The following is a 56,651-nucleotide window of genomic DNA, read 5'->3' on the forward strand; positions in this document are numbered from 1 at the left end:
TCGTGCGTTCCGGCCGGGGTCACCCTAGGACAGCGGCAGGACGAGGCGGGCGAGCAGCCGCTCGGCCTCCGCGGCCGGGTCCTCGGTGAGTCCTGTGTGGACCGGGCCGGGGCACACGATGGTGCTGCGTGCGGTGGTGAGGCGCCGGAAGCGGCGTCCGATGTCCTCCCCCGCGCCGGGCCCGCGGGCGGCCAGCGCGCCGGTGGCGTGCCGGTCCGAGCGCGGTGGCTCGGGCACCGCGGCCACCGCGGCCACCGTCGCCAGCAGCTCGTCGACGGCGTCGGCGTCGGCGGTCGGGTCGAGCGCGGCCAGCCGGGCGCGGTCGAGGTGGACCCGCACCGCGAGGACGTCGCGGGCCCGGCAGTGCAGGAGCACCCCGGCGTTCATCGACTCGCCGCGTTCCACCCGGGGCACGACCCGCAGCAGCGCGTACTCGTAGGCGACGAGGCCGCTCACCGACCCTCACCGCCGCCGACGCCGCCGATCCGGAGCCACGGCGGACGGCGTGGGGCACGGTCGACCGGCCGTGGTCTGCCCGCCGCCACCGTCGCGGCGACGCCCGGCAGCCACTCCCCGCGCGCCGCGACCCGGGCCGCGAGCGCCTGGACGTACGCGGCGCGCACGGCGTCGGGGCCCCCGACGCCGTCGACGTCGGCGATCCACTCGTCGGGCACCAGCGCCAGCACCCCCTCGAGCAGGTCCGGGGTGACCAGCGGGGCGAGTGCGCCGTCCGCGGCGTCGAGGTCGGGGTGGGCGCCGAGCAGCACGTGGTCGCCGGCGTCGAACGGGCGGTGGGCGAACCGCGGCGCGGCCGACCAGTCGTGGGCGAAGGTGAGCGTCGCTCCGTGGTCGATCAGGTAGGGCCTGCGGTGCCAGAGCAGCATGTTCGAGTTGCGCCAGGAGCGGTCGACGTTGCCGACGAGCGCGTCGAACCAGAGCACCCGACCGGCGAACCCGGGTCCGACGTCGAACGCGACCGGGTCCAGGTCGAGCGCCCCGGGCAGGAAGTCGACGGCCAGGTTGAGCCCATGGGAGTTCCGGAGCAGCTCCTGGACCTCCTCGTCCGGCTCGGTGCGCCCGAGCGTCCCGTCGACGACGATCGTCGCGATCCGCGGGACGGGCAGACCCAGCGCGCGGGCGAGCTCCCCGGACACGATCTCGTTGACCAGCACCGCGCGGCCCTGCCCGGCGCCGGTGAACTTGACCGCGTAGGTGCCGAGGTCGTCGGCCTCCATCAGCCCGGGCAGCGACCCGCCCTCGCGCAGCGGGGTCACGTACCGGATCGCGGTCAGCCGGGGCAGCGCCCGCCCCTCGGTCGTCCGCTCGTGGCTCACCCGCGGAGGTTAGCGCCGGGCACGGATGCGGCCCGCACCCCGTGGCGTCGGGGTGCGGGCCGTGGTCGCGCTCGCAGGCGGTCCGGGAGGAGGGTCACCGGCCCGCCCGGCTCCGGGGCGCGCGAGCGGACCGGGAGGTGCGGGTCAGACCGAGACGGTCTGGCGCGGGATCGCCTGGGTCTGCTCCATGCGGCGGGCGGCCTGGCGGGACAGGAGCTCGTCGACGCTGAGCCGGCCCGGGCCGGTGGACATGAGGATCAGCGTGGCGCAGATGATGGTGCCGACGAGCGCCCAGCCGTTGTCGGCCATGAACAGGCCGTTCTTGCCGTGGACGAACCAGATCGCGCCGGCCATCACGAAGGTCATCATCGCGCCGGGCAGGACCATGCGGACACCGAGGGCGACCGAGACCGAGAACACGAGCTCGACCACGATCGTGAACGACGCCGCGCCGATCGCCAGCGGGATGCCGAACTTCGCGAACACGGCGGCGGTGTCGAACAGACCGGCGTCGATCTTCTTCCACGAGTGCATGACCATGATGTAGGCCAGCAGCAGGCGGGCGACGAGCAGCGCGACGTCGCGCGGGGTTCCGGTCAGGGAGCGGTACACGGTTCCTCCAGGTACGAGATGATCACCGCGGGTGAGCTCGTCACCACGGACTGCACAAGATCCTAGAGGCACGAACGCGCTACGCCGCCCGGTTCAGCCACCCTGCGCGACGAGACGGCCGCAGCACGCGACGAGATGTACGCCACCGCGTGTCACCCGACCGGGGAGCACTGTGGCCGGTGGCCCACACGGCACGACCGGCCGAGCGGTCGCCCCGATCCGGCGTCGTCGCAGGTCGCGGGCACGCTGCGTGTCCCTGTCGGAGCGGAGATCACCCGGACGTCGCAGTGACCGGCGACTCACCCACCCGGGGGTCACCGACCGTCGGGGCCACGTGCAGCCCGTCGATCCGGACAGACCGCTCGTCCCGCACGACCCTGCGCGCGCCGGGCGGTACGCCCGAGCGGCCCAGTGACGCGCCGCCGGGTCGTGCCGTCGCGCTCGGGCCCCGGCGCTGCGCCATGATGGCCGTCGTGTCCGACACGAACAGCCACGACATCACGGCGACCACGGAATGGACGGCGCTGACCGAGCACGCGGCGGAGGTCGAGCCGCGGCACCTGCGGTCGCTGTTCGACGACGACCCCGACCGCGCCGGTGCGCTCACCGCCACCGGGGCCGACCTGGTGCTCGACTACTCCAAGCACCGCATCACCCGCGACACCGTCGGGTTGCTGACGGACCTGGCGCGGGCGGCCGGGCTGCCCGCCCGCACCGAGGCGATGTTCACCGGTGAGCACGTGAACACCTCCGAGGACCGGGCCGTGCTGCACACGGCGCTGCGGCTGCCGCGTGACGCGTCGCTCACCGTCGACGGCCAGGACGTCGTCGCCGACGTGCACGCCGTCCTGGACCGGATGGGCGAGTTCACCGACGCGGTGCGCTCCGGGGCGTGGACCGGGTCCACCGGGCAGCGGATCCGCACGGTGGTCAACATCGGCATCGGGGGCTCCGACCTGGGACCGGTCATGGCCTACGAGGCGCTGCGCGACTACGCCCAGCGCGACCTCGAGTGCCGGTTCGTGTCCAACATCGACCCGACCGACCTGTACGAGAAGACCCGCGACCTCGACCCGGCGACCACGCTGTTCGTCGTCTCGTCGAAGACGTTCACCACGCAGGAGACGCTGACCAACGCCCGCAACGCGCGGTCCTGGCTGCTGTCCGGGCTCGGGACGGACGACACCGGGGTCGTCGCGAAACACTTCGCCGCGGTCTCCACGAACGCGGAGAAGGTGTCGGAGTTCGGCATCTCCACCGACAACATGTTCGGGTTCTGGAACTGGGTCGGCGGCCGCTACTCGCTGGACTCCGCGATCGGGCTGTCGCTGATGTGCGCGATCGGCCGCGAGCACTTCGCGGAGTTCCTCGCCGGCATGCACGCCATGGACGAGCACTTCCGGCACACCCCGCTCGAGCAGAACCTGCCGGTGATCTCCGGGCTGCTCGGCGTCTGGTACGCGAACTTCTTCGGCGCCGACACCCGCGCGGTGCTGCCGTACTCCCAGTACCTGCACCGGCTGCCCGCCTACCTGCAGCAGCTGACCATGGAGTCCAACGGCAAGTCCGTGCGCGGCGACGGCACCCCGGTCACCACGACCACCGGCGAGATCTTCTGGGGCGAGCCGGGCACCAACGGCCAGCACGCGTTCTATCAGCTGCTGCACCAGGGCACCCGGCTCGTGCCGTGCGACTTCATCGGATTCGCCCGCCCGCACCACGACCTGCCCGGCGAGGACGCCGCCGACTCCCACGACCTGTTCATGGCGAACCTGTTCGCCCAGTCCGCGGCGCTGGCGTTCGGCAAGACCGCCGCGGAGATCGAGGCCGAGGGCACCCCGGCCGACGTCGTGCCGCACAAGGTGATGCCGGGCAACCGGCCGTCGTCGACGATCCTGGCCGAGAAGCTGACCCCGTCGGTGCTGGGGCAGATCATCGCCTTCTACGAGCACGTCACCTTCGTCGAGGGCACGATCTGGGGCATCGACTCCTTCGACCAGTGGGGCGTGGAGCTCGGCAAGGTCATGGCCAAGCAGTTCGGCCCCGCGCTCCACGACCCGAACCCGCCGGACGCCGCCGAGGCCGGTCTCGACACCTCCACCGCCGCGCTGATCGGCCGCTACCGCGCCTGGCGTGGTCGCTGAGGCACCTCTCCGGCGGAGGAGCGTCGCCAGGGGGAGAATCGCCCGGTGAACGATCAACCGTCGGCCCCGCTGCGGGCCCGCGTCACCGGTCCGGTCGCTGCGGCCCTGCTCGTCCTCGCCGGGGTGCTCATCGCCCTGGCGTGGACGGGTGTGCTGCAGGGCGGTGACACCGAGACCGCCGTCGGGCTGGCCGCGGACCGGATCCCCGGCGTCACCGTGGTCGCGCTGGTCGTCACCGAGCTCGGCAACACCGTCGGGAGCACGGCGGTCGCGCTCGTCGGCGGGGCCGTGCTCGCGGTGCGCGGCCGGGTCGCGGAGGGCCTGTGCCTGGCCGCGGTCCCGCTCGTCGCCAGCGTGGTGTTCACGGTGGTCAAGCGGATCCTCGACCGGGCCCGTCCGCCGGCGGACCTGCAGGTGATGGCCGTGGCGAACGAGTCGCTGCCGTCCGGGCACGCGACGATGGTCGTCGCCGCATGGACGACGCTGGTGCTCGTGCTGTGGCCGGTGCTGCGGTCACGCGGCCGGGTGCTGCTCACCGCGTTCGCGGTGCTGTGGGCGGGGGCCGTCGGGTTCACCCGCATCTATCTGGGTGTGCACTGGCTCTCCGACGTGCTCGCCGGGTGGACGCTCGGGGCGGCGCTGGCGTTCACCGGGGTGACGGTGCTGTCGCTGGTGCTCGCCCGGCGGACCCGGCGACCGGACACCGCCGCGGCCTGACCCCGCGCGGCCCCACCAGGGCGCCGGTCAGCGCGCGGCGTCCCCGTCCGGCGTCGCGGCGCCGGTCAGGCCGCCGGTGATGCGCGTGGCCCGCTCCCCCGCCGCGGCGAGGGTGCGGGCGTGGTCGTGCCAGGCACCGATGTCGTCGCGCAGCCACGCCGCGCGCAACGCCTCGGTCGCCGTCGTCCACTGCCGCAGCAGCGCGACCCCCTCGGCGGCACCGCCGGCCCTCCGGTGGGTGCGCAGCGCGCCGGTCATGGCGAGCACGGCACGCATCGCGGTCGCGACCTTCCCGGTGATCTCGATCGGCACCGGGAGCCCCGCCGTGGCGTGCGCGACGGCGGCCGCGCGGGTCAGCAGCAGCACCACGGCCACGACCCCGACCAGCACGACGACGGCCGCCACCCAGAACGCCGCGCCCGCCACCGGGGTGAACGCGAGCACCAGTACGACGAGCAGCAGCACGGGGACGACCCACCGGGCACCGCGGGCGGTGCGGCCCAGGGTGTGGGCGCGGCGCTGGGCCGCGGGGTCGGGTGGGGTGTCGTCGGCGCGCACGAGGCCGCGGTCGAGGAAGAGCAGAGCGGTGTCGGACGCGTCCGGCATGGGGTGATTGTGCACGGCCCCCGGTCAGACCTGCTCCTGCGGGCACCACCACGTCGACCGCCCGCCGACGGTCCCGTGCACCATCTCGGCCCCGCAGCGCGGGCAGTGCCCACCCGGGTGCCGGTGCTCGACGACCTCACCGGTGTGCACGCCACCGTTCGCGACGGCCCGCTCCAGCGCGCGGTCGAGGTTGCGGTGCAGCCGGTCCAGATCGGTGCGGGTCAGGTCGCGCACCGGGGCCTTCGGCGAGATCCGCGCCTGCCACAGCGTCTCGTCGGCCAGCAGGTTCCCGACGCCTGCCAGCACGGACTGGCCGAGCAGCCGTGCCTTCACCGCCGACGTGCCGCGCAGCAGCCGGTCGCGGAACTCGGCCGGCTTCATCCCCTCCGCGTCGGGGCCGAGACCGGACAGGTCGGGATCGAGCCGGACCCGGCCGAGACGGCGCTTGTCGAACAGCCGGAACTGCCCGCCGTCGTCGAAGGTCATGGTGAACCGGTCCCACTCGGCCTTGCGCGGCTGCCGGTCGGGGCGGGCGGGGCCGCCGCCGATGCGCTCACCGTCGGAGTCGGTGACGACGATCCGTCCGCCCATCCCGAGATGCACGCCGAGCGCGGGCCCCGCCTCGCCGTCGGCGGTCTCGGTGTCGCACCACATGGTCTTGCCGATCCGGTTCGCCCGGGTGAGCCGCCCGCCCTTCAGCGCCGAGGCGATGTCACCGGGCCGGTGCGGGCGGCAGACCCAGTCGTCGCGGTCGTCGACGGCGGTGATCGTTCGGCCGACGGCCTCGGCGAGGACCGTGCGTGCGTTCTCCACCTCGGGCAGCTCGGGCATGACGGTCAGTGTGGCGTGGCCGGGGAACACGCGCGCGCCGGTCCGTCGTTGGGGCCGGTGTGACTGCTGGTGAACGGATGAAGGTGCGGGCGCCCGAACTGCGCGGACGGCGGTGGCTCAACACCGGTGGCGAGGACGTGACCCTCGCCGGGCTGCGCGGGCGGATCGTGGTGCTCGACTTCTGGACGTTCTGCTGCGTCAACTGCCTGCACGCGCTCGACGAGCTGCGGCCCCTGGAAGCCGAGTTCGGTGACGTCCTGACGATCATCGGGGTGCACTCGCCGAAGTTCCTGCACGAGGCGGACCCGGCCGCCGTCGAGGCCGCCGTGGAGCGCTACGACGTCACCCACCCCGTCCTCGACGACCCGGAGCTCACCACCTGGGACGCCTACGCCGCCCGCGCCTGGCCGACCCTGGCCGTCATCGACCCGGACGGGTTCGTCGTCGCCCGGATGGCGGGCGAGGGCCACGGCCCCGGGCTGGCCGCGCTGGTCCGGGAGCTGGTCGGCACACACGGCGACCGGCTGCGCCGCGGGGACGACCCGTACGTCCCGCCGCCCGCGCCGGACACCGCGCTGCGGTTCCCCGGGAAGGTCGTCGCGCTGCCCGGCGGCACGTTCCTCGTGTCCGACACCGCCCACCACCAGCTCGTCGAGCTGGAGCCCGACCTGGAGACCGAGGTGCGGCGGATCGGGTCCGGGGAGCGCGGGCTCACCGACGGCGCGACGGCGGCGGCCCGGTTCTCCGAGCCGCAGGGGTTGCTGGTCCTCCCCTCCGGCGACGCCGTGCTGGTCGCCGACACCGTCAACCACGCGGTCCGGCGGGTCGACCTGGCCGACGGCACCGTGTCCACCCCGGCCGGGACCGGTGAGCAGCTGCGCGAGCGGGTCGCCGTCGGTGGCGCGTCGACGCTGCTGTCCTCGCCGTGGGACCTGGCGTGGTGGGGCGGGACGGTCGTCGTCGCGATGGCGGGACCGCACCAGCTGTGGACCCTCGACCCCGCCACCGGCGAGGCCCGGGTCCTGGCCGGGACCACCACCGAGGGACTGCGCGACGGCGCGTTCGACGAGGCGTTCTTCGCCCAGCCGTTCGGGCTGGCCGCCGGCCCCGACGGGACGCTGTGGGTCGCCGACTCCGAGATCTCCGCGCTGCGCCGGGTCGGCGACGGCCCCGGGGCCGCGGTCGCGACGGCCGTCGGGCAGGGGCTGTTCGAGTTCGGGCACCGCGACGGCCCGGCCGCGCAGGCGCTGCTGCAGCACCCGCTCGGGGTGACCGTGCTGCCCGACGGCTCGGTCGCCGTCGCCGACACCTACAACGGCGCGGTGCGCCGGTTCGACCCCGCGACGAACCTGGTCTCGACGCTGGCCGAGGGGCTCGCCGAACCGTCGGACCTGCTCGTCGACGGCGAGACGCTGGTCGTCGTCGAGTCCGCGGCGCACCGGCTGGTGCGGCTGCCCGTCCCGGCCGGGTCGCTGGTGTCCGGCGACGCCCACGTCGTCCGGCGGACCCCGACGGCCCTCGCCCCCGGAGTGGCGCTGCGGATCGGGTTCGCCCCGCCCACCGGGCAGCACCTGGACGACCGGTACGGCGACCCGACGTCGCTGACCGTGGCGGCCGACCCGCCGTCGCTGCTGCTGTCCGGCGGGGGCACCGCGACCGGGCTGACCCGCGAGCTGCGCCTGGACCCGGGCGTCGGCGCCGGGGTGCTGCAGGTCGCGGTGACCGCGGCGGCCTGCGACGACCCGTCGGACGGGTTCGCCGCCTGCCACCGCTACCAGCAGGACTGGGGCATCCCGGTGACCGTCGACGACGGCGGGTCCGCCGAGCTGGCGCTGGACCTGCGCTCGGTCTAGCCCAGCCAGGCCAGGACCGCCATCACGCGGCGGTGGTCGTCCGACGACGGCGGCAGCCCGAGCTTGGTGAAGATCGAGGAGATGTGCTTCTCCACCGCGCCCTGGGTGATCACCATGAGCCGCCCGATGGCGATGTTGGTGCGGCCCTGGGCCATGAGCTCCAGCACCTCGCGCTCGCGCGGGGACAGCTCGGCCAGGGGGTCGCGCCGGCGGCGCTTGGTGAGCAGCGCGGAGACGACCTCGGGGTCCAGCACGGTGCCGCCCGCGGCGACCCGGCCGAGTGCGTCGGAGAGGTCGGCGAGCTTGGACACACGGTCCTTGAGCAGGTACCCGACCCCGCCGCCGGCCTCCAGCAGGTCGGTGGCGTAGGACTCCTCGACGTACTGCGACAGCACCAGGATGCCGACCGACGGGAACCGCCTGCGGATCTCCAGCGCGGCCCGCAGCCCCTCGTCGGTGAACGAGGGCGGCATCCGGACGTCGACGACGGCCACCTCGGGCTGGTGCTCCTCCACCGCGGCGACGAGGGCGGTGCCGTCCCCGACGGCGGCGAGCACCGTCGCGTCCGCCTCCTCCAGCAGCCGGACCAGGCCCTCGCGCAGCAGCACCGAGTCCTCGGCGAGGACCACCCGCATCGTCATGGACCCATCCTGGGTCACGCGTCCCCCAGGCCGGCGACCGGGACCTCCGCGGTCAGGACGGTCGGGCCACCGGGCGGGCTGTCGACCTCCAGGCGTCCCTCGACGATCTCCAGCCGGTCGGCGAGCCCCGCCAGACCGTGCCCCTTGCCCGGGTGGGCGCCGCCGCGGCCGTCGTCGCGGACGCAGACCCGCAGCAGGGTCTCGTCGACGGTCACGGTGACCGTCACCGCGGTCGCGCCGGCGTGCTTGGCGATGTTGGTGAGCGCCTCGGTCACCACGAAGTACGCGGTGTTCTCGACCAGGGCGGGCAGCCGGGCGCCGTCGTCGAGGCCCACGTCGAGGTCGACCGGGACCGGGCAGCGCCCCGCGGCGGCCCGCAGCGCCGGTCCGAGCCCGCGGTCGGCCAGGATCGGCGGCGCGATGCCCCGGGACAGCGCACGCAGCTCCGAGAGCGCCTCGCGGCTCTGTTCCAGGGCCTCGTGCAGCAGCGGGCGGGCGCGCTCGGGGTCGTCGTCGAGGCGCCGGACGGCGGACTCCAGGTCCATGCCGAGCCGCACCAGGCGCTGCTGCGGCCCGTCGTGGATGTCGCGTTCGAGCCGGCGCAGGGTCTGCGCCTCGGCCGCGACGGCCGCCCGGCGGCCGGCGGCCAGCGCCAGCGCGCGGGCCCGCAGCGCGGCGGTCTGGTTGGTGAGCAGGCCTCGGGCGAGCAGCGCGCGCACGTCGGTCAGCCAGCGCACGACCGTCGGCAGGGTCATCAGCAGCAGGACACCGAGCCCGGTGTTGAGCGCGACGTCGCCGAGGGTGGAGTCGATGCCGGTGATCGAGCCGAACAGCGTCCAGTTGTTCGGCCCGCGCGGCAGCGACCACTGCCAGAACACGTAGAACAGCCCGCCCAGGCCGGTGACCGACCACACCAGCGCGATCGCCGCGGTCACCGTCCGCACCGGCAGCGCGGTGACGGCGTGCGCGACGTCGCGCCAGCTCTGCGGGTCGGCCAGGGCCCGGAACAGCCGCCCCATCAGCGAGCGCCCGCGGTTGGGCCGGTAGTGGTGCGGCGGGAGCGGGCCGCCGGTCGCGGCCTCGGTGGCCCGGCGTTCCAGCTCGGCGAACCCGCGCGCCGCGGCCAGCAGCCCGACGGTGATCGGCAGCCCGATCCAGATCACGAACGTCCCCGCGCCCAGCACCAGCCCGACCAGGACCACGACCCCGCTGACGACCGCCAGCGGCAGCCCGGTCAGCAGGTAGGCCATCTGGGCGCCGAGCCGGGTGCGCCCCGGCCACGACGACGGCCAGCCCGGCGGGTGCGGCAGGTGCAGGCCGCCGTCGCGCAGCAGGTACTCGCGCAGCGCGCCGTTGCCCCAGCCCTCCAGCGCGCGGACCAGGTGCGGGTCCAGGTGGCTGCCGCCCGGCTCGTCGGGGGCGGGGCGGGGCGGGTGGCGAGGTCGCGGTCGGCCGGCTCCTCGGACATGCGGTCCTCCTGCTCGGCGCGGCACGGGTGCACCCCGAGGATAGGCGGTGACGAACACCCCGCCGGGGTCGCGTGGGACGGGGGCGACATGGTGAGCTACCCCTCGGTAACAGACGCGACGACGCGAGAAGGTGTGCCCGTGGACCCCGCCGACCTCACCGACGTCCTGGACTCCGTCCGTGACTTCATCCGCACCGAGGTGGTGCCGCAGGAGGAGCGGATCGACGCCGAGGACGCCGTCCCCGAGCGCATCGTCGCCCAGTGCAAGGAGATGGGCCTCTACGGCTTCACCATCCCCGAGCAGTACGGCGGCCTCGGCCTGACCGCCTCGCAGGAGGTCCGCCTCGCGTTCGAGCTCGGCTGGACGACCCCCGCGCTGCGCTCGCTGTTCGGCACCAACAACGGCATCGCCGGGCACGTGCTGCTGGAGGGCGGCACCGAGGAGCAGAAGAAGCAGTGGCTGCCCCGGCTCGCCTCCGGCGAGGTCACCGCCTCGTTCGGGCTGACGGAGGCCGACGCCGGCTCCGACCCCTCCTCGCTCACCACCCGGGCCGTCCGCGACGGCGACGGCTGGGTCCTCAACGGATCCAAGCGCTACATCACCAACTCCCCCGTCGCCGACGTGATCATGGTGTTCGCGCGGACCGACCCGGACGCCCCCGGCAACCGCGGCATCTCCACCTTCCTCGTCCCGAAGGGCACCCCCGGCCTCTCGGTCGGGCCGAAGGACCACAAGATGGGCCAGTTCGGCGCCTGGACCGCCGACGTGTACCTCGACGACGTCCGCGTCCCGTTCGAGAACGTCGTCGGCGGCGAGGAGGGCATCGACAGGGGCTTCCTCGTCGCCGCGAAGTGCCTCGCCCACGGCCGGCTGCACATCGGCGCGGTCTGCGTCGGGATGGCCGACCGGCTGGTCCACGAGACCGTCGAGTTCGCCCGCACCCGCGAGCAGGGCGGCAAGCCGATCGCCCGGTTCCAACTGGTCCAGGGCCTGGTCGCGGACTCGGTGACCGACGCCCGCGCGGGCCGCGGCCTGGTCCTCGACGCCGCCCGCAGCTTCGACGACGGCACCGACATGGTCTCCGGGCCCGCCGCCGCGAAGTACTTCTGCTCGGAGATGGTGGGCCGGGTCGCCGACCGCGCGGTGCAGGTGCACGGCGGGGCGGGCTACATGCGCGGCGTCGCCGTCGAGCGGTTCTACCGCGACGCCCGGCTCTTCCGGATCTACGAGGGCACCAGCCAGATCCAGCAGGTCATCATCGCCCGCGACGCGCTCGGCCGCGCCGCCCGGGGCTGACCGCGCCCCGCGCCCCGCACCGCCCCCGCCCCCTCCGGGTAGCTCCCAGGGTCACTCTCGTAGCGCTCTAAGCCACGAAAGTGACACTCGGGGCAGCTCCGGGCGGGAGCGGCGCAAGGATGGTTGTCCACAGGGGAGGAAGTCGTCCCGGTTGCGGGGCCGGACGGGGGCACGCTGGTCGGGTGCCCCGACGCAGCGCCCCCTCACCCGCTGAGGTCCTGTCCGAGCTCCGCGAACCCGTCGTCCCGGTCCGTGAGCTCGAGAGGCTGGGCCTGGACCGCAGGACGATCGCCCGCCGCTGCCGGCCGGGCGGGCCGTGGCGCAGTCTCTGTCCCGGGGTCGTCAAGCTGTCCAACGGCTCCGTGGTCCGAGACGACCGGCAGCGGGCAGCCCTGATCGTCGCCGGGCCGGACGCGATGCTGACCGGGCTCGACGCCTTGCACCTGCACGGTGTGCGCACCGCGCCGTCGCCCCACGGCCCGGTGCACGTGCTCGTCCCGCACGACCGTCGGCGCGGAAGGTGGTCGGTGGTGCGGACGGAACGGACGCGGCGTCTGCCGGTCCCGGGAGCACGCCGGCACCCGGTCGCACCGGTGGTGCGCGCGGCAGTCGACGCGGCTCGGTGCTCCCGCGATCGCGACTTCGTCCGGGACCTGTTCGCCGATCTTTTGCAACACGGGCACGGCACGATCGACGAGCTCCGGGAGGAGCTGGCTGTCTGCAGCAGCCGGGGAGTCGCCCTGCCCCGGGCGGTCCTCGGCGAGATGACCGCGGGAGTGCGCTCCGTGGCCGAGGCCAGGGCGCGGAAGCTGGCGCTCCGCAGCGGTCTGCCGGTGCCGCGGTCCAACGTCCGGCTGACCGACCGGCGTGGCGTCCTGATCGCCGTCGTCGACTTCTGGTGGCCGGACGCGGGTCTCGCCTGGGAGATCGACTCAATCGAGTTCCACCTCTCTCCGGAGGACTACGCGCGCACCGTGCGCAGGCGGGCCGCCCTCAGCAGGCACGGTGTCGTCGTGGTGCAGACGCTGCCCTCGGACCTGCGACGACGACCGGCCGAGATCGTCGACGAGCTACGCCGATGTCACGCCCGCGCTCTCGCCCAGCCCCGCCCCGACGTCGTCCACCTCGACGACGCCGCCTGAGCCGCGGGGCGACCCCGGGGTGCCCCCAGGGGAACTCTCGTGGCTTAGAGCGCTACGAGAGTTCCCCTGGGGGCAGGCCGGGGGGCCCGCGGACGTGAAAGGCAGCAGCTGGGACGACGAACGGCCCCGCCCGGGGATCCCGGGCGGGGCCGTCGTGGGCTGCGGTCGATCAGTGGGCGGCGGGGCCCCGGTGGTACTCGAACACCAGGCCGCCGACGGCGATCAGCACCAGCGTCATGCCGATGACGATCATCCAGGCGTACCAGAAGGCCACACCCAGGGCGGCGAAGGCGGCCGCGGCGGCCAGGCCGAGCGGCCAGTAGCTGCCGGCGGAGAAGAATCCCACCTCGCCGGCACCGTCGGAGACCTCGGCCTCGGGGTTGTCCTCGGGGCGCTCCTCGAGGCGGCGGGAGACGAACCGGAAGTACGTGCCGACGATCAGCGACAGACCGGCGGTCAGCCACAGCGCGGTCACGCCGACGACCTCACCGGCGATGAACATGTACGCCAGCGCGGCCAGGATGAAGAAGCCGGTGACGATCTCGAAGAGCCGGGACTCGATCTTCATGGGTGCGCGTCCTCCCTCAGCCCGTGACCTGCGCGGCCAGCTGGCCGCGGTCGGTCGAGAACGGCTGCGTGCTGATCGCCTCCGGCGCGCACCACTCGCCGCAGTTCAGCGCCTGCAGCGCCTCGCCGGTCGAGTAGGCCTGCCCGGTCTGCGGGTTGGTCTCCTTGCGGAGCTGGATGTACCGGTCGAACAGCGCGGGCTCCAGGGCACGCACCTCGAAGTTCATCTGCGAGTGGTACGTGCCGCACAGCTCGGCGCAGCGACCGACGAACGCACCCTCACGGTCGATCCGGTCGATGATGTAGGTGTTGTCCTGCTCGTTCCGCTCCGGGAACGGGAAGACGTCGCGCTTGAAGAGGAACTCCGGCACGTAGAACGAGTGGATCACGTCGGGCGAGCGCTGCGTGAACTGGATCGACCGGTCGGTCGGGAGGACCATGATCGGGATCGTGTCGCTCGTCCCCAGCGTGCTCACCGGGCGTCCGCCCTGGCCGGCCTCGTCGGGGTAGGAGAACTCCCAGTTCCACTGGAACCCGACGATGTCGACCCGCAGGTCGGCCGGGCCGCCCGCGGTCGGGTTCTCCTTGTCGATGTAGTTCTGCACGTTCACCGTGAAGCCGAAGAGCACGGCCACGATGACGGTGGGGATCGCCGTGAAGACGAGCTCGACCGGCAGGTTGTACTGCGTCTGGCGCGGCAGCGAGCCGTCGTCGTCCTTGCGCTTCCGGTGCAGGATCATCGCCCAGAACATGGCGCCCCAGGTGATGACACCGACGACCAGCGCCGCGATCGCGGACCAGGTCCACAGGTTGCGCATCGACTCGGCCTCGGGGGTCACCCCCTCGGGCCACCCGAACCGGATGACCTCCTGGACCGAGCAACCGGCCAGAGCCGGAGCCGCCAGCAGGCCGACCACGGCCACCTTCGCCGCCCGGGCGATCCGGGAGCGGCCTTCGGTTCGGGCCACTGCACGCCGCCTTCCTGTCGTCTCCTGCGTACGCCGCACTGCCAGCACGTTCTTCCTTGCTCCGCCGTCACGACACCGCGGTCGAAGGGGATCATGTGCCACCCGTATGGAGCACCGTCTTCGACCTCGCGTAGAGCCTAGACGAACCCCGGTCGGGCCGCGCCCCCCGGGGGTTCCCGGACAGGGCGTGAACGTCGTCACCGCCGCAGGGGAAACAGGCAGTCTCGCAGCGGGAAGACCGTTTCGCACCGGGGCGCGCGAGACCCGTCCGGCTGACTCGGCATACTGACCGGTGTGTGCGGACTGCTGGGATTGCTGACCGCCGGGGCGGACGCCGCGACCCGGGTCGACCCGATCGCCGACGGGCTACGCTGTGCGCGGCATCGGGGACCCGACGAGAGCGAGACGTGGAACGACCACGACCTCGTCCTCGGGTTCAACCGGTTGTCGATCATCGACGTGGACCATTCCCACCAACCCCTGCACTGGGGGCCGGTGCCGGGCGAGGACACCCGCTACACCATCGTCTTCAACGGCGAGATCTACAACTACCTCGAGCTCCGTGAGGAGCTGATCGAGACCTACGACGCGGCGTTCGCCACCGACGGCGACGGCGAGGTCATCGTCGCGGCGTTCCACTACTGGGGCCCCGACGCCGTACAGCGCCTGCGCGGCATGTTCGCCTTCGCCATCTGGGACGTCGTGGAGCGCGAGCTGTTCCTGGCCCGCGACCCGTTCGGCATCAAGCCGCTGTTCCTGGCCACCACCCCGGTCGGCACCGCGTTCGCCAGCGAGAAGAAGTCGCTGCTGTCGCTGGCCGGTGAGCTGGAGATCGGGCTGGACCTGGAGCCGGCCGCGCTGCAGCACTACCTGACCCTGCAGTACGTGCCCGAGCCGATGTCGCTGCACCGGATGATCTCGCGCGTCGAGTCCGGCACGCACGTCACCGTGCGCCCCGGCGAGGAGCCGCTGCACCAGCGCTACTTCGCGCCGAAGTTCATCTCGCTGCCCAGCCACGCCCCGGCCAGCGCCGAGGCGGAGGCGATCGTGCACGGCGAGATCGCCGACGTGCTGCGCGACTCGGTCGCCAAGCACATGCGGGCCGACGTCACCGTCGGTGCGTTCCTGTCCGGCGGGATCGACTCCACCGCGATCGCGGCGCTCGCCAAGGAGCACAACCCGAACCTGATCACCTTCACCACCGGGTTCGAGCGCGAGGGCTACTCCGAGGTCGACGTGGCCGCGGAGTCCGCCGCCGCGATCGGCGTGCGGCACGTGGTCCGCACCGTCAAGCCGGACGAGATGATGGAGGCCCTGCCGCTCATCATCTGGTACCTCGACGACCCGGTCGCCGACCCGGCGCTGGTCCCGCTGTGGTTCATCGCCCGCGAGGCCCGCCAGCACGTCAAGGTCGTGCTGTCCGGCGAGGGCGCCGACGAGCTGTTCGGCGGGTACTCGATCTACCGCGAGCCGCTGTCGCTGTCGCCGTTCGAGAAGGTCCCCGGCACGCTCAAGCCGCTCATGCGCCGGGCGTCGCGCAAGATGCCCGAGGGCATGCGGGGCAAGGACCTGCTGCGCCGCGGGTCGCTGTCGATGGAGCAGCGCTACTACGGCAACGCCCGCATCTTCCGCGACGACCAGCTCCACGAGGTCCTGCGCGGCTACGACCCGCGGGTGTCGCACCAGGACGTGACGGCGCCGCACTACTTCGCCAGCCACGACTGGGACCCGGTCGCCCGGATGCAGCACGTCGACCTGTTCACCTGGCTGCGCGGCGACATCCTGGTCAAGGCCGACAAGATGACGATGGCGCACTCGCTGGAGCTGCGGGTGCCGTTCCTCGACCCCGAGGTCTTCGACATCGCCTCGTCGCTGCCGCAGTCGCAGAAGATCACCCACGGCTCGAACGGCACGACGAAGTACGCGCTGCGCCGGGCCTGCGAGGGCATCATCCCGCCGCACGTGCTCAACCGGCCGAAGCTCGGCTTCCCGGTGCCGATCCGGCACTGGCTGCGCGACGAGATGTACGCCTGGGCGCGCGACATCCTGCAGAACTCCGGTGCCGGGCACCTGATCGACCTGCAGGCCGTGCACCGCATGCTCGACGCGCACCGCGAGGGCCCGGTCGACCACTCCCGCCGGATCTGGGCGGTGCTGGTCTTCCTGCTGTGGCACGGGATCTTCGTCGAGAAGCGGATCGTGCCCGAGGTCCCGACCCCGACCTACCCGGTCAAGATCTGAGCGGTCCCCGCACGACGGACGGGCCGGCACCCCTGAGGGGTGCCGGCCCGTCGGCGTCCGGAGGGGGTCAGGCGGGCAGGACGGCGCGCAGCTCGTCGGCCGCGGCCTCGCCGAACGCGTCGGCCAGGCGGGTCAGCGCGGCGTCGCGGTCCCAGGTCCACTCCTGCGGGCCGTCGGACTCCAGGACGTAGGTCGCGATGAGCGCACCCAGCTGGGCCGAACGCTCCAGCGACAGCCCGGCACCGAGCGCGGTCAGGAATCCGGCGCGCCAGGCGTCGCCGACGCCGGTCGGGTCGACCAGCTCGGTCGGCGGGACGACGTCGATCCGGGTCTCGGTGCCGTCGGCCTCGACGATCAGCGCGCCCTTCTCGCCGAAGGTGGTGATGCGGGTGCCGACCTTGGCGCCGATCTCCTCGGCGGTCCAGCCGGTCTTCTTGAGCAGCAGCTCGAACTCGTAGTCGTTGGTGACCAGGTAGGTCGCGCCCTCGATGAGGCGGCGGACCTCGGGGCCCTCCATCCGGGCGAGCTGCTGGGAGGGGTCGGCGAGGAAGGGGTAGCCCTGGGTGCGGCACTCGTCGGTGTGGCGCAGCATGGCCTCGGGGTCGCTGGCACCGATGAGCACCAGGTCGAACCCGCCGACGCGCTCGGCGATCGGGGCGAGCTCGATCTCCTTCGACTTGGCCATGGCGCCGGTGTAGAAGGACGCGATCTGACGCATGTCGTCGTCGGTGGTGCAGACGAAGCGGGCGGTGTGGACGTCGTCGTGGGTGTGCACCCCGGAGGTGTCGACACCCAGGTCGTCGAGGACCTGCTTGTACTCGGCGAAGTCGGCACCGACGGCGCCGATCAGCACCGGGTTCTGGCCGAGCACACCGAGCGCGAAGGCGATGTTGCCGGCCACGCCGCCCCGGCGGACCGTCAGGTCGTCGACCAGGAAGCTGACCGAGATCCGGTCCAGCTGGTCGGCCAGGATCTGCTCGGAGAACTTCCCCGGAAAATGCATGAGGTTGTCGGAGGCGATCGAACCCGTCACGGCAATAGGCACACCGGGGACCCTACGTCACCCACGCCGAAGGGCCCCGCCGGAGATCACCGGCGGGGCCCTTCGGAGGTGCTGCTGTGCGACGTCAGTTGAAGCTGTCGCCACAGGCGCAGGAGCCGCCCGCGTTCGGGTTGTCGATCGTGAAGCCCTGCTTCTCGATGGTGTCGACGAAGTCGATCGTGGCGCCCTGCAGGTACGGGGCGCTCATCCGGTCGACGCCGACCTTGAGACCGTGGAAGTCACGGAAGAGGTCACCGTCGAGCGACCGGTCGTCGAAGAAGAGCTGGTAGCGCAGGCCGGCACAGCCACCGGGCTGCACGGCGATGCGCAGGTGCATGTCGTCGCGGCCCTCCTGCTCGAGCAGGGTGCGCGCCTTGACGGCAGCGGAGTCGGTCAGCTCCACGCCGTGCGTCTGCTCCGTGGTCGCGCCCGCGTCCAAGGTGTTGTCAACGGTCATGACTCTCCCAACAACGTGCGTGGTCCGCCCTGTTCCCACCGGGCGTCGGAATCCATAGTACGACGTCGGGCCGGTCCGCATCCGTGCGGAGACCGTGCGAATCGCCGACGGGCGGGTGACGGGGCTCACCGGCTCCAGCGCGGTGCGACACGTTCCGCCAGGTCGGCGAGTGTCCCGGCCGGGTCCGCCATCGAGGCCTCCAGGCCGAACTCCTCCGCGACCCCGAACGCCGCGTCGACCCCGGCCGCCGCGGCCTCCCGGCGGCCCACGCTGACCTGACCGGCCAGCACCACGCACGGCGTCCCGCGGTCGGCCGCGCCCCGGGCGACGGCGGTGACGAGCTTCCCGCGCAGCGACTGCCAGTCGAAGCTGCCCTCCCCGGTGACGGCGACGTCGGCGGCGTCCAGCTCGGCGTCGAGCCCGACCAGGCCGCGGACCAGCCCGGCACCGGACTCGACCCGCGCCCCGAGGGCGAGCAGCGCGGCGCCGAGACCACCCGCGGCGCCGGCCGAGGGCAGGTCGCGCACCTCGCGCCCGGCCAGGTCGGCGAGGACCCCGGCGAACACGGTCAGCGCGGCGTCCAGCTCGGTGACGGCGGCGTCGTCGGCGCCCTTCTGCGGGCCGAACACGGCGGCGGCGCCGTGCGGTCCGAGCAGCGGGTTGTCGACGTCGCTCGCCGCGACCAGCGTCATCCCGCCCAGGTCGGGGGTCCCGTCGAGACGGGCGCAGCAGTCCAGGGCCGCGCCGCCGGGCGGGAGCGGGAGGCCGTCGTCGTCGACGGGGACGGCGCCGAGCGCGGCCAGCAGACCGGCGCCGCCGTCGGTGGTGGCGGACCCGCCGAGCCCCACGACGGCGGTGGTGACGCCGGCGTCGCGGGCGGCGGCGAGCAGCTCCCCCACCCCGGACGTCGTCGCGGTGCGGGCGACCCCGGGGACCCGGTCCTCGCGCGGGACGTGGTGCAGCCCGCACGCCGAGGCGCACTCCAGGTAGGCCGTGTCGCCGACGCGCAGCCAGGACCCGGTCACCGGGTCACCGAGCGGGCCGGTGACCTCCAGCTCGTGCACGGTCCCGCCGAGCGCGGTGTGCAGCACCTCGGCGAAGCCGGTGCCGCCGTCGGCGAGGGGGACGATCGCGACGTCGGCTCCGGGCACGCCGCGCCGCCAGCCCGCGGCGATCGCCTCGGCCGCCTCCCGTGCGCTGAGGGTTCCGCCGAAGGAGTCGGGAGCCACCACGATGCGCATGCGGGGCAGGCTAGCGGCGGCCCGTAGTGTGGACACCTGTGAGGTTCCTGCGCCGCTCCGAGAGCTCCGACCAGGCCGGTCAGACGGCCGTCGAGTCCCCGGCGGGCACGGACGCTGCGGAGACGGAGGACGAGGGCGCGACCCGCTCGCGTCCCCACACCACCCCCGGCAAGGGCCGGGCGACACCGAAGCGCCGTGACGCCGAGGGCAGGCGGCGCGGTCCCGCGCCGCCCCCGCCGCGTACGCAGCGGGAGGCCGCGAAGCTGGCCCGCGCCACCCGGCCGTCGAAGGACGAGCGCCGGGCGAAGGCGCTGGAGCGCCGCAAGCGGATGGACGCCGGCGACGACCGCGTGCTGCTCCCCCGCGACCGCGGCAAGGTGCGGGCGTACGTGCGCGACATCGTCGACTCGCGCCCGCACGTCATCGGGCTGTTCCTGCCGCTGGCCGCGCTCGTGCTGGTCGCCGCGCTCATCCAGAACCCGGTGATCCAGCAGTACGTCACGCTGTTCACGTTCCTGATGCTGATCGTGATGGTCGTCGAGGGCACGCTGCTGGGCATGCAGGTCCTGAAGAAGGCCCGCGCGAAGTTCCCCGACGAGGAGATCAAGGGCCTCGGCACCGGGTGGTACGCGTTCTCCCGCGCCACCCAGCCGCGCCGCATGCGGGTGCCCAAGCCGCGCGTCAAGCGCGGCGACACGGTCTGACACCGTCCCGGCGGGCCCCTGCTCTCAGAGCACGAGCGGCCCGCCGGGCAGGTCCAGCACGGCCTGCAGCGACGGCGACTCCCCCGCGACGACCTCGGCCTCCCCACCCGCACCGACCGCGTCGAGCAGTGCGGTCACCCGCGCCGGATCGGGGTGGGTCAGGCGCAGCGTGCGCAGGCTCGCCGGGACCGGCAGGTCCGACGACGGGTGCCGGGTGGCGCCCCAGTCGATGAGGAACGGCAGCACACCGCCCGCGTCGTCGGGCGGGAACGCGAGCCGCCACGCGAGCAGCGTGCCGTCCGGGCGCCTGCGGGACATGTCCCGGGCGGGTCCCGGGTCGTGCCCGGCGGCGCGGGCCGCGTCGAGCGCGGCGTCGAGGTCGTCGACACGCACCGCCCAGGTCACCAGCGCGGGCGCGGTCAGGGTGTCGATCCGGAACGGGCGCGGTGCGTCCGGCTCGTCCTGCGCGGGGTCGGGGCCGACCACCTCCAGGTACCGGCCCGGCCCGATCCCGGCCAGCCGGTTGCGGGTGCCGACACCGACGTGCGGCCCGCCCTCGAGCGTGTGGAGATGACGTCCGGCCAGGTCAGCGGCGGTGTCGTCGACGTCGGGGGTGGCCAGGACCAGATGATCGAGCACCTTCGCGACGCTACCGGGGACCGGTAGGACACGATGTGCGGCGTGACTCCTCCCGTCGAACTGCGGACGCTCGTGCTCGGGGGCACGCGCTCCGGCAAGTCGCGGCACGCCGAGGAACTGCTCGGCGACGACGCGGCGGTCCGCTACCTCGCGACCGGCCGGCGGATCCCCGGCGACACCGACTGGGACGCGCGCATCGCCGCGCACACCGCCCGGCGTCCCGCCCACTGGACCACCGAGGAGGTCGGCGGCACCGAGCTGTCCGCCGCACTCGCCCGGCCCGGCCCGGTGCTGGTCGACGACCTGGCGACCTGGCTGACCGGGGTCCTCGACGACGCCGGTGCCTGGGACGCCCCGGTCGTGCCCGCCACGGTCGACGCCGCCGTCGACGGCCTGGTCGCCGCGGTCGCCGCCGCACCGGGACCGCTGGTGCTGGTCTCCGCCGAGACCGGGCTGGGGGTCGTGCCGGGCACCCGCGCCGGGCGGCTGTTCCGGGACCGGCTGGGTGAGCTGAACGCCGCCGTCGCGCGGGTGTGCGACGACGTCGTGCTGGTGGTGGCGGGGCGGGCGCTCACCCTGCCCGCTCCCGCCGTCACCGAGCCGGGGACCGGTGTCGCCCCGACACCCGTCCCCACGGCGTCGGCGGCGGGACCACCCGCCGGTCCCGTCGTGGCGGGCCCCGGCTCCGGGCTCGACGCCGCGGGAGCAGGCGCGCCCGGCTCCGCCACCGGGTCCGCGGCTCCCGAGGGGACCGGTGTCCCGGCTGCCGGAGCCGGCGGGCCCGTCGGCACCGACGTCGCCGACCCCGACGGCGACGTCGCGGGCACCCCCGCCGGGGTCCCGGGTGCGGTCCTCCCCGCGACCGGGGCGGCCGCGGGCGCCGTCGCGGGAGCCGCGTCGACACCTGCCTCGGTCACCGAGTCCGACGTGGAGATCGTCCCGGTCACCGTCGGGCGGCCGGACTCCCGCAGCCGCCGTGCGGCCGTCGCGCTGGTCGAGGGGCTCGCGATGCCCACGGGCGGGCTCGGCAGGCTCGGCGAGCTGGGCGTGTGGCTGGCGTCCTGCCAGGGCACCTGTCCCCCGCAGGCGCCCGTGCGCGCCCGGGTGGTGCTGCTCGCCGCCGACCACGGCATCGCCGGGAACGGCGTCTCGGCCTACCCGCCGCAGGTGTCCGCGGTGCGCGCCACCGCCGCCGCGGCCGGACGGCTGCCGGTCACCGTCGCCGCGCGGGCCGCCGGGGCCACCGTGCGGGTCGTCGACGTCGGTCTCGTGTCCGGGGCCGAGGGCGCCGAGCCGGGCTGGCTCGTCGCGCACGGCACCGGCCGGATCGACCGCGAGGACGCCCTGGACGGTGAGCGCGCCACCGCGGCGTGGCTGACCGGGCGGCGGCTGGCCGACGCCGAGATCGACGCCGGCGCGGACCTGCTGATCCCGGCGACGCTCGCCGTCGGCGTGACGACCCCCGCCGCGACGCTCGTCGCGGCCGTGACCGGGGCCGAGCCCGTCGCCGTCGTGGGGCGGGCCTCGGGGATCGACGACCGCGCCTGGATGCGCAAGGCCGTCGCGATCCGCGACGCGCTGCGCCGGGCCCGTCCGCACCTGCGCGACCCGCTGGCGCTGCTGCGCACCGTCGGCGGCACGGACCTGATCGTGCTCGCCGGGTTCCTCGCCCGGGCCGCGGAGCGCAAGGTGCCCGCGGTGCTCGACGGTCTGGCCGTCGGCGCGGCGGCCCTGCTCGCCGACGAGCTGGCCCCCGGGGCGAAGGACTGGTGGGTCGCCGCGCAGCCGTCGACCGAACCGGCCGCGACGCTCGTCCTGGAGCACCTGTCGCTGGTGCCGCTGCTGGACCTGGCGGTGCGCACCGAGGACGGCACCGCCGCGGTGACGGCGCTGCCGCTGCTGGTCACCGCGGCGCGGCTGCTCGCCGAGACCGGGACCGCGCAGGACACCGGCGTCGTCCCGGGTGACGTGACGGTGCCGGCAGGCGCCGGCCGGTGAGCGGACCCCGGCCCGGTCCCCTCGCGGGGCTCGCGCTGGCGGTCAGCTGGCTGACCGTCGTGCCCGCCCGGGTCCGCACCTCCGACGACGGCGCGCTGCCCGACGGCGTCGCCGCGGCCGCCCTGCGCTGGGCGCCGCTGGTCGGCGCCGGGCTCGGCGTCGCGGGCGGGGCACTGCTCACCGGGCTGGTCGCCGCCGGGGTGTCCCCGCTGGTCGCGGGCCTGCTGACGGTCGGGGCGGGTGCGCTCGCGACGCGCGGGATGCACGTCGACGGCATCGCCGACACCGCCGACGGCCTGGGCAGCTACGGCCCGCCGGAGCGGGCGCTGCGGATCATGGCCGACGGCGGGGCCGGACCGTTCGCCGTCGTCACGCTGCTGGTGGTGCTGGGCGCCCGCGCCGCCGCCCTCGCGCAGCTGGCGTCCGCGCCGCCCGCGGTCGTGCTCGTCGTCTGCGCGCTGGCCGCGGCGGCCGGGCGGGCCGGGTTCTGCTGGGTCGCGCGGCGCGGGACGCCCGCCGCGCGCCCGGGTGGTCTGGGCGCGACGGTCGCCGGGTCGCAGCCGGTGTGGGTCGCGCCGCTGTGGTGGACCGGTCTGGCGGCGGCCGCGGCCGCCGCGCTGGTCGTCACCGTCGAGCCGCAGCAGGACACCGCCGTCCTGGCGGCGGGCACGGCCGGGGCCGGGACGCTCGGCGCAGCCGGGGTGGTGCTCGCCGTCGCCGGGGCGGTGCTGCTCGCGGCGGTGCTCGTGGTGGGCCTGGCCCGGCACACCCGGCGACGCTTCGGCGGGATGAGCGGCGACGTCCTGGGTGCGGCCTGCGAGCTCGGCGCCACCGCGGTCCTCGTCGTCCTGGCGGCCGCGCTCACCGGGTGACCCGGGGCCTGATCGAGCCGGTCCACGCGGCAGGCGGCCCCATGATCACCGGTTGTGGAGCATTCCGTTCGCGAGGCGGGCGCAGGACTCCGCAACCGGTGATCATGGACGGGATTCGCAGCTGCGACGGGTTCGGCGGGATCGGGTCCGGGCCGTGCGGGGCGCCGCCATCCTGCGCCGGTGCCCCCTGCCCCGCTCCCCGCTCCGTCGACCTCGGTGCGTGACCTGCTGCTCGCCCAGGACGGGGTCCTGTCCGCGGCCCAGGCCCGGGCCGCCGGGCTGTCCCGGCAGTCCGTTCGACGACGGGTGGCCCGCGGCGAGTGGGTCGACCTGCACCCGGGCGTCCTCGCCGAGGCGACCCGCGTCCCGACCGCGGCGATGCGCGTCCGGGCCGCGGCGCTCTGGGCCGGACCCTCCGGGCTGGTCCACGGCCCGGCCGCCGCGTGCTGGAGCGGGATGACCGACCGGTGGCCCCGCGACGTCGGGGTGACGCTCCCCCGCGGCACCCGGCGGCTCGCGCCCGGCGGCATCGCGCTGCGGCGGCGCGACGTGCCCGGTCCCGACCGGGCCTGGATCCGGGGCGTCGCCGTCACCGCCGCGCACCTGACCGTGCTGGAGACCTGCGCCGTGCTGCCCGACGGGGCCGCGTTCCTCGACCGGGTCCTGCAGCGCCGCGTCGTGCACCCGGCGCTGCTGCACGAGGCCTACTGCCGCAACGCGGGCGCGCACGGCATGGCCGCGGCGCACCGGTTGCTGGTGGCCGCGCTCGACCGCGCGGACTCGGAGCTGGAACGGATGCTGCTGCGGCTGCTGCGCGCCGCCGGGATCGGCGACGCCGTCCGCGGGCTGCCCGTGGGCGGTGGGCGCGAGATCGATCTGGCCTTCCCCGCCGAGCGGGTGGCGATCGAGCTGGACGGGTGGGCCTGGCACACCGACCCCGACCGGTTCCGGGCCGACCGGGCGAAGGGGAACGCGCTCGTCGCGCAGGGTGGACACTGTTGCGCTTCACCTGGCACGACGTGCACGACGCACCCGAGGGCACCGTCGCCGCGATCAGGCGGGCCCTGCGTCGGTGATCACCGGTTGTGGAGCGGAACGTCCGCCAGGCGGGCGGAGGACTCCACAACCGGTGATCAAGCGGGTGGAACGGCTCAGACCGACGCGGGGGCCGGCACCAGCGTGTGCATCCAGCCGTGCGGGTCCGGGGCCGCGCCGCGCTGGATCGCGGTCAGCGCCTCGCGCAGCTGCAGGGTCACCGGGCCGGGCTCACCGTTGCCGACGGTCACCTCGCCGCCGCTGTGCTTGACCGTCCCGATCGGGGTGATCACCGCGGCGGTGCCGCAGCCGAACACCTCGGTCAGCACGCCGCTCGCGGCGCCACCGAGCCACTCCTGGCCGGAGATGCGGCGCTCGACCACGGAGATCCCGAGGTCCTTCGCCACCGTGATCAGCGAGTCCCGGGTGATGCCGGCGAGCACCGAGCCGCGCAGGTCCGGCGTCGCGACCTCGACCGAGCCGTCGTCGGAGCGGAAGACGAAGAACAGGTTGTTCGAGCCCATCTCGTCGATCCACTGGCGCTCCTCGGCGTCGAGGTAGGCGACCTGGGCGCAGCCGTGCTGGGCGCCGACCGACTGCGGCAGCAGCGACGCCGCGTAGTTCCCGCCGCACTTGGCGGTGCCGGTGCCGCCGAGCGCGGCGCGCGTGTACTCGGTCTCCAGCCACACGTCCATCGGCTTGACCCCGCCGGCGAAGTACGGCCCGGCCGGCGACGCGATGACCGAGTACAGGTACTCCGACGACGGCCGCACCCCCAGCCCGACCTCGGTCGCGATCATGAAGGGCCGCAGGTAGAGCGAGTCCTCGCCGCCGGCCTCGGGCACCCACTCGGAGTCGACCGCGAGGAGCTCGGACAGCGAGGCGAGGAAGAGGTCCTCGGGGAGCTCGGCCATCGCGAGCCGGCGCGCGGAGCCGGCGAACCGGGCGGCGTTGGCGTCGGGCCGGAACGACGCGATCGAACCGTCGGGCTGGCGGTAGGCCTTGAGCCCCTCGAAGATCTCCTGCCCGTAGTGCAGGACCATCGAGGACGGGTCCAGTGTCATCGGGCCGTAGGGCACGACCGCCGGGTCGTGCCAGCCGGTCCCGGCGGTCCACCGGATCGTCACCATGTGGTCGGTCATGTACCGCCCGAAGCCGGGGGCGGCCAGTACGTCGGCGCGCCGCTGCGGGGACGCCGGGGCGGGGTTGCGGGTCACGGAGAACTTCGGCGCGCTCATGGCCCAGACGGTATCCCCGCTGTCCACGGGGCAAACAGTCGGATTCCCGAGGAACGGGAGCCGGTGGGCCCGCTCAGCGGACGTGCGAGGGCACCAGCGGCGGCTTCACGACCTCCACCGGCAGCACACGTCCCCGGACGTCGATCACCAACGCGTCGCCGACGGCCACCCCGCCCGCGGTGTCGACCAGGGCCAGCGCGACGCCGGTGCGCAGCGTCGGGGAGAACGTCCCCGAGGTGACGACGCCGACGGGGCTGCCCCCCTCGCCGTCGAGGACGGTCATCCCCGCCCGCGGGACACCCCGCCCGGTCGCCCGCAGCGCACGCAGGCGCCGTGCCGGGCCCGCCGCGCGCTCGGCGAGCAGGGCGTCGCGGCCCCAGAACGCCGGCTTGTCCCAGCCGACCGCCCAGCTGCTCCCGGCCTGGACCGGGCTGATCTCGGTGGACAGCTCGTGGCCGTGCAGCGGGTAGCCCATCTCGGTGCGCAGGGTGTCGCGCGCCGCGAGACCGCACGGTCCGCCGCCGACGCCGCGGACGGCGTCGAGCAGGGCGTCCCACATCGCCGGGGCGGCCTCCGCGGCGAGGACGACCTCGTAGCCAAGCTCGCCGGTGTAGCCGGTGCGGCAGATCCGCACACCGCCGTCGTTCAGACCGCCCTCGAGGTCGGTGAACGCCATGTAGTCCAGGTCCGCGACGCCCTCCCCCACGGCACCGAGCGCCGCGCTCAGGGCCTCGGCGGAGCGGGGCCCCTGGACGGCGAGCACGGCGAGTTCGCGGTGCCGGTCGGTGATCGTGACCCCGGGCGGGGCGTCGGCGGCGAGCGCGGAGACGATCCGGGTGGAGTTCGCGGCGTTCGGGACGAGCAGCAGGTCGTCGTCGGCGGCCAGGTAGACGATCATGTCGTCCTCGACGCCGCCGCGGTCGTCGCAGGCCAGGGTGTACTGGGCGCGGCCCGGGCCGATGCGGTCGAGGTCGTTGGTCAGGCAGGCGTTCAGGTGCGCGGCCGCGCCCGGCCCGGAGATCGGGACGGTGCCGAGGTGGCTGACGTCGAACAGGCCCGCCGTCTCGCGGACCGACGTGTGCTCGGCGACGGTGCCGCCCGGGTAGGAGATCGGCATCGACCACCCCCCGAACTCGCCGAGGGTGGCGTCGAGGGCGACGTGCCGGTCGTGCAGCGGGCTGGGCAGGAGCTCGTCGGTCACGCCCGCGACCCTATCGGCCTCAGGCCGCCTGTTCCTCGGGATCGCTGCGGCGCACGGGTTCCTCGGCCGCCGCGCGGGAGCGGGACCGCGCGGTGACGGCGCACAGCACCCAGCCCGCGGCGAGCGCCCCGGCCGTCGCGACCAGCGGCCACGGCGGCATCGACGCGGCGACGGCCAGGCACCCCACCCCACCGGCGACGGCGACGACCGCCGCCCGCACCGGGCGTCCCGGCAGGCGGAGCACCGCGGCGTGCAGCACGGCGTGGTGGACCAGGGCCGCGACGACGGTGACGACGATCGCGGTCGTCGCGGACAGCAGCAGGGTCATCGCCAGGGTGAGCACCCCCAGCGTCAGGTCGGCCAACCACGGCGTGCCGCGGGACCCGCCCCGGCCCAGGAACGCGGGCAGCTCCCCCTCGCGGGACAGCCGGGCGGCGCCAGCCGCGGCCCGCGACAGTGCCCCGAGCAGTGCGGCGATCGTCGCGGCGGCGGCACCGACCCGCACCAGCACCCCCACCTGGGCGCTGCTGCTGGTGTCCATCAGCGCGGCCAGCGGGGCCGACGCCGACGCCAGCCCGGACGCACCGAGCCCGCGCAGCAGGGCCGCCGACAGCAGGAGCAGCAGCACCGTCGTGATCACGACGGCGAGTGCGGGGGCCCGGCGGATCGCCCGCACCGGGTCCCGCAGGCTGCCCCCGAGCTCGGCGACGCGGGACAGCCCGGTGAAGGCGAGGAACACGAACCCGGCGGCGGCGAGCACGCCGAGCGGGCCCGGCTCGATCGCGGCCTGCAGCGTGGCGACGGCCGGGTCGTCGGGCGTCCCGGCGCCGTCGTCGGCGATGCCGGCTCCGGTGGCTGCGGCGGGCATCGCCGAGGACAGCACCGCGTGCGGCCCGTCCGACCGCAGCCCCACCACGATCGCGACGGTCAGGGCGAGCAGCGTGCCCACCACCAGCCCGCGCGCCGCACCGGGCGAGATCCGCACCCCGAAGGCGTTCACCGCGACGACGGCGAGCACCGCCACCACCGCGATCGTGACCGGCTGGGTGGGCAGCACGTAGGCGCCGAACACCAGCGCCGCGGCCGATCCGGCGGCGGCCCGCGAGGTCACCCGCGCGACCGCCCCGAGCCGTAGTGCGGGGGCGGGCAGGTCACCGCGGGCCAGCTCCGGACCGGCCGGGCGGGCGAGCGACAGGTGCGCGGTCGAGCCGACCACGCCGAGCGCGAGCAGCGCGGCGAGGAGCACCCCGAGCGGGAACCAGGTGCCCGCCGACGCGGCCGCCGGGCCGAGCGCGGCGTACAGCCCGGTACCGAACGTCGCCGAGAGGGCGACGACGACCGCGGTCACGGTCGGGATCCGGTACGGGGGGCGGGGCACCCGTTCACCTTCCCATCCACCCCTGTGCCGCGCGGCGCCGCGGGGGTGTCATTACCATCTCGGTCCGGTCTCGTCGTCCCGCCCGCCACCCGGCTCCCCACCCACCCGGCGGACGGGACGCGTGCACCGGCCACACAGGGTGAGATCGGGCGATCCGGAGCCACTCGTCCGATACCCACCGTTCCCGTCCGACCCCGAGGAGTGCCACCCGTGCCGATCGACGTCCCGACCCTCCCGCAGACCGCCGCACACAGCGGTGCCGAGCCGGAGGCGGTCGTCGACGCCGTCGTGGTCGGTCTGCACGCCCCCGCGGCCGACGCCGCCGACGGCACCGGCCCGGCGCTGGCCGCGGGCGCCGCCGGCGTCGACACGGCGTTCTCCGGGGAGCTGCTGGAGCTGCTCACCACCGTCGGCGCGACCGGGAAGGCCGAGCAGGTCGTGTCGCTGCCGACCCGCGGCGCGCTATCCGCGCCGCGGCTGGTCGCGGTCGGTCTGGGCCGCCCCGCCGAGGGACCGAAGGCGTCCGAGGCGGTCCGCCGCGCCGCCGGTGCCGCCGCCCGCACGCTGGCCGGGACCGGCTCGGTGCTGAGCACGCTGTCCGCCCTCGACGCCGAGGCCGCGGTCGTCGGCGCCGTCCTCGGCGGCCACCGCTTCGACCGGCACCGGACCTCCACCGACGCCGCGGCCGCCCCGGTCGGAAGCTGGTCGTTCACCGGCGCCGACGACGCGGCCGTGCGGCGGGCGACCCTCGTCGCCGAGGCCGTCGCCACCGCCCGGGACCTGGTCAACACCGCGCCGAACGTGCTGGTCCCGGAGACCTTCGCGGCGCACGCGGTGGCGCTGGGCGAGCGCGCCGGGCTGGTCACCGAGGTCCTCGACGACGCCGGGCTGCGGGAGAACGGCTACGGCGGCGTCACCGGCGTCGGGAAGGGGTCGGCGAACCCGCCCCGGCTGGTGCGCCTGACCTGGAACGGCGGCCCGGCCGCGTCGAAGCGGGTCGCGCTCGTCGGCAAGGGCATCACCTTCGACACCGGCGGCATCTCGCTCAAGCCCAACGCCGGCATGGCCGACATGACCTCGGACATGGGCGGGGCGGCCGCGGTCGTCGCGACCGTCGTGCTCGCCGCGAAGCTGAAGCTGCCGGTCACGGTGACCGCGACCGTACCGATGGCGGAGAACATGCCGTCGTCGACGGCGTACAAGCCCGGCGACGTGCTGACCATGTTCGGCGGGACCACCGTCGAGGTGCTCAACACCGACGCCGAGGGACGGCTGATCCTCGCCGACGCGATCGTCCGTGCCGCCCAGGACGACCCCGACTACCTGGTGGAGACCTCGACGCTGACCGGCGCCCAGCTCGTCGCGCTCGGCATGCGCACCGCCGGGGTGATGGGGTCGGACGAGCTGCGCGACCGGGTCGCCGCGCACGGCACCGCCGTCGGCGAGGACGCCTGGGCGATGCCGCTGCCGGAGTACCTGCGCGGCGAGCTGGACTCGCGGGTGGCCGACATCAGCAACGTCAGCGGGCAGCGGTTCGCCGGGATGCTGCTGGCCGGGGTGTTCCTCAAGGAGTTCGTGCCCGCCGGGCTGCCGTGGGCGCACATCGACATCGCGGGGCCGTCGTTCAACACCGGCGGGCCACGCGGCTACACCACCAAGGGCGGCACGGGGGTGCCGGTGCGCACCCTGCTGGCGTTCCTCGAGGACGTGGCCGCGAACGGCTGACCCCGGTTCAGCGGTCCTGCAACGCGTCCAGCGCGACGGCGAAGGCGGCGGCCAGGCGGAAGTCGATGCGCGGGTCCGGGACGGAGACGTCGTAGGAGTCGCGCAGCGACCACCGCCGGTCGCTGCTCATCAGCAGCGTGCCGCCGGAGTCCTCGGTGACGTCGAAGTGGTACGGCAGCGGCAGGTTCTCGGCCACCCGGCGCAGCAGGGCGACGCCGAGGCTGCGCTCGCGCCCGGTCGCGGCGACGCCCGGCGCGGTCAGCGTCCAGGTCGAGCGCAGCAGGCTCGCCCCGAACCTCTTGCCGAAGGTTCCGATCACCCGGCCGTGCTCGTCGAGGACGTCGTGCTCGGCGCGGACGTCGAGACGCTGGCGGGCACGGAAGGAGAACACCGCGCGGGAGCGGCTGTCGTCGGACCAGAAGGTCACCTGCTCCTTGAAGGCGAACCGCTTCTGCTGCGCGAACGCCATGAGCGCGCCCGCGCTGCCGTCGGGGTTCGCGGCGTGCACGTCGTAGCGGTTCACGCCGAGGGTGATCCGCTGGCGGACGAGGAAGCGGGGCAGGTGCATCGCGGCCGTCACGGGGCCCGAGTCTGGCCGGACCGGATCCGGGCGGCGACACCGGACCGGGGGTTACCCACGGGTAGGGCATACTGCCGCCCATGAGCCGGCAGCGTCGTCGACACGAGGTCCCCGCGCACGCCCCCCGTTCCGCGGTGGTCACCGGCGCGGCCCGCGGCATCGGCGAGCAGATCGCCCGCGAGCTCGTCGGGCGCGGCTACCGGGTGCTCGTCACCGACCTCGACGAGGCCGCGGCGCAGGCCACCGCGACCCGGATCGGGGCGGCCGCCGGCACCGCCTGCGACGTCACCGACCCGGCCGCGTCCGCGGCGGCGGTGGCCCGGGCCCGCGAGCTCGCGCCGCTGGGCGCCTGGGTGAGCAACGCCGGCGTCGGCTTCGACGGCACCGTCACCGACATCGCCGAGGCCCGCGCCCGCGCTCTGGTCGAGGTCAACCTGCTGGGCCCGATCTGGGGTGCCCGGGCCGCGGTGGCCGCGTTCCGCGAGCAGGCGGCGGCGGGGACCGCCCGGGGCGGCGAGATCGGCGTGACCGTGTCGCTGTCCGGCCTCGGCCCGGTTCCGGGCCTGTCGGTGTACGCGGCGTCGAAGGCGGGCGCCCTGTCGATGGTGTCCGCGCTGGCCTCGGAGGTGCGCCGGGAGGGCATCGGGGTGCACGCGGTCTGCCCGGACGGGGTGAACACCGAGCTGCTGCGCTCGATGACGCCCGGCGGCCAGGGCCAGGCGCTCGTGCGGTCCGGGGTGCTGGTCACCCCCGAGCAGGTCGCGACGGCGCTGGTCGGGATGTTCGGCACCGGCCGGGTCTACCGGACGCTTCCCGCCTGGCGGGGTGCGCTGCTGCGCCTCACCGCGCTGGCCCCCGGACCCGCGCTGCGCCTGGAGCCCGCGATGCGCGCGCTCGGCGAGCGGCGCGCCCGCTCGCTGCGCCCCTGACCAAACGGGTCAGGCGTCGCGGTCCTTGGCCCGCAGCTCGCGCAGCATCCGCTCCTGGCGCTCGCGCTTGCGCAGGGCGCGGTCGCGGGCGTCGTGCTCGCGCATCCGGTTCGGGTACCCGACGAGCTGCACGTCGTAGATCGGCATCTGCAGCGAGCGGGCCAGCTTCTTCGCCGCGTTCGGGTTCGCGACCCGCCTGCGGGTCCACTCGCCGTCATGGGCGACGAAGACCACCGTCGTCTCCGTCACGGTCGTACGCGGTTCGACGAAGGCCTCGACCCCGATCCGGGCGGCCGACCACTCACGCAGGTGGGCCTCCCCCTCCGCGTACGCGCCACGCCTCCCGCCGGAGCCGGATCCCCGGCCGGACCTGGGGCCCGACGGTCCACGTGACCGGAACAGGTCGAGCAGACCCATGCGCGTCGTCCTCTCGTCGATCCGGTCGCACCCCTACGAACCGGACACGGTAGCTCCGAGTGCCCAACGAACGGGATCACGGATTTGCTCCCGACACCCCAGTGGCGCAGTCGCGGCCGGATGACAAGATGGTCGCCGCGTAGCGGGGTCCCGTCCGGCGGAGCCGGTCCACCGACGGTGACCCCCGGAGGGAGCTGATCGGTGTCCGACCCGGACGCTCGTTCCGCCGACCTGGTGATCCTGGGCGGCGGCTCCGGTGGCTACGCCTGCGCGCTGCGGGCCGCGGAGCTGGGCCTGTCGGTGGTCCTGGTCGAGAAGGACAAGCTCGGCGGCACCTGCCTGCACCGCGGCTGCATCCCCACCAAGGCGCTGCTGCACGCGGCCGAGGTGGCCGACCACGCCCGCGACGGCGCGCAGGTCGGCATCCGCTCCACGTTCGACGGCGTCGACATGGCCGGGGTGAACGCCTACAAGGACGGCGTGGTCTCCCGGTTGTACAAGGGCCTGCAGGGCCTGGTCGCCTCGCGCGGGATCACCGTGGTGCCCGGTGCGGGCATCCTGGAGGGCCCCGGCACCGTCCGGGTCGGCGACGAGCGCATCACCGGCCGCCACGTCGTGCTCGCCACCGGCTCCTACGCCCGGTCGCTGCCCGGCCTGGAGCTGGACGACCGCGTCGTCACCTCCGACGCCGCGATCTCCCTCGACGAGGCCCCGCGCCGGGTCGTCGTGCTCGGCGGCGGCGTGATCGGCGTCGAGTTCGCCAGTGTGTGGCGCTCGTTCGGGGCCGAGGTCACGATCGTCGAGGCGCTGCCGCGGCTCGTGCCGAACGAGGACGAGTTCTGCTCCACCCAGCTGGCCCGGGCGTTTCGGCGGCGCCGGATCACCACCCGCACCGGGGTGCGGTTCGCGAAGGCGACCCGCAGCGGCGACACCGTCACCGTGTCGCTGGAGTCCGGTGAGGAGATCGAGGCCGACCTGCTGCTGGTCGCGGTCGGCCGCGGCCCCAACACCACCGGTCACGGCTTCGCCGAGGCCGGCGTCGCGATGGACGGCGGCGTCGTGACCGTCGACGAGCGGCTGCGCACGAATCTCGACGGCGTGTACGCCGTCGGGGACGTCACCCCCGGCCTGCAGCTCGCCCACCGCGGCTTCGCCCACGGGATCTTCGTCGCCGAGGACGTCGCGGGGCTCGCACCCCGCCCCGTCACCGACGACGGCATCCCGCGCGTCACCTACTGCGACCCCGAGGTCGCCTCGGTCGGGCTGACCGAGGAGGCCGCGCGGGACCTCCACGGCGAGGTGCACACCCTGACCTACGACCTGGCCGGCAACGGGAAGTCGCAGATCCTGCAGACCTCCGGCGCGGTCAAGCTCGTCGCCCAGGGGCCCGCCGGACAGGGCGGACCCGTCCTCGGCGTGCACATGGTGGGCTCCCGGATCGGGGAGCTCGTCGGAGAGGCGCAACTCGTCTACAACTGGGAGGCTCTGCCCACCGACGTCGCCGCCCTGATCCACGCCCATCCCACACAGAGCGAGGCCCTCGGAGAGGCCCACCTCGCGCTGGCCGGGAGACCGCTGCACACCCACGGCTGATCCCGGCCCCACAACCCGAACACCCACGCGGAACAAGAGGAGCTCCACCCGACATGGCCGTCACCGTTGAGATGCCCGCCCTGGGCGAGAGTGTCACCGAGGGCACCGTCACCCGCTGGCTCAAGGCCGAGGGCGACACCGTCGAGGTCGACGAGCCGTTGCTCGAGGTCTCGACCGACAAGGTCGACACGGAGATCCCGTCGCCCGCCGCGGGCGTCCTGAAGCGCATCATCGCGGGCGAGGACGACACGGTCGAGGTCGGCGGCGAGCTCGCCGTCATCGGCGACGCCGACGAGGCCGACGACGCCGGTTCGTCCGACTCCGGCTCCTCCGGGAAGGCCGAGGAGCCCGCGGAGTCCGAGGCGGAGCCCGAGCCCGAGCCGGAGCAGGCCGAGGAGGAGGCCCCGGAGCCGTCCTCCGGTGGCTCGTCGTCCGGTGGGGGCTCCGGCACCCCGGTCACGATGCCCGAGCTCGGCGAGTCGGTCACCGAGGGCACCGTGACCCGCTGGCTCAAGCAGGTCGGCGACGCCGTCGAGGTCGACGAGCCGCTGCTCGAGGTCTCCACCGACAAGGTCGACACCGAGATCCCCTCGCCGGTCGCGGGCACCGTGCTCGAGCACACCGTCGCCGAGGACGAGACCGTCGAGGTCGGCGCGCAGCTCGCGCTGGTCGGCGACGGCTCCGCCGCCCCGGCGCAGGACGAGGCGCCGAAGCAGGAGAAGGCCCCGGAGAAGAAGGAGGAGCCGAAGAAGGAGGCTCCGAAGGCCGAGCAGAAGCCGGAGCCGAAGGCCGAGCACCCCAAGGCCGAGGAGAAGCAGGAGAAGGCCCCGGCCGGCTCCGAGGACTCCCCCGCCGGGAGGATCGAGCCCTCCTCGAACGGCTCGGGCTCGGGTTCGGGCGAGAAGCCCTACGTGACCCCGCTGGTGCGCAAGCTGGCCCAGGAGCACGGCGTCGACCTCGACTCGGTCACCGGCTCCGGCGTCGGCGGCCGCATCCGCAAGCAGGACGTCCTCGCCGCCGCCGAGCAGGCGAAGGCCCCGGCGCAGGAGAAGCCGTCCGCCCCGGCGGCGCAGCCCGCCTCCGGTGGTGCGCCCCAGGAGCCGAAGGCCGTCCCGACCCGCGCGGACAACGCGCCGGAGCCGGGCACCACGGTCAAGCTCCCGCGCCTGCGCCAGGTCATCGCGCAGCGGATGAACGAGTCGCTCGCGACCTCGGCGCAGCTGACCACCGTCCAGGAGGTCGACCTCACCCGCATCGTCAAGCTGCGGAACCGGGTCAAGGAGGACTTCAAGAAGCGTGAGGGCGCCAACCTCACCTTCCTGGCGTTCATCGCCAAGGCCACCATCGAGGCGCTCAAGGCGTTCCCGTCGCTGAACGCCTCGATCTCCGAGGACAACAAGCAGGTCACCTACCACGGCTCGGTGCACATGGGCATCGCCGTGGACACCCCGCGCGGCCTGCTCGTGCCGGTGATCAAGGACGCCGACGACCTGTCGCTGGCCGGGATCGCCAAGAAGATCGCCGACGTCGCGGCCCGCACCCGCGACTCCAAGATCGGTCCGGACGAGCTGTCGGGCGGCACCTTCACGATCACGAACATCGGGTCCGCGGGCGCGCTGTTCGACACGCCGATCATCAACCAGCCCCAGGTCGCCATCCTGGGCACCGGCGCGATCTCGAAGGAGCCGAAGGTCGTCACCGGCCCCGAGGGCGACGACGTCATCGCCGTCCGCTCGGTCTGCTTCCTGCCGATGACCTACGACCACCGCCTGGTCGACGGCGCCGACGCCGGCCGCTTCCTGTCCGCGGTCAAGGCCCGGCTGGAGGAGGGCGCCTTCGAGGCCGAGCTCGGCCTGTAGGCACCCCCGCGACACACGGCGGCCCGTCCCGGTCCACCCGGGGCGGGCCGCCGTCGTCACCGGTCCGGGTGAACGGGTGACGATGGTCGCGGCATGTCCGGCTCGCGCGTCCGCCCGGGACCGGGAAGGATCGCGGCCGTGCGAGTCGTCGTGGCCGGTTCGTCCGGACTGATCGGAACAGCCCTGGTCGCCCACCTGAGGGGCGCGGGGCACGAGGTGCTGCGCCTGGTGCGGCGCACCCCCGCCGCCCCCGACGAGCGCGGCTGGGACCCGCCCGCCGGCACCGTCCAGGACGGCACCCTCGACGGCGCCGACGCGGTCGTGAACCTCAACGGCGCCGGCATCGCCGACCGGCCGTGGACCGGCGCCCGCAAGCAGCTGATCCGCGACTCGCGCAACGTCCCCACCGACGTCCTCGCCGAGGCCGTGGCCCGGCACAAGGTCCCGGTTCTGGTCAGCGGGTCGGCCGTCGGCTACTACGGCGACACCGGCCAGGTCGTCGTCGACGAGTCCGCGCCGTCGGGCTCGGGGTTCCTCGCCGACGTGTGCCGGGACTGGGAGGCCGCCGCGGCCCCCGCCGTGGACGCCGGCGCCCGGGTGGTGCTCGTCCGCACCGGCCTGGTCCTGTCCCCCTCCGGCGGGCTGCTCGCGATGCTGCGCCCGCTGTTCAAGGGGTTCCTCGGCGGGCGCATCGGCAAGGGCACCCAGTTCATGCCGTGGGTCTCCCTCGACGACCAGGTCGCGGCGATCCGGTTCGCCGTCGAGACCGAGGCCCTGTCCGGCCCGGCGAACGTGACCGGCCCGGTGCCGGTCACCAACGCCGAGTTCACCAAGGAGATGGCCGCGGCGGTCGGGCGGCCCGCGCCGTTCCCGGTGCCCGGCCCGGTGGTCTCCACCGTGCTCGGCGAGATGGGCCGCGAGATGCTGCTCGGCGGCCAGCGGGCGGTGCCTGCGGCGCTGCTCGAGGCCGGGTTCCAGTTCCGCCACCACACCGTCGGCGACGCGCTCTCGGCCGCGGTCGGGTCATGACCCCGTCCGACGTCGACGTCCTGGTGGTCGGGGCGGGCCTGTCCGGCCTGCGCGCGGCCACCGTGCTGCACCGGCACGGGCTGACCGTGCGCGTGCTGGAGTCCGCCGACCGGGTCGGTGGACGGATGGCGACCGACGTCGTCGACGGGTTCCGCTGCGACCGCGGGTTCCAGGTGCTCAACACCTCCTACCCGGCGCTGCACGCCGCGCTCGCCCCGCACGGGCTCGACACCCTGGCCGCGCGGCCCTTCGAGCCCGGTGCCGCCATCCGGGCCGGCGACGGCGAGCTGCACCGCTTCGTCAACCCGCTGCGCCGCCCGGCGTCCGCCCCGGCCACCGCGCTGGACGACCTGTTCGGCCCGATCGAGAAGGCCAAGCTCGTCGCGTGGACGGCGAAGGTGCTGGCCTCGCCGCCGTCGCGGACCGCGACGCTGGTCGACTCCTCCGCCGCCCGGGACCTCGACGCCGCCGGGCTCGGCGGCGCGGTCACCGACCGGTTCCTGCGCCCCTTCCTGTCCGGTGTGCTCGCCGAGACCGCGCTGGAGACCTCGGCCGCGTTCGTGCGGCTGGTGTGGCGCAGCTTCGCCCTCGGCACGATCGTCGTGCCCGACGACGGCATGGAGGCGCTGCCCCGGCGGCTGGCCGCGGCCCTGCCCGAGGGCACCGTGACGCTCGGGACCCGGGTGCACGCCGTGCGCGGCGGGCCCGCACCCGCCCTGGACACCGACGACGGCACCCTGTCCGCGCGGGCGGTCGTCGTCGCGGCGGACCCGAGGACGGCCGCCGCGCTGCTGCCCGGGGTCGCCGAGCCGCGGATGAACGCGCTGACCACGTTCTTCCACGTCCCGCCGCAGGCCCCGACGGCCTCCCCGCTGCTGCACCTGGACGGCACCGGCGGGCCGGTCGTCAACACGATGGTGATGACCGCTGCCGCGCCGGGCTACTCCGCCGACGGGCGCCCGCTGGTGGCGTCCTCGATCGTCGGGACCCCGGGGTCCACCGGGGTCGACGAGCCCGCGGTGCGCCGCGAGCTGGCCCGGATCTGGGGTGCCGGCACCGACGACTGGGCGCACCTGCACACCGCGCAGGTCGACGAGGCGCTGCCGCTGTTCGAGGCGGGGCGCCCGGTGCGCCGCGACGTCGACCTCGGGGAGAACCTGTTCGTCGCGGGCGACCACCGCGACACCCCGTCCACCCAGGGTGCGCTGGTCAGCGGCCGCCGGGCCGCGCAGGCCGTCCTCGCCCGGCTGGGCGCGGCGTAAGCTCGCCGCCATGCCCGCACCGCATCTGTCCTGCCGCGCCGGAACCGACGACGTCCGGGTCGACCGGCTCGGGCGCGTGGAGTACCAGGCGGCGTGGGACACCCAGAAGGCGCACGCCGAGGCCCGCAAGAACGGCGGGCCGGACGTGCTGATGCTGCTCGAGCACCCGCCCGTCTACACCGCGGGGCGGCGCACCCGGCCGGAGGACCGGCCCACCGACGGCACCCCGGTCGTCGACGTCGACCGCGGCGGGCGCATCACCTGGCACGGGCCGGGGCAGCTCGTCGGCTACCCGATCGTCGCCCTCGGTGAGCCGATGGACGTCGTGGACTACGTCCGCCGCCTGGAGGAGGCCCTCATCCGGGTCTGCCACGACCTCGGTGTGACGAGCGCCGGCCGGGTCGAGGGGCGCTCCGGCGTCTGGCTGCCCGCGCAGGGTTTCACCCCCGAGCGGAAGGTCGCCGCGATCGGCGTCCGGATCGCCGGCGGGGTCACCCAGCACGGATTCGCGATCAACTGCGACGCCGACCTGGGCGACTTCGGCAGGATCGTGCCGTGCGGGATCGCCGACGCCGGCGTCACCACCCTGACCGCGGAGCTGGACCGGGAGGTGACCGTCGACGAGGTCGCCGGCCCGGCGGCCGCCGCCGTGCTGGACGCGCTCGACGGCCGGCTGCCGGTGGCCGAGCACCCGGTCGTCCGCCAGGTCGACCTGATGTCCGGCCTGGGCTGATCCCCCGGCCCCGGTGCCTCAGGCGAGCTGGGGCACCACCGTCGCGGCGAAGTCCTCGATGTGGGCGAGGTCGGACAGGTCGAGGACCTGCAGGTAGACCCGGGTCGTGCCGGTGGTCTCGGCCCACCGGCCGAGCCGGTCGACGATCTCGCCGGGGGTGCCGGCGAGGCTGCTCGCGCGGACCTCTGCGGCGTCGCGGCCCACCGCGGCCGCGCGGCGGTCGACCTCCGAGTCGTCCTTGCCCAGGCACAGCATCTGCGCCACCGAGTACGTGAGCGAGCCCGGGTCGCGCCCGGCGGCGGTGCACGCGTCGCGGACCCGGCCGAACTGCGCGGCGACGGCCTCGGGCTGCTGGAACGGCACGTTGAACTCGGTGGCGAACCGGGCGGCCAGCGCCGGGGTCTTCCTCCTCCCCATCCCGCCGACGATCACCGGCGGCGCGTCCTGCACCGGGCGCGGCAGCGCCGGGGAGTCGGTGACGGTGTAGTGCCGTCCCTGGTGGGTGAAGCGACCGCCGAGCGGGGTCGCCCACAGCCCGGTGAGGATCTCCAGCTGCTCGGTGAGGATCTCGAAGCGCTCGGCCAGCGGCGGGAACGGGATGCCCAGCGCCCGGTGCTCGGCCTCGAACCAGCCCGAGCCGAGCCCGACCTCGACGCGGCCACCGGACATCTCGTCGGCCTGCGCGACGGCGACGGCGAGCGGCCCGGGCAGCCGGAACGTCGCGCTGGTGACCAGGGTGCCGAGCCGGATGCGCTCGGTCTCACGGCCGAGCGCGGCGAGGGTCACCCAGGCGTCGGTCGGGCCGGGGAGACCGCTGCCGTCGCCCATCGCGACCCAGTGGTCGGAGCGGAAGAACGCGTCGTAGCCGGCGTCCTGCGTGGTGCGGGCGACCCGCAGGAGGTCGGTGTAGCGGGCGCCCTGCTGGGGCTCGGTGAAGATCCGGAAGTCCACGGGGCGCGACGCTAGCCGCACCGGCCCGCCCGCGCCGCCCGACCACCGGCGGCGGCCGCGGGGGCCCGCTCGCTACGGTCGCGTCGTGCACCCGATCCCCGACCAGACCGGCCGGACCGTCGTCGTCACCGGCACGACCTCCGGGCTCGGTCTCGCGCTGTCCACCGCGTTGGCCCGGGCCGGGGCCCGGGTGCTGATGACCGCCCGCGACGTGACCCGCGGCCGCGCCGCGGCACGCGGGGCCGGTGGTGAGCTGGTGCTGCTGGACCTCGCCGACCTCGGCTCGGTGCGGGCCGCTGCGGCGGAGATCCGGGAACGCACCGGGGACCGGGTGGACGTGCTCGTCAACAACGCGGGCGTCGCGATGGGGCCGCGTGCGGACACCGCGGACGGTTTCGAGCTGCAGATCGGCACCAACCACCTCGGGCCGGCCGCACTGACCTGGCTGCTGATGCCCGCGCTGCGGGCCGCCGGCGACCCGGAGCGGCCGTCGCGGGTCGTCACGACGTCCAGCCTGGGCCACCGCACCGGCCGGCTCGACCCCGACGACCTGGGGTGGCGGCGCCGGCGCTGGTCCCCGAACGCGGCCTACGGCGCGTCGAAGCTGGCGAACCTGCTGTTCGCCGCGGAGCTGGACCGGCGGCTGCGGCTGTCCGGGGACCCGGTGCTCTCGGTGGCCGCGCACCCGGGGATGACCGAGTCGTCGCTGCTCGCGAACTCCTTCCGGCGGGGCGCGACGCTGCAGGCGCGGCTGTTCGCACCGTGGGAGCGCCGGCTCACCTCCCCGGTGTCCGAGGGTGTCGGGCCGCAGCTCGCCGCGGTGACGGGGCCGGTCCACGGCGGCGACTACCTGGGCCCCACCGGGCTCGGGGAGGCCCGCGGCCCGGCCGGTCCGGCACGGCGCTCGGCGGCCGCGCAGGACCCGGTGCTCGCGGGCAGGTTGTGGCAGGTCACGGCCGCCGCGACCGGCATCACACCGGACCCCGGGCGTAGGCTGGGCCCGTGACCATCGCACCCGAAGGCCGCAAGCTCCTCCGCCTCGAGGTCCGCAACAGCGAGACCCCGATCGAGCGCAAGCCGTCCTGGATCCGCACCCGCGCCAAGACCGGTCCGCAGTACACCGAGCTGAAGGGTCTCGTCCGGTCGGGCGGCCTGCACACGGTGTGCGAGGAGGCCGGCTGCCCCAACATCTACGAGTGCTGGGAGGACCGGGAGGCGACGTTCCTCATCGGCGGGGAGCAGTGCACCCGTCGCTGCGACTTCTGCCAGATCGACACCGGCAAGCCGGCCGACCTGGACACCGACGAGCCGCGCCGGGTGGCGGAGTCGGTGCAGCAGATGGGGCTGCGCTACTCCACCGTCACCGGCGTCGCGCGCGACGACCTCGACGACGGCGGCTCCTGGCTCTACGCCGAGACCGTCCGCAAGATCCACGAGCTGAACCCGGGCACCGGCGTCGAGCTGCTCGCCCCGGACTTCAACTCGATCGACGACCAGCTGACCCCGGTCTTCGAGTCGCGCCCCGAGGTGTTCGCGCACAACCTCGAGACCGTCCCGCGGATCTTCAAGCGGATCCGCCCGGCGTTCCGCTACGACCGGTCGCTGGAGGTCATCACCAAGGCCCGCGAGTTCGGTCTGGTCACCAAGTCGAACCTGATCCTCGGCATGGGCGAGACCCCCGACGAGGTCACCTCCGCGCTGCAGGACCTGCACGACGCGGGCTGCGAGATCATTACGATCACCCAGTACCTGCGCCCGACCAAGCGCCACCACCCGGTGGAGCGCTGGGTCAAGCCCGAGGAGTTCGTCGAGCACTCGAGGGCCGCCGAGCAGATCGGTTTCGCCGGCGTGATGGCCGGGCCGCTGGTGCGCTCGTCCTACCGGGCCGGCCGGCTCTACGCCCAGACCGTGGCCCACCGCGGCGAGGAGCTCTCCCCCGCCCTGGCGCACCTGGCCGACTCCGGCCCGGCCGCGCAGGAGGCCAGCTCCCTGCTCGCACGCGGCTGAGACCTCCTCGCACCGTCGATCACCGGTCGGAAGTAGGCTGGTCACATGCCCGGCAAGCCCCGTAAGCCCTCGCCCGAAGAGAAGAAGGCGCTCAAGGCCCAGAAGAAGGCCGCGTCGAAGCAGCGTCGCCAGCAGATCTGGCAGGCGTTCCAGATGCAGCGCAAGGAGGACTCCAAGCTCCTCCCGATCATGATCGGCGTGTTCGTCGGGTCGATCGTGGTCGTCACGCTCATCGGGTGGCTGCTGGGCCTGGTCTGGTTCTTCGTGCCCTTCGGCATCCTGATCGGCGCGCTGGCCGCGTTCAGCATCTTCGGCCGCCGCGTCCAGAAGTCGATCTACGTGAAGGCCGACGGGCAGCCGGGCGCCGCAGGCTGGGCGCTGGACAACATGCGCGGCCAGTGGCGGATCACCCAGGGCATCGCGGGCACCACCCACCTCGACGCGGTGCACCGGGTCATCGGGCGGCCCGGGATCATCTTCGTCGCCGAGGGGGCCCCGCACCGGGTGAAGACCCTGCTCGCACAGGAGAAGAAGCGCACCGCGCGGGTCGCCGGCAGCACCCCGATCTACGACGTGATCGTGGGCAACGAGGAGGGCCAGGTCCCGCTCAAGGGCCTGCAGCGCCACCTCATGAAGCTGCCCCGCAACATCTCCGCCGCCGAGATGGACTCCCTGGAGGGCAAGCTCAACGCCCTCGGCAGCCGCTCGGCCGCGATGCCCAAGGGGCCGATGCCCCAGGGCGCCAAGATGCGCAGCATCCAGCGCACCGTCCGCCGCCGCTGACCCCGCCGCCGGCCGGCCGGCCCGCCGGGTCAGTCGGTCGGGTCGCCGGACGCCGGCTCGCCGCGCAGGTCCGCCAGGACGCAGTCCGCGCAGGTGCTGCCGCCGGGCACCCGGTAGTACAGGCAGCAGGACCGCCGCCGGAACGTCCAGGCGTGGTCCGGCGCCACCGGGGCCCGCCGCTCCCCCGTACCGGTCAGCCGGGGGTGCTCCAGCAGGTCCGCGGCGACGGCGGCGACGGCGTCCGCGGCGTCGGGGCGCTGGATGTCGAGCACCCGCTTGGCCCCCGCGACCGACGACGCGACGTTGCCCCACAGCACCGTCCCGGACACCCCGAAGCGCTCGCCCGCGATCTCCACGAGCGGGGTGAGGACGTCGTCGACCAGCGGGGCCAGCGCGTCCGGCCCGGGGAACGGGCAGCGCACCACCCGGGGCGGGTCGAGCGCGACGACATCGCCCAGCGGCGTGGCCGACCACCACAGCGTCTCCGGCCGCAGGTCGACCAGGACACCGTGCAGGGCCAGCGCCGCGACCGGCCCGGACAGCAGCTTCGCCGCGAGCCCCTGCACCGCGATCGACGCGGCGATCCGCCGGCCCAGCGGCGGCTCGGCCCCGAGCGCCACCCGGGTCCGTTCGACCCGCTCCAGCAGCGCGTCGGGGGCGAGGACCGCGGCGAACGGGCGGACCGACCGTCCGCCGGCCCGCTCCTCGGTGACGTCGAGGAGCTCGAAGAACGGCCCGACCGCCGCGAGCCCGGCCAGCACGTCGCTCACCGGCGGGGTGGTGGCCGGACGCGCGATGTCGGTGTGCTCCGTGGTCACCGGGGAAGCCTCGCATCCCTGATCGTCCCGGTCGAGCCGTTCGTGAGGGTCCCGGCGACCGGTCCGACCCACAGCACCGCCCCCGCAGCGGCGACGACGGTGAGCGCCTGCGCCGCCGTCGACGACGCCACCAGCGCGGCGAGCACCGTCAGCCAGAGGAGGCTCCGCGCGGTCGCCAGTCCCGTCGCCGTCGCCGCGGCCGGGAGGCGCGTCACGGCCGGGCACCGGCCGGCCCGGGCAGCGGCAGCCCGGTCACGATCCGGGCCGCCGCCGCGCCCGCGCGGCGCCCGTGCGGCCGGCCCCCGGCCCCCTCCGGGCCGGCCGGCACGGCCGGCCCCGGACCGGGTTCGGTGAAGGCGGGCCGGTCTGCGGGCAGCGTGGTGTGGTGCACGACCACGGAGCCGTCGGCGTCGATCCCGACGCCGACGTCGAGCCGGGACCGCTGCGCCGCCCGGTGGGCCAGTGCCACGACGCCGTCGGTGCCCCCGACGGCGTCCGGGTCCGGCCAGGTCGTGACCGGGACGCCCTCCTCGTCGGCGCCGGCCAGCACCTCGCGCAGCACCGGGTCCGGGATGTCCGGGTGGTGCCCGACGACGACCGACGGCGGCTCCGGGGCCGACGCCGGGCCCGGGTGGCTCATGCCGCCGGCTCCCCGCTGCTGACCAGCGAGCTCGCGTGCGCGTCGACCAGACCGGAGGCGACGGCGTTGCGCGGGCCCTCGGTGCCGTGCACGTTGCCGGTACCGCAGACCACGCCCGACCCGGCGAGCGCGTCGGCGATCATCTGCGGGATCTCGAAGTCCAGCGCGGACCCGCCGAGCAGCACGACGAAGTCGAGCATGCGCAGCGACCCGCTCGGGGCGACCTGGCGCAGCGCCCGCAGCGCGTTCACCACGAACACCCGGCGCTTCGCCTCCCGGCGCACCCGCACGACGTGGTCGATGGAGTGCCGCGTCGTCACCGGGACGGGCCCGTCCGGGGTCATGACGACGACCCGGGCGAACACGTGCGAGGGCAGCGGCTCGGTGAAGAACTGCACCGAGCCGTCCTCGTGGCGGATGTGGAAGAAGCTCTCCACCTTCGCCAGCGGGAACCACTTGACCTGCTCGGCGGTCTCACGGTCGTCGAGCGCCAGCTCGGAGTCGATCAGCTTGGTGACCAGCTCGCCCGCGCCGGCGACGTGCACCGCGGTGCACGTGCCGTCCCGCAGCAGCAGCGCCGCGTCGGTGGAGCCGCCGCCCATGTCGAGGATCGCGATCGGCGTGTCGGTGCCCGGGGTGGTCAGCGCCCCGCGGACCGCCATCTCGCCCTCGACGCCGCCGATCCGGGCCGAGCAGCCGAGCGTCTCGGCTACCTGGTCGGCGACGACCTGCATCCGGCTGCGGCTGGTGCGCACCATCGCGGCGAGCGCGACGGCGTTCTCCAGCGACACCTCACCGGCCAGCCCGCCCCGCACCTCGCGCGGGACGAACGTGTCGATGGCCAGCACGTCGCGGATCCGGATCTCCCCGGCCGGCTGCCCGGTCACGTCGGTCATCGTGTCCCGGACCTGGGCGAGCATCCCGCCGACGTGCGTGCCGGGCTGGCCGGTCGCGTCGTCGAGGGGCTGCACCCGGGCCAGGGTCTCCATGATCTCGTCGGCGCCGGCGTCGACGTCGACCCGCAGGGTCTTGCCGGCCCCGGTCAGGACCAGCTCCCCCACCGGGACGCGGCGGTCGGTCACGTCCCCGGCCGGGGTCCGGACGACGACGGCCGAGCGGTTCCCGGTCAGCGCACGCGCCACCGGCGCGACCTGCCGGGTCTGGTCGGGGTCGAGCCCGAACACCGTGGCCAGACCGTAGGAGTCCGACAGGGTCCGGATGGTGCGCCCCGGCAGGGCGACCTCCACCGCCGCGGACATGCCGAGCGGCACCCGCTCGACGGCGCCGACCTCGTCGACGATCGGGATCGAGACGTCGATCCGGTTCGCGACGAGCACCGCATCGTCCTGCGCCAGCACCGCCGCGACCAGCTCCAGGCCGCGTCCGAGCGCGTCGTTCAGCACCCGCGCGACGCGGTCGAAGTCCCACCCGCGCCCGACGACGGCGATCACCGGTCCCCCGGGGACCGGACCGGGGCCGGTGAGCTCCTCCACCGCGACGGTGACGCCGACCCCGATCCCGCTGCCGCCCGGCGTCGCCGGGTTGTGCCCGATCATCGTGGACTCGGTGATGATCGTCTCGGTGATCGTCTCCATGGCGAGGCCACTGATCACCGGTGTCGCCTCGTTGAGCAGCACCTCGTCCAGCTCGTCGGCGGAGCGCCGGGCCCCTTCCAGGGCCCGGCGGACCGCCGTCACCGCGCCGTCGGTGTTGTCCGGGGTCCCCTTGACCCCGGTGGTGCGGGTCAGGGCGGTCCCGAGGTAGGTGACCCGGCCGCCGGCGTCGATCGAGGCCACGCAGGCCTCGGTCGTCGAGTTGCCGATGTCCACGCCCACGACCAGCCGCGAGCCGTCCGTCCCGTGCACCTGTGTCTCCTTCAGCCTGCGACCGGTGCGCCGAGGGCGACCTCGACCGGACGCACCCCGGTGCGGATCTGCTCGAACTCCTTGAGGTGCAGCAGCGCCGCCTTGGCCTGCCAGCGGGGGCGGGCCATCTGGTCGTTGCGGGTCGGCACCGGCTGCGGCGACTCGCCCTTGGCGTACTGCGCGGCGTTGGAACCGATGCCGCGGAACACCTCGGCGTCGAGCAGCGGGGACTGCGGGAACAGCTCCAGGTTCGACAGCCGGGCGAGGTCCTTCTGATGGATCATCGTGGTGCCCCGCGACAGCAGGCCCACGCAGATCCCGGAGCCGGGGTTACGTCCGCGGAGGTGGTGTACGGGTTCGTCGCTGGTGAGCGGCGTGGCGTCGTGACGTGAGACGGCCACCGCGTGATCTTTCTCGAGTACCGACCAAGGAACTCCAGGAAGGACCACCACGATGGCCGCACCACACAGTGTGGACCCTGCCCAGCTTGTCGAGGAGTTCGCCTCGGCGGGTGTGTCGCCGGATCTGTTGCAGACGATGATCGCGACGATGGCGAACGCGTTGATGTCGTCGCAGGCCGATCAGCAGTGCGGGGCCGGCTATGGCGAGCGCAGCAGCGAGCGGACGAACCAGCGCAACGGCTACCGGGCCCGGGAGTGGGACACCCGAGCGGGCACGATCGAGTTGGCGGTGCCGAAGCTGCGCCAGGGCTCCTATTTCCCGGACTGGCTGCTGACCCACCGCCGCCGCGCCGAGCAGGCCCTGGTCACCGTCGTGGCCACGGCCTACCTACTCGGTGTCTCCACCCGGCGGGTGGAGAAGCTGGCCGAACAACTCGGGGTGAAGTCGCTGTCGCGTTCGCAGGTCAGCGAGATGGCCACCCACCTCGACGGGCAGGTCGCCGCGTTCCGCGAGCGCCCGCTCGACCAGGGCCCGTACACGTTCGTGTGGGTCGACGCGCTCACGGTGAAGGTCCGCGAAGACGGCCGGGTGGTCAACGTGCACGCGCTGCTCGCGACCGGGGTGAACGCCGACGGGCACCGCGAGATCCTCGGCCTGGATGTGGCCTCCAGCGAGGACGGAGCGGGCTGGTTGGCGTTCCTGCGCGGTCTGGTCGCCCGCGGCCTGTCCGGGGTCCAGCTCGTCATCTCCGACGCCCATCCCGGCTTGGTGGCGGCGATCGCCTCGGCGTTGCCGGGTGCGGCGTGGCAGCGGTGTCGCACCCACTACCTGCGTAACCTGCTCTCCCGTGTTCCGAAGTCGGCGCAGCCGCATGTCGCTACGCAGGTGCGCACGATCTTCGACCAGCCCGACGCCGACGCCGTCACAGCCCAGTACGGACGCGTGGTCGACACTCTCACCGCGCGCTGGCCCGACGCAGCCGAGCACCTCGACAACGCCCGCGATGAGCTGCTGGCGTTCACCGCATATCCGCGCGAGGTCTGGCGCCAGATCTGGTCGAACAACCCTCAAGAGCGACTGAACAAGGAGATCCGCCGTCGCACCGACGTGGTCGGGATCTTCCCCGGCCGCGACTCCCTGATCCGCCTCGTCGGCGCCGTCCTGGCCGAACAGAGTGATGAGTGGACCGAGAACCGCCGCTACATGGGCCTCGATCTACTGGCCCGCTCACGCATCCGCATCGTCACCACCGAAGCCGCACCGACCGGCAGCGAGGCACTCATGACAACCGAGGCAATAACCGCCTAGAATCCCGAACCAAGATCACGCGGAGTCGATCTCATACACCACTCCGCCGGACGTGACCGGAGCCGGACAGCTTCGCGCCGGTGTGGGCGATGGCCGCCAGGTCGGCGGTGTCCCACACCCGGATCAGCCGCGACGTCACGCCCTGCTCCTCGATGCCCGCCATGAGCTGGCGCAGCACCTCGGCGTGCGGGACGTCGACGATCGTGCGGGTGAAGAACCCGGCGAACGCCGGGGACACCGCGATGACGACCTCGTCGGGCCGGGTGCCGCGCTCGGCGGGCCCGATCTCGGTGAGCGACAACGGGTTCTCGGTAGCGGTGCTCACGAGACCTCCTCCTCGGGGTTCTCGGCGCTGGTGACGTGGCGCAGCTTCTTCAGGGCGTTCCACCGGTCGCCGGTCAGGCGGTAGCCGGTGCCGGGACCGGCGTAGTCGTTGGCGTCGTTGATGGCGGCCTGCGGGACGAAGTTCTCGTCGAGGATCGCCGAGGTCTGGAGCAGGTCGCCGGACACGCGCTGGCGCAGGACCTGCAGCAGGTTCTCCGCGACGTCGTGGAAGCCGGTGCGCTCCAGGATCTTCACCAGGTCGAGGCCGGTGATGCCGCGGTCCATGACCGACTGGGCGCCCTTGAGGTCCTCGAGGACCTCGCGCAGCGGGTAGTCGGCGCTGGAGTTGGCGTAGGTGGCCGCCTCGATCTCCTCGTCGGTGATCCGCGGCAGGTCCAGCTCGGCGAACACGGCCTGCATCGCGCGGGCCGCCTTCTCGCGCACCGCGAGGATCTCCGGCTCGCGGACGTGGCGCAGGCCGCCGTCGATCTGCAGGTCGCGCTGGATGGTGTTCCAGTCGTCGTAGTCCTCGACGTCGAGGTTCGACCCGGCGAACATGTTGTCCGAGTTCGGCACGCCGGAGAAGCCGGAGCACACCAGGTCCTGGCCGGACAGCAGCTGCGGCATGAGCCGGCTGGTGCGGCGCATCGCCGAGTGCGAGAACGACTGGTCGTTGCCGGCCGCGCACTCCAGGTCGACCATGTTGCAGACCAGGTTCTCGGCGGCGACGGCCCGGATGCCGCCGGGGACCGCGCCCGGGACGCCGATGCAGCTGATCGAGCCGTTCTGCAGGCCCTGGACGCCGGCGCCCTTGGCCATCAGGATGCAGCGGATCTCGAGGAACAGCATGGAGCGGCCCTCGGCGTTGCCCATCTGCACCTCCGACCCGGTGCCCGAGGTGAAGCGCATCTTGATGCCGCGGGAGGCGTAGGCGCTGGCGAGGAACGACTTCGACCACGGGGTGTCGTCGCCGTCGACGAAGACCGACTCGGTGCCGTAGACCGAGATCGTCTCGGCGTAGCCGGTGATGCCGCGCATGCCCAGGTCGAGCTCGGTGGCCTCCTCCAGCGCGCACTGGGTGATGACACCGCCGCGCCCGGACTGGGCACCGACCTGCAGGCCGATGGCGACGAGCGGGGCGTAGCGCAGGACGCCGAGGGTCGTCTCCATCTCGGCGAAGCCGCGCAGCGCGGCCTCGGCGGCGTCGGCCGCGACCTGGATGGGGTTGTCCCGGGCACTGGTGGAGTGCGCCTGGTTGGCCGGGCTGCGACGGGCCCGCATCTTCTGCATCGACATCATGATCTCGACGACGTTGAGCAGCTTGACGACGTCGAGCAGCTTGGCCGGGGTGAGGCCGCGCGTGATGTCGAGCAGATCGGCCCGGGTCACGCCCGGGTCGACGAGCATCCGCGCGATGTCGGTCGAGGGGATCGCGGTGGCCCGCTCGGCGACCTCGACGTCGATCGCGTGGTCGGCGATGAAGGTGTCCATGAAGTCGAACTCGGAGCGCTCGCGCCCGTCCATCTCCACGATCACGCCGTTCTCGACGCGGACGCTCGGCTGCGGGTCGAAGTCGCTCTCCATGGCGACGAGACCCTTCTCCGGCCATTCCTCGACGAAGCCGTCGAGGTTGACCGGGCGGGACTCGAGCATGTCGGTGCGCTTGGAGGTCCGGGCCCCGGTCGCCGGGGTGCCCGCCTCGGGGAGGGTGCTGGTCATCGGTCAGTCTCCTTCGCGGGCGAGCAGGTCGCGGGCGGCGTAGACCTGCGCGGCCTCGCGGACGAGCGCGGCGCAGGTGGCGGCGGCGTAGTCGTTCTCCAGCCGGTCGGCGATCTCCGCGAGCCGGGCGGCCGACGAGGCGCGGGGCCGCAGCGCGTTGTAGATCGCGAGGACCTCCTCGTAGGGGACGGCGGTGAGCTCGGCGGCGCGCCGCATGTTCTCGGCGAGCTGGCGGCGGCCGACCGAGTCGGAGATCTCGCCCTGGAGCTTCAGGGTCTCGGGCGAGATGCGGAGGTCCTCGTTGCGGATCTCCCCGGACACGACGGCGGCCATGGTGACCTCCGCCAGCGGCCGGCCGGTCGGGGTGCGGAGCAGGTCGGGCCGCTGCACGGACAGCGGGTAGTCGGTGGGGCCGAGGGTGGTGCTCATCGGGTCTCCTCCAGGCGGGACGCCACGGCCTGCTCGACCGGGGCCTGCGGGTGCGGGACGCGGCCGACGGGGGTCTCGCCGGTCGCGGCGGCCTCCAGCTCGGCCGGGGTGAGGAAGCGCTCGACCAGCAGGACGAAGGCGCCGCCTCCGATCAGGCCACCGAGCAGCGGGGCGACGATCGGGAGCCACCAGTACGGGACGCCGGCGGCGGTGACGAACGCGGTGTCGTAGCCGGTGACGAACGAGGCGAGTCGGGGGCCCAGGTCACGGGCCGGGTTGATCGCGTAGCCGGCGTTGGCACCGAACGCGATGCCGATGCCGACGACCAGGAAACCGATCATGAAGGGCGCCATGTTGGCGCCGGGCGGGTTGTTGAGCGCGTTGGTCAGCGCGAAGATCACGAAGACGAGCAGGGCGGTGCCGACGATCTGGTCGCCGAACGCGGCGAAGATCGTGACGTGCTCGCCGGGCAGGGTCGAGAAGATGGTCTGCGTGGCGACGGTGTGGCCGGGGTCGACCGCCGCGATCGGGCCGGCGTAGACGGCCCGCACGACGAGGGCGGCGAGGAAGGCGCCGACCGTCTGGGCCAGCCAATAGGGCACGACCTTGCGCCAGGCGAAGCCCTTGAACACGGCCAGCGCCAGGGTGACGGCCGGGTTGAGGTGGGCCCCGCTCACGCGGCCGGCGATGTAGACGCCCATGGTGACCGCGACGCCCCAGCCCCAGACCAGGGTGCCCCAGTCGCCGTTGGCGCCCTCGGAGGTCACGACCTGGGCGACGGTGCCGCAGCCGATGAGGATCAGGACGAAGGTCCCGGCGAACTCGGCTGCGAGCTCGCCGGCGTCCCCGCGGCTCACGCGAGTGCCGCGACGGCGGCCTCGGCCACCGTCACGTCCTGCTCCACCGAGCCGGCGCTGACCCCGACCGCGCCGACGAGCTCACCGTCGCGGTGGATCGGGATGCCGCCGCCGAAGATGACCATGCCACCGGCGGTGTGCTCCAGGCCGTAGAGCTCGGCACCGGGCTGTACCAGCGGGGTCAGCGCCGCGGTCGGCAGGTTCATCAGGATCGAGGTGCGCGCCTTGCGCTGGGCGATGTCGATGCTCGCGCGGATCGCGCCGTCCTGGCGGGCGAAGGCGAGCAGGTGGCCGCCGTCGTCCACGATCGCCACGTTCATCGGCTGGCCGATCTCGGTCGCCTTCGCCAGTCCGGCGGCCAGCGCCTTCTCTGCGTCCTGGAGGGTCAGTCGCTGCATCCGGGCCTCACTCCTCGTCGAGTCGAGCTGCCCGGGTCCGTACCGGGCCACGACGAGGACGCTATGAGCGCGGTCACCCGTACAGATATGAGGACTCTCCCTACCTCACCCCCACCCCCACACCCTCCGGAGAGGGCCGTACGGCCCAGTCGGCGCCGGTGCGGCGGCGTCGACTGGGCCGGTCGCCGACGCGGCGTCGACCAGGTGGCCCCGCCGGCCGCAGCGACGGCGGCCACGCCGTCCTGCGTGCGGCTCGGGGGCGGCCCTCGCTCAGTTGCCCGCGCCGAAGCGGGCGAGCATGGTCCTGTTGCGGGCACCGGTCTTCCGCAGCACCGCTCCGACGTGCTTCTCCACCGTCTTGACCGAGATGGCCAGCCGGGTGGCGATCTGCTTGTCGGCCAGCCCCTGTTCGACGAGTGCGCGGACCTCCCGCTCCCGCAGGGTCAGCGTGTGCTGGCCGCGGGCCGGCTGGTGGCCGGCGGGCGGCGCGACGGGCGGATCCGCCGTGCAGGGGGTGGGCGGGTCGGGCCAGCAGGCCCGCACGCGCGTCCCCCACCCGGGGACGCTGTCGATCTCCAGCCGGCCGCCGGCGGCGCGCACGGTGGACTCGACCCGGTGCAGCCCGGACCGGGGCGCGGTGCCGGGGTCGAAACCGCGGCCGTCGTCCTCGACGAGCAGGCGGACCGTTCCCGTCTCGAACGCCAGCCCCACCCGCAGCGTGCACGCACCGGAGTGCAGCACCGCGTTGTCGAGCAGCAGGCGCGCGACCTCGTGCACCCCCGTCGCGACGACCGGGGCCGGCACCCGCTCGGTACCCAGGGTGACCACGCCGCCGCGGGCACCGAGCGCGCGCAGCGCGCGGTCCAGCTCGGCCCGCAGCTCCGGCAGCAGCTGCGGCGCGGCGGGGGCGGTCGCGACCGCCGGGACGTCGGCGAGCAGCCGGGCCGCCATCACCGCGACGGCAGCCTGCTCGGCGAACCCCTCGACGGCGGCGACGTCGGAATCGCGGAAGCGTCCACCCCACCGAAAGCACAGGCTCCGAGCAACTCGTCGTCCCACCAGAGGGGGGTTCCGAGCACGTCCGGTGCGCCAGGGCCGTCCCCCTCCACAAGGAGGGTGCGGGGCTCCCGGACCAGGCGGGCCAGGACGTCCTCGACCGGGGGCAGGGGATCGCGGTGCACGACCGGTGCCGGGTCGCCCAGCAACGCGACGGTGCCGCCACCACCGCCCAGCCTGCTGGTCGTGCGCCGGACGAGGTCGTCGAGCAGCGACGCCACACCCCGGTCCTGCGCCGCACCGTGAGCGAGGATCACCCGGTCCTCCCGGTATCCATCTTGCATCTATGCCGCATTCCTGGAGGGGAACGGTAGGGATGCCGACCGGGGTGGGCAAGCCTCGCGAACCCGGGCCGGACGTGTTCAGGCATCATTTCGGATGTGGACGACGGGTCACGGGCGAGCGGTAGCGCCACCGAACGGGCGTACCGGTTCGCCAAGGCCGGGATCCTCGACGGCTCCCTGCCCGCGGGCGAGCTGATCAGCGAGGGTCAGGTCGCGCGGCCGCTCGCGCTGAGCCGCACGCCGGTCCGCGAGGCGTTCCTGCAGCTGCAGGCCGAGGGTCTGCTGAAGCTCTATCCCAAGCGCGGCGCGCTCGTGGTACCGGTCTCCCCCGGTGAGGTGGACGCCGTCGTCGAGGCCCGCGACGTCATCGAGTCGCACGCGATCGCCACCGTCGTGGGGGTCGACGACGAGACCCTGGAGCACATCACCGCCGCGATGGACGCCGCGATCGAGGACCAGCTCGCCGCCGTGGCCGCGCGCGACGAGCTCGCCTTCGTCGAGGCCGACCGCCAGTTCCACACCGTGCTGGTGCGGGCCGGGTGCCGCAGCATCCTGCTGGAGGTCTACGGGACGCTGCGCGACCGGCAGCTGCGGATGAACATGGGTGCACTGGGCGGCCGCTTCCCCGGCCGGGCCGAGCGCCTGGTCGCCGAGCACCGGCAGCTGCTCGCCGGGCTGCGCGCCCGGGACCGCCAGGGCGCGGTGGCCGTGCTCCGGGTGCACCTGGCGGGCACCCGGGCGTCGGTGCTGGGTGCTCCCCCGGCGAGCGCCTGAGCCGCCGGGCCTCAGCCCCGCAGCACCCGCACCACGACCGTGCTGCTCGCGCGGTCGTGCCAGCCGCGCCCGTCGGTGTCGCGCAGGAACGGCGGCAGCACCACCGCGATCATCGCGGTGCGCAGCAGCGCCCGCGGGACACCGACGTGGGTCGCCATGTCGGTGCGCGCGACCCGCATCCCCAGCGCGAGGTGCCCCGGTGCCGTGCCGAGCACCGACACGGACAGCGCGGTGATCACGAACCAGGTCCCGAGGACCCACCAGCTGAACCCCGGGGTGCCGAGCGCGTCGACCCCGGCGACCAGCAGCACCAGCAGGTAGGACAGGAACCAGTCCAGGCAGACGCCGGCGACCCGGCGGCCGAACCCGGCGACGGAGTAGTGGCCGGTCGCCGGCAGCCCGAAACGCTCACCGGGGTGTCCGGCCGGGGCGGAACCTCCGGCGGATGAACCGGGGAGCCAGGACTCGATCCAACGGGCCATGCTCTCTAGCGTAGGCGCCGTAGCCGCACCACCGAGCGGGACCGGACCGGACACCGATGACGAACGTGATCGATGTCGCGGTCGGGTCAGTTAACGTCGGTGAAACAGGTGAGTGATGGGTGAGCAACACGCCACTCCTACCGTCACCCACGATCTCCACCAGCGAATGAAGGAGCCCAGAGAGTGTTCAGCAACGCCGAAGAGGTACTCAAGTACATCTCGGACGAGAAGGTCGAGTACGTCGACATCAGGTTCTGCGACCTGCCCGGCGTCATGCAGCACCTCACCGTCCCCGCCAAGACGGCCGGCGACCTCCTGGAGAACGGTGCCGCCTTCGACGGCTCCTCCGTGCGCGGTTTCCAGGCGATCAACGAGTCCGACATGGCGCTGCACCCGGACACGACGACCGCCCGTCTCGACCCGTTCCGCAAGCACAAGACGCTGAACATCAACTTCTTCGTGCACGACCCGATCACCGGTGAGCCCTACTCCCGGGACCCGCGGAACGTCGCCCGCAAGGCCCAGGAGTACCTGGCCGCGTCCGGCATCGCCGACACGGCGTACATGGCGCCCGAGGCCGAGTTCTACGTCTTCGACTCGATCCGGTTCGGCACCGACCCGCACCAGGCCTACCACCACATCGACTCCGCGGAGGGCTGGTGGAACACCGGCCGCGAGGAGGTCGGGGGCAACCTGGGCTACAAGGTCAACTACAAGGGCGGCTACTTCCCCGTCCCGCCGGTCGACCACTACGCCGACCTGCGCGCCGACATCGTCACCGCGATGCAGGCGTCGGGCTTCGAGGTGGAGCGCGAGCACCACGAGGTCGGCACCGCGGGCCAGGCCGAGATCAACTACAAGTTCGACACGCTGCTGCGTGCGGCCGACGACGTCATGCTCTTCAAGTACCTGGTGAAGAACGTGGCGTGGCAGAACGGCAAGACCGCCACCTTCATGCCGAAGCCGCTGTTCGGCGACAACGGCTCGGGCATGCACGTGCACTCGTCGCTGTGGAAGGACGGGCAGCCGCTCTTCCACGACGAGTCCGGCTACGGCGGTCTGTCCGACACCGCCCGCTACTACATCGGCGGCCTGCTGCACCACGCGCCGTCGCTGCTGGCGTTCACCAACCCGACGGTGAACTCCTACCACCGCCTGGTCCCGGGCTTCGAGGCCCCGGTCAACCTGGTCTACTCCGCGCGCAACCGCTCGGCCTGCATCCGCATCCCGCTGACCGGTGACAGCCCGAAGGCCAAGCGCGTCGAGTTCCGCTGCCCCGACTCGTCCGGCAACCCGTACCTCGCCTTCTCGGCGATCCTGATGGCCGGCCTCGACGGCATCAAGAACAAGATCGAGCCGCCGGCGCCGATCGACAAGGACCTCTACGAGCTCCCGCCGGAGGAGGCCAAGGACATCGCGCAGGTCCCGGCCTCGCTCGGTGCGGTCATCGACAAGCTGGAGCAGGACCACGACTACCTGCTCGAGGGTGGCGTGTTCACCCCGGACCTGATCGAGACCTGGATCTCCTACAAGCGGGAGAACGAGATCGACCCGCTGCGGCTGCGCCCGCACCCGTACGAGTTCGCCCTGTACTACGACGTGTGATCGGACCTGACCCACGTCACACCGAGGCCCGGCCCCGTCAGGGAGCCGGGCCTCGGCGCGTGCTGCGGGTCGTCAGCCGCCCCGTCAGAGGCGCTCGACGCGGTCGGCCTGCGGGCCCCGGTCGCTCTGACGCACGGCGTAGCGGACGCGGTCGCCCTTCTGCAGCGGCTCCGCGTCCCGGATCACGGACACGTGGACGAACAGGTCGTCCCCGCCGGCATCCGGGGAGATGAACCCGAAGCCGCGGTCCTCGTCGTAGCGCACGACGACGCCCTCACCGCCCCGCGCGGGGACCTCGCGCGCCGCCGGCCCCGCGGCGGGTGCCGACCGCTTCGGCGCCGTCGAGGGCTCGCCGGCCCGGACCAGGTGCACGTCACGGGCCTGGGGCCCCTTCTCCGCCTGGGCCACCTCGAAGGCGATACGGTCGCCCTCCGCGAGCCAGGTCAGCCCCTCGGCCAGGGCCCGGGCGTGGACGAACACGTCGTCGCCGCCGGAGTCGGGGGTGACGAAGCCGAAGCCCTTGTCCTCGTCGTACCAGGCCACCGTGCCGTCGGCGTCGTCCGCGGTGTCGTCGGTGGCGGGCAGGCCGGCCCCCGCTCCCAGCGGGACCACGTGCCCGGCCTGCGGGCCACGCTCGCCCTCCACCACCAGGAAGGCCACCCGCTGACCCTCGGTCACCACGCCGCCGGTCACGATGGCGGAGCTGTGCACGAAGATGTCGGCGCCGCCGCCGTCCGGGGTCGCGAAGCCGTACCCCTTCCCCGGCTCGTACCAGGTGACGGTGCCGAGCAGGCCCACGGCGCTGTCGGCCGCCTCGCCCGTGACGCGCACCCGCAGCGCCTGGGGTCCGCGGTCGTTCTCGCCGACCTCGAACTCGACGACCTGGCCCTCGCGGAGCACCGGCGCACCGCCGCCCCCGACGATCTCGGAGGCGTGCACGAACACGTCCGGCGAGCCGTCCTCGGGTGCGAGGAAGCCGAAACCCCGTTCGGCGTCGAACCAGCGGACGGTCCCTTGCGGCATCGAGAACTCCAGATCGGTGGTCGGGTACTGGCCCCAGTCTCCCCGACGGACCTCGCGGTCCGTCGGGCCGGGCCCGCGGGCCTGCGGTGCGGGGCGGGCCGGCGGTCCGGCTGCTCCCCCGGCCACCCGCCGCGCGGGCGCCGGCGGACGGGTCCGGACATACGTCGGCGCCCGCCCGGAGAGTCTCCGGGCGGGCGCCGACGAGGGTGTTACGCGCGTGTCAGGCGCGGACCTTGCGGCCCACGATCACGCGGTAGATCCCCAGCAGGATCAGCGACCCCACGATGGCGAGCAGCCAGGTGGAGATGTTGAAGAAGCCGCCGAGGCCGACGCCGAACACCGCGCTGCCGATCCAGCCGCCGAGCAGCGCGCCGACGACACCCAGGATCAGGGTGACGATGATTCCGCCCGGGTCCTTGCCCGGCATGATGGCCTTGGCGATGGCGCCCGCGATCAGCCCCAGCACGATCCACGCGATGATGCCCATGTCTGTCTCCCTCGCTCACGGTCCGTTCGTGACGAACCGAATCTGACCGGTCGGCACCGAGTGACCCGTGGGGGTCGTGGCGAAAC

56 protein-coding genes and 1 pseudogene are annotated in these 56,651 nt (G+C 74.1%); 23 read left to right on the plus strand and 34 right to left on the minus strand.

Annotated features, from left to right (window positions below):
- Positions 1 to 24: 24 nt before the first annotated feature.
- The 3 genes from ZF1_RS17500 to ZF1_RS17510 all read right to left on the minus strand — a co-directional run bounded on the left by ZF1_RS17500 (position 25) and on the right by ZF1_RS17510 (position 1,946).
- Positions 25 to 456 carry a DUF3037 domain-containing protein gene (locus ZF1_RS17500; protein ID WP_251784999.1) on the minus strand — a complete coding sequence of 144 codons (432 nt, stop codon included), beginning with the start codon at positions 454 to 456 and terminating at the stop codon, positions 25 to 27.
- The gene (locus ZF1_RS17505) at positions 453 to 1,334 is read right to left on the minus strand and encodes a HipA family kinase (RefSeq protein ID WP_476651841.1); all 882 of its coding nucleotides are present in this window, start codon (positions 1,332 to 1,334) and stop codon (positions 453 to 455) included. Before ZF1_RS17505 ends, ZF1_RS17500 begins: the two co-directional genes overlap by 4 nt.
- Before the next feature lie 144 nt (positions 1,335 to 1,478).
- Entirely contained in the window at positions 1,479 to 1,946 is a 468-nt protein-coding gene (locus ZF1_RS17510; RefSeq protein ID WP_482637818.1) for a DoxX family protein, read from the minus strand.
- Positions 1,947 to 2,419: 473 nt separating this feature from the next.
- On the opposite strand from ZF1_RS17510, the gene pgi reads away from it, so the two are divergent.
- On the plus strand, positions 2,420 to 4,090 hold the full coding sequence (pgi, locus tag ZF1_RS17515) for a glucose-6-phosphate isomerase (protein WP_482637819.1): 1,671 nt from the start codon (positions 2,420 to 2,422) through the stop codon (positions 4,088 to 4,090).
- 45 nt (positions 4,091 to 4,135) lie between these two features.
- Positions 4,136 to 4,807, plus strand: a complete 672-nt coding sequence (locus ZF1_RS17520) for a phosphatase PAP2 family protein (protein ID WP_482637820.1) — start codon at positions 4,136 to 4,138, stop codon at positions 4,805 to 4,807.
- A 27-nt stretch (positions 4,808 to 4,834) separates the two neighbouring features.
- Here ZF1_RS17520 and ZF1_RS17525 read toward each other — a convergent pair whose 3' ends face one another.
- Entirely contained in the window at positions 4,835 to 5,413 is a 579-nt protein-coding gene (locus ZF1_RS17525) for a hypothetical protein (protein ID WP_482637821.1), read from the minus strand.
- Positions 5,414 to 5,437: 24 nt separating this feature from the next.
- Entirely contained in the window at positions 5,438 to 6,244 is an 807-nt protein-coding gene (locus ZF1_RS17530; protein ID WP_482637822.1) for an Fpg/Nei family DNA glycosylase, read from the minus strand.
- A 77-nt stretch (positions 6,245 to 6,321) separates the two neighbouring features.
- Here ZF1_RS17530 and ZF1_RS17535 point away from each other — a divergent pair, with 77 nt between their 5' ends.
- Positions 6,322 to 8,097, plus strand: coding sequence for an NHL domain-containing thioredoxin family protein (locus ZF1_RS17535; protein ID WP_482637823.1), 1,776 nt, complete (start codon positions 6,322 to 6,324; stop codon positions 8,095 to 8,097).
- Here ZF1_RS17535 and ZF1_RS17540 read toward each other — a convergent pair.
- Both ZF1_RS17540 and ZF1_RS17545 read right to left on the minus strand, forming a co-directional pair.
- Positions 8,094 to 8,732 carry a response regulator transcription factor gene (locus ZF1_RS17540; protein ID WP_226358027.1) on the minus strand — a complete coding sequence of 213 codons (639 nt, stop codon included), beginning with the start codon at positions 8,730 to 8,732 and terminating at the stop codon, positions 8,094 to 8,096. The two genes, ZF1_RS17535 and ZF1_RS17540, sit on opposite strands and share 4 nt — an antisense overlap.
- Positions 8,733 to 8,752: 20 nt before the next feature.
- On the minus strand, positions 8,753 to 10,231 hold the full coding sequence (locus tag ZF1_RS17545; RefSeq protein WP_482637824.1) for a sensor histidine kinase: 1,479 nt from the start codon (positions 10,229 to 10,231) through the stop codon (positions 8,753 to 8,755).
- 114 nt (positions 10,232 to 10,345) lie between these two features.
- Here ZF1_RS17545 and ZF1_RS17550 point away from each other — a divergent pair, with 114 nt between their 5' ends.
- A complete protein-coding gene (locus ZF1_RS17550; protein ID WP_476651848.1) occupies positions 10,346 to 11,503 on the plus strand; it encodes an acyl-CoA dehydrogenase family protein in 1,158 nt (385 codons plus the stop codon).
- A gap of 182 nt (positions 11,504 to 11,685) precedes the next feature.
- Positions 11,686 to 12,645: a hypothetical protein gene (locus tag ZF1_RS17555; RefSeq protein ID WP_405416557.1), complete on the plus strand. Its 960-nt coding sequence runs from the start codon at positions 11,686 to 11,688 to the stop codon at positions 12,643 to 12,645.
- A gap of 169 nt (positions 12,646 to 12,814) precedes the next feature.
- Here the strand turns inward: ZF1_RS17555 and ZF1_RS17560 are convergent, their stop codons facing one another.
- Positions 12,815 to 13,213, minus strand: coding sequence for a cytochrome c oxidase subunit 4 (locus tag ZF1_RS17560; RefSeq protein ID WP_062395961.1), 399 nt, complete (start codon positions 13,211 to 13,213; stop codon positions 12,815 to 12,817).
- Positions 13,214 to 13,229: 16 nt separating this feature from the next.
- Positions 13,230 to 14,180 carry an aa3-type cytochrome oxidase subunit II gene (gene ctaC, locus ZF1_RS17565; RefSeq protein ID WP_226357677.1) on the minus strand — a complete coding sequence of 317 codons (951 nt, stop codon included), beginning with the start codon at positions 14,178 to 14,180 and terminating at the stop codon, positions 13,230 to 13,232.
- Between the two features lie 294 nt (positions 14,181 to 14,474).
- Here ctaC and asnB point away from each other — a divergent pair, with 294 nt between their 5' ends.
- Positions 14,475 to 16,421, plus strand: coding sequence for an asparagine synthase (glutamine-hydrolyzing) (gene asnB, locus ZF1_RS17570; RefSeq protein WP_043282739.1), 1,947 nt, complete (start codon positions 14,475 to 14,477; stop codon positions 16,419 to 16,421).
- Positions 16,422 to 16,488: 67 nt separating this feature from the next.
- Here the strand turns inward: asnB and ZF1_RS17575 are convergent, their stop codons facing one another.
- The 3 genes from ZF1_RS17575 to ZF1_RS17585 all read right to left on the minus strand — a co-directional run bounded on the left by ZF1_RS17575 (position 16,489) and on the right by ZF1_RS17585 (position 19,161).
- Positions 16,489 to 17,424 (minus strand): carbohydrate kinase family protein, encoded by a 936-nt coding sequence (locus tag ZF1_RS17575; protein ID WP_251785340.1) that lies wholly within the window; start codon positions 17,422 to 17,424, stop codon positions 16,489 to 16,491.
- 124 nt (positions 17,425 to 17,548) lie between these two features.
- On the minus strand, positions 17,549 to 17,920 hold the full coding sequence (locus tag ZF1_RS17580) for a HesB/IscA family protein (RefSeq protein WP_062395963.1): 372 nt from the start codon (positions 17,918 to 17,920) through the stop codon (positions 17,549 to 17,551).
- Between the two features lie 125 nt (positions 17,921 to 18,045).
- Positions 18,046 to 19,161 carry a glycerate kinase family protein gene (locus tag ZF1_RS17585; RefSeq protein ID WP_346864561.1) on the minus strand — a complete coding sequence of 372 codons (1,116 nt, stop codon included), beginning with the start codon at positions 19,159 to 19,161 and terminating at the stop codon, positions 18,046 to 18,048.
- Between the two features lie 38 nt (positions 19,162 to 19,199).
- On the opposite strand from ZF1_RS17585, the gene ZF1_RS17590 reads away from it, so the two are divergent.
- Positions 19,200 to 19,865: a DUF3043 domain-containing protein gene (locus ZF1_RS17590; RefSeq protein ID WP_073574146.1), complete on the plus strand. Its 666-nt coding sequence runs from the start codon at positions 19,200 to 19,202 to the stop codon at positions 19,863 to 19,865.
- 24 nt (positions 19,866 to 19,889) lie between these two features.
- On the opposite strand, the gene ZF1_RS17595 is transcribed toward ZF1_RS17590, so the two are convergent.
- Positions 19,890 to 20,504, minus strand: a complete 615-nt coding sequence (locus tag ZF1_RS17595; RefSeq protein ID WP_482637825.1) for a VOC family protein — start codon at positions 20,502 to 20,504, stop codon at positions 19,890 to 19,892.
- A gap of 42 nt (positions 20,505 to 20,546) precedes the next feature.
- On the opposite strand from ZF1_RS17595, the gene ZF1_RS17600 reads away from it, so the two are divergent.
- From ZF1_RS17600 to ZF1_RS17610, 3 genes and pseudogenes are all read left to right on the plus strand, one after another.
- The gene (locus tag ZF1_RS17600) at positions 20,547 to 22,502 is read left to right on the plus strand and encodes a bifunctional adenosylcobinamide kinase/adenosylcobinamide-phosphate guanylyltransferase (RefSeq protein ID WP_482637826.1); all 1,956 of its coding nucleotides are present in this window, start codon (positions 20,547 to 20,549) and stop codon (positions 22,500 to 22,502) included.
- Entirely contained in the window at positions 22,499 to 23,374 is an 876-nt protein-coding gene (locus ZF1_RS17605) for an adenosylcobinamide-GDP ribazoletransferase (RefSeq protein WP_482637827.1), read from the plus strand. The genes ZF1_RS17600 and ZF1_RS17605 overlap by 4 nt, the downstream gene beginning before the upstream one ends.
- Before the next feature lie 216 nt (positions 23,375 to 23,590).
- Positions 23,591 to 23,713: pseudogene (locus tag ZF1_RS17610) on the plus strand (type IV toxin-antitoxin system AbiEi family antitoxin domain-containing protein); the annotation flags it as partial.
- Positions 23,714 to 24,525: 812 nt separating this feature from the next.
- Here ZF1_RS17610 and ZF1_RS17615 read toward each other — a convergent pair.
- From ZF1_RS17615 to ZF1_RS17625, 3 genes are all read right to left on the minus strand, one after another.
- Positions 24,526 to 25,647, minus strand: coding sequence for a branched-chain amino acid aminotransferase (locus tag ZF1_RS17615; RefSeq protein WP_346102736.1), 1,122 nt, complete (start codon positions 25,645 to 25,647; stop codon positions 24,526 to 24,528).
- 73 nt (positions 25,648 to 25,720) lie between these two features.
- Positions 25,721 to 26,848, minus strand: coding sequence for a glycine cleavage system aminomethyltransferase GcvT (gene gcvT, locus ZF1_RS17620; RefSeq protein WP_405416547.1), 1,128 nt, complete (start codon positions 26,846 to 26,848; stop codon positions 25,721 to 25,723).
- A gap of 19 nt (positions 26,849 to 26,867) precedes the next feature.
- On the minus strand, positions 26,868 to 28,226 hold the full coding sequence (locus tag ZF1_RS17625; RefSeq protein ID WP_482637828.1) for an APC family permease: 1,359 nt from the start codon (positions 28,224 to 28,226) through the stop codon (positions 26,868 to 26,870).
- 216 nt (positions 28,227 to 28,442) lie between these two features.
- Between ZF1_RS17625 and ZF1_RS17630 the strand changes: the two genes are divergently transcribed.
- Entirely contained in the window at positions 28,443 to 29,951 is a 1,509-nt protein-coding gene (locus ZF1_RS17630; RefSeq protein ID WP_482638719.1) for a leucyl aminopeptidase, read from the plus strand.
- Positions 29,952 to 29,958: 7 nt separating this feature from the next.
- On the opposite strand, the gene ZF1_RS17635 is transcribed toward ZF1_RS17630, so the two are convergent.
- Positions 29,959 to 30,531 carry an LURP-one-related family protein gene (locus tag ZF1_RS17635; RefSeq protein ID WP_202968194.1) on the minus strand — a complete coding sequence of 191 codons (573 nt, stop codon included), beginning with the start codon at positions 30,529 to 30,531 and terminating at the stop codon, positions 29,959 to 29,961.
- Positions 30,532 to 30,611: 80 nt separating this feature from the next.
- On the opposite strand from ZF1_RS17635, the gene ZF1_RS17640 reads away from it, so the two are divergent.
- Positions 30,612 to 31,460, plus strand: a complete 849-nt coding sequence (locus ZF1_RS17640) for an SDR family NAD(P)-dependent oxidoreductase (RefSeq protein WP_482637829.1) — start codon at positions 30,612 to 30,614, stop codon at positions 31,458 to 31,460.
- A 9-nt stretch (positions 31,461 to 31,469) separates the two neighbouring features.
- Here the strand turns inward: ZF1_RS17640 and ZF1_RS17645 are convergent, their stop codons facing one another.
- Positions 31,470 to 31,709 (minus strand): hypothetical protein, encoded by a 240-nt coding sequence (locus tag ZF1_RS17645; protein WP_237453788.1) that lies wholly within the window; start codon positions 31,707 to 31,709, stop codon positions 31,470 to 31,472.
- A gap of 369 nt (positions 31,710 to 32,078) precedes the next feature.
- Here ZF1_RS17645 and lpdA point away from each other — a divergent pair, with 369 nt between their 5' ends.
- The 5 genes from lpdA to lipB all read left to right on the plus strand — a co-directional run bounded on the left by lpdA (position 32,079) and on the right by lipB (position 38,353).
- Positions 32,079 to 33,470, plus strand: coding sequence for a dihydrolipoyl dehydrogenase (lpdA, locus tag ZF1_RS17650; RefSeq protein ID WP_482637830.1), 1,392 nt, complete (start codon positions 32,079 to 32,081; stop codon positions 33,468 to 33,470).
- 53 nt (positions 33,471 to 33,523) lie between these two features.
- Entirely contained in the window at positions 33,524 to 35,329 is a 1,806-nt protein-coding gene (sucB, locus tag ZF1_RS17655) for a 2-oxoglutarate dehydrogenase, E2 component, dihydrolipoamide succinyltransferase (protein ID WP_482637831.1), read from the plus strand.
- A gap of 138 nt (positions 35,330 to 35,467) precedes the next feature.
- Entirely contained in the window at positions 35,468 to 36,358 is an 891-nt protein-coding gene (locus ZF1_RS17660; protein ID WP_346102720.1) for a TIGR01777 family oxidoreductase, read from the plus strand.
- The gene (locus tag ZF1_RS17665; RefSeq protein ID WP_405416541.1) at positions 36,355 to 37,620 is read left to right on the plus strand and encodes an NAD(P)/FAD-dependent oxidoreductase; all 1,266 of its coding nucleotides are present in this window, start codon (positions 36,355 to 36,357) and stop codon (positions 37,618 to 37,620) included. Before ZF1_RS17660 ends, ZF1_RS17665 begins: the two co-directional genes overlap by 4 nt.
- Before the next feature lie 10 nt (positions 37,621 to 37,630).
- A complete protein-coding gene (gene lipB / locus ZF1_RS17670; RefSeq protein WP_405416539.1) occupies positions 37,631 to 38,353 on the plus strand; it encodes a lipoyl(octanoyl) transferase LipB in 723 nt (240 codons plus the stop codon).
- A gap of 18 nt (positions 38,354 to 38,371) precedes the next feature.
- Here the strand turns inward: lipB and ZF1_RS17675 are convergent, their stop codons facing one another.
- On the minus strand, positions 38,372 to 39,304 hold the full coding sequence (locus ZF1_RS17675) for an LLM class F420-dependent oxidoreductase (protein WP_482637832.1): 933 nt from the start codon (positions 39,302 to 39,304) through the stop codon (positions 38,372 to 38,374).
- 85 nt (positions 39,305 to 39,389) lie between these two features.
- Here ZF1_RS17675 and ZF1_RS17680 point away from each other — a divergent pair, with 85 nt between their 5' ends.
- Genes ZF1_RS17680 through ZF1_RS17690 form a run of 3 tightly spaced genes read left to right on the plus strand, consistent with a single transcriptional unit; the run spans position 39,390 to position 42,094 of the window.
- Complete coding sequence (locus ZF1_RS17680) at positions 39,390 to 40,310, plus strand: SDR family NAD(P)-dependent oxidoreductase (protein ID WP_482637833.1); 921 nt, start codon at positions 39,390 to 39,392, stop codon at positions 40,308 to 40,310.
- A complete protein-coding gene (gene lipA, locus ZF1_RS17685) occupies positions 40,307 to 41,311 on the plus strand; it encodes a lipoyl synthase (RefSeq protein WP_405416535.1) in 1,005 nt (334 codons plus the stop codon). Before ZF1_RS17680 ends, lipA begins: the two co-directional genes overlap by 4 nt.
- Positions 41,312 to 41,356: 45 nt before the next feature.
- The gene (locus ZF1_RS17690; protein ID WP_062395977.1) at positions 41,357 to 42,094 is read left to right on the plus strand and encodes a DUF4191 domain-containing protein; all 738 of its coding nucleotides are present in this window, start codon (positions 41,357 to 41,359) and stop codon (positions 42,092 to 42,094) included.
- A gap of 29 nt (positions 42,095 to 42,123) precedes the next feature.
- Here ZF1_RS17690 and ZF1_RS17695 read toward each other — a convergent pair whose 3' ends face one another.
- The 5 genes from ZF1_RS17695 to ZF1_RS17715 are packed head-to-tail and all read right to left on the minus strand — an operon-like array spanning position 42,124 to position 45,818.
- Complete coding sequence (locus ZF1_RS17695; RefSeq protein ID WP_405416533.1) at positions 42,124 to 42,912, minus strand: (2Fe-2S)-binding protein; 789 nt, start codon at positions 42,910 to 42,912, stop codon at positions 42,124 to 42,126.
- A complete protein-coding gene (locus ZF1_RS17700; RefSeq protein WP_482637834.1) occupies positions 42,909 to 43,127 on the minus strand; it encodes a hypothetical protein in 219 nt (72 codons plus the stop codon). The genes ZF1_RS17695 and ZF1_RS17700 overlap by 4 nt, the downstream gene beginning before the upstream one ends.
- Positions 43,124 to 43,552, minus strand: coding sequence for a glycerol dehydratase reactivase beta/small subunit family protein (locus tag ZF1_RS17705; RefSeq protein WP_482637835.1), 429 nt, complete (start codon positions 43,550 to 43,552; stop codon positions 43,124 to 43,126). Before ZF1_RS17705 ends, ZF1_RS17700 begins: the two co-directional genes overlap by 4 nt.
- Entirely contained in the window at positions 43,549 to 45,417 is a 1,869-nt protein-coding gene (locus ZF1_RS17710; RefSeq protein ID WP_208822366.1) for a diol dehydratase reactivase subunit alpha, read from the minus strand. The genes ZF1_RS17705 and ZF1_RS17710 overlap by 4 nt, the downstream gene beginning before the upstream one ends.
- An 11-nt stretch (positions 45,418 to 45,428) precedes the next feature.
- Positions 45,429 to 45,818, minus strand: coding sequence for a glycerol dehydratase reactivase beta/small subunit family protein (locus ZF1_RS17715; protein ID WP_482637836.1), 390 nt, complete (start codon positions 45,816 to 45,818; stop codon positions 45,429 to 45,431).
- A gap of 52 nt (positions 45,819 to 45,870) precedes the next feature.
- Here ZF1_RS17715 and ZF1_RS17720 point away from each other — a divergent pair, with 52 nt between their 5' ends.
- Positions 45,871 to 47,127 carry an IS256 family transposase gene (locus tag ZF1_RS17720; protein ID WP_073574061.1) on the plus strand — a complete coding sequence of 419 codons (1,257 nt, stop codon included), beginning with the start codon at positions 45,871 to 45,873 and terminating at the stop codon, positions 47,125 to 47,127.
- Between the two features lie 31 nt (positions 47,128 to 47,158).
- Here ZF1_RS17720 and ZF1_RS17725 read toward each other — a convergent pair whose 3' ends face one another.
- The 7 genes from ZF1_RS17725 to ZF1_RS17755 form a co-directional block, all read right to left on the minus strand.
- Positions 47,159 to 47,452, minus strand: coding sequence for a glycerol dehydratase reactivase beta/small subunit family protein (locus tag ZF1_RS17725; protein WP_482637837.1), 294 nt, complete (start codon positions 47,450 to 47,452; stop codon positions 47,159 to 47,161).
- Positions 47,449 to 49,170, minus strand: coding sequence for a propanediol/glycerol family dehydratase large subunit (locus tag ZF1_RS17730; protein WP_208822371.1), 1,722 nt, complete (start codon positions 49,168 to 49,170; stop codon positions 47,449 to 47,451). The genes ZF1_RS17725 and ZF1_RS17730 overlap by 4 nt, the downstream gene beginning before the upstream one ends.
- Positions 49,171 to 49,173: 3 nt before the next feature.
- A complete protein-coding gene (locus ZF1_RS17735) occupies positions 49,174 to 49,599 on the minus strand; it encodes a diol dehydratase small subunit (RefSeq protein ID WP_482637838.1) in 426 nt (141 codons plus the stop codon).
- A complete protein-coding gene (locus ZF1_RS17740) occupies positions 49,596 to 50,456 on the minus strand; it encodes an MIP/aquaporin family protein (protein WP_482637839.1) in 861 nt (286 codons plus the stop codon). The genes ZF1_RS17735 and ZF1_RS17740 overlap by 4 nt, the downstream gene beginning before the upstream one ends.
- Positions 50,453 to 50,905: a GlcG/HbpS family heme-binding protein gene (locus tag ZF1_RS17745; protein WP_224402122.1), complete on the minus strand. Its 453-nt coding sequence runs from the start codon at positions 50,903 to 50,905 to the stop codon at positions 50,453 to 50,455. Before ZF1_RS17745 ends, ZF1_RS17740 begins: the two co-directional genes overlap by 4 nt.
- 219 nt (positions 50,906 to 51,124) lie before the next feature.
- Positions 51,125 to 51,805 (minus strand): LuxR C-terminal-related transcriptional regulator, encoded by a 681-nt coding sequence (locus tag ZF1_RS17750; protein WP_482637840.1) that lies wholly within the window; start codon positions 51,803 to 51,805, stop codon positions 51,125 to 51,127.
- Positions 51,805 to 52,167, minus strand: a complete 363-nt coding sequence (locus tag ZF1_RS17755) for a hypothetical protein (RefSeq protein WP_482637841.1) — start codon at positions 52,165 to 52,167, stop codon at positions 51,805 to 51,807. Before ZF1_RS17755 ends, ZF1_RS17750 begins: the two co-directional genes overlap by 1 nt.
- Positions 52,168 to 52,290: 123 nt before the next feature.
- Here ZF1_RS17755 and ZF1_RS17760 point away from each other — a divergent pair, with 123 nt between their 5' ends.
- Positions 52,291 to 52,968, plus strand: coding sequence for a GntR family transcriptional regulator (locus ZF1_RS17760; RefSeq protein WP_253068067.1), 678 nt, complete (start codon positions 52,291 to 52,293; stop codon positions 52,966 to 52,968).
- Between the two features lie 11 nt (positions 52,969 to 52,979).
- Here ZF1_RS17760 and ZF1_RS17765 read toward each other — a convergent pair whose 3' ends face one another.
- Positions 52,980 to 53,450, minus strand: coding sequence for an RDD family protein (locus ZF1_RS17765; RefSeq protein WP_482637842.1), 471 nt, complete (start codon positions 53,448 to 53,450; stop codon positions 52,980 to 52,982).
- A gap of 183 nt (positions 53,451 to 53,633) precedes the next feature.
- On the opposite strand from ZF1_RS17765, the gene glnA reads away from it, so the two are divergent.
- On the plus strand, positions 53,634 to 55,055 hold the full coding sequence (gene glnA / locus ZF1_RS17770) for a type I glutamate--ammonia ligase (protein ID WP_062395988.1): 1,422 nt from the start codon (positions 53,634 to 53,636) through the stop codon (positions 55,053 to 55,055).
- 84 nt (positions 55,056 to 55,139) lie between these two features.
- Here glnA and ZF1_RS17775 read toward each other — a convergent pair whose 3' ends face one another.
- Positions 55,140 to 56,078, minus strand: coding sequence for a cold-shock protein (locus ZF1_RS17775; RefSeq protein ID WP_482637843.1), 939 nt, complete (start codon positions 56,076 to 56,078; stop codon positions 55,140 to 55,142).
- A 220-nt stretch (positions 56,079 to 56,298) separates the two neighbouring features.
- The gene (locus ZF1_RS17780) at positions 56,299 to 56,565 is read right to left on the minus strand and encodes a GlsB/YeaQ/YmgE family stress response membrane protein (RefSeq protein ID WP_073574171.1); all 267 of its coding nucleotides are present in this window, start codon (positions 56,563 to 56,565) and stop codon (positions 56,299 to 56,301) included.
- Between the last annotated feature and the right edge of the window lie 86 nt (positions 56,566 to 56,651).

This window comes from Pseudonocardia sp. ZF1 (genome assembly GCF_056835605.1).

Coding starts and splice junctions, on each gene's coding strand:
- ZF1_RS17525 (WP_482637821.1), bottom strand. CDS start 5,413: ATGCCGGACGCGTCCGACACCGCTCTGCTCTTCCTCGACCGCGGCCTC.
- ZF1_RS17530 (WP_482637822.1), bottom strand. CDS start 6,244: ATGCCCGAGCTGCCCGAGGTGGAGAACGCACGCACGGTCCTCGCCGAG.
- ZF1_RS17535 (WP_482637823.1), top strand. CDS start 6,322: ATGAAGGTGCGGGCGCCCGAACTGCGCGGACGGCGGTGGCTCAACACC.
- ZF1_RS17540 (WP_226358027.1), bottom strand. CDS start 8,732: ATGCGGGTGGTCCTCGCCGAGGACTCGGTGCTGCTGCGCGAGGGCCTG.
- ZF1_RS17560 (WP_062395961.1), bottom strand. CDS start 13,213: ATGAAGATCGAGTCCCGGCTCTTCGAGATCGTCACCGGCTTCTTCATC.
- ZF1_RS17575 (WP_251785340.1), bottom strand. CDS start 17,424: ATGCATTTTCCGGGGAAGTTCTCCGAGCAGATCCTGGCCGACCAGCTG.
- ZF1_RS17580 (WP_062395963.1), bottom strand. CDS start 17,920: ATGACCGTTGACAACACCTTGGACGCGGGCGCGACCACGGAGCAGACG.
- ZF1_RS17585 (WP_346864561.1), bottom strand. CDS start 19,161: ATGCGCATCGTGGTGGCTCCCGACTCCTTCGGCGGAACCCTCAGCGCA.
- ZF1_RS17615 (WP_346102736.1), bottom strand. CDS start 25,647: ATGAGCGCGCCGAAGTTCTCCGTGACCCGCAACCCCGCCCCGGCGTCC.
- ZF1_RS17640 (WP_482637829.1), top strand. CDS start 30,612: ATGAGCCGGCAGCGTCGTCGACACGAGGTCCCCGCGCACGCCCCCCGT.
- sucB (WP_482637831.1), top strand. CDS start 33,524: ATGGCCGTCACCGTTGAGATGCCCGCCCTGGGCGAGAGTGTCACCGAG.
- ZF1_RS17665 (WP_405416541.1), top strand. CDS start 36,355: ATGACCCCGTCCGACGTCGACGTCCTGGTGGTCGGGGCGGGCCTGTCC.
- lipB (WP_405416539.1), top strand. CDS start 37,631: ATGCCCGCACCGCATCTGTCCTGCCGCGCCGGAACCGACGACGTCCGG.
- ZF1_RS17690 (WP_062395977.1), top strand. CDS start 41,357: ATGCCCGGCAAGCCCCGTAAGCCCTCGCCCGAAGAGAAGAAGGCGCTC.
- ZF1_RS17705 (WP_482637835.1), bottom strand. CDS start 43,552: ATGAGCCACCCGGGCCCGGCGTCGGCCCCGGAGCCGCCGTCGGTCGTC.
- ZF1_RS17720 (WP_073574061.1), top strand. CDS start 45,871: ATGGCCGCACCACACAGTGTGGACCCTGCCCAGCTTGTCGAGGAGTTC.
- ZF1_RS17730 (WP_208822371.1), bottom strand. CDS start 49,170: ATGACCAGCACCCTCCCCGAGGCGGGCACCCCGGCGACCGGGGCCCGG.
- ZF1_RS17735 (WP_482637838.1), bottom strand. CDS start 49,599: ATGAGCACCACCCTCGGCCCCACCGACTACCCGCTGTCCGTGCAGCGG.
- ZF1_RS17750 (WP_482637840.1), bottom strand. CDS start 51,805: ATGGCGGCCCGGCTGCTCGCCGACGTCCCGGCGGTCGCGACCGCCCCC.
- ZF1_RS17765 (WP_482637842.1), bottom strand. CDS start 53,450: ATGGCCCGTTGGATCGAGTCCTGGCTCCCCGGTTCATCCGCCGGAGGT.
- ZF1_RS17775 (WP_482637843.1), bottom strand. CDS start 56,078: ATGCCGCAAGGGACCGTCCGCTGGTTCGACGCCGAACGGGGTTTCGGC.
- ZF1_RS17780 (WP_073574171.1), bottom strand. CDS start 56,565: ATGGGCATCATCGCGTGGATCGTGCTGGGGCTGATCGCGGGCGCCATC.